The sequence below is a fragment of the Shewanella sp. Shew256 genome (assembly GCF_002196695.1).
Lineage (GTDB): Bacteria > Pseudomonadota > Gammaproteobacteria > Enterobacterales > Shewanellaceae > Shewanella > Shewanella mangrovisoli.
Genome location: NZ_NAJR01000008.1, coordinates 115343 through 173013 on the forward strand (window position 1 = coordinate 115343; position 57671 = coordinate 173013).

The following is a 57671-nucleotide window of genomic DNA, read 5'->3' on the forward strand; positions in this document are numbered from 1 at the left end:
CATACCGCCCTTTAATAATTGTCGACGCCCCGAATTAATACCTTGGGTTTTACTCATGCTGATTTCCTTCAATAATCATTGGAACTTGTCAGCGTGAAAGTGCAGATGCTGTGCCAAGCACCTAAAAAGAGGTATTTATGCGGTGAACTTTGATTGCAGGCACAAAATCACGAAATATAAAGATCTACAATCACGATACTTAGTGATTAACTTGAAATATCAATGGAAAAACACTTCTATTACGAATCAACCCTAAGACTCTGTAGCAGTCTGCAGCTCGAAAAATCGTTGCACAGTTACTTCGAGTTTATTCGGAATGAACTGCCTATTGACGGGCTATTTGTGAATATTTTTCGCAAACAATTTAATGATATACAGTTTATCGCCCATGTTGATGATAGCCATTGCTGCACGTTAGATAAGCGCATCCAAATTCCTGAGAAGATGGCGCAATACTTAGAAGATCCCGAGCGACCAAGGGTTAGAATTGTTAACGACATAGAGCATGATCCTGTCACCTCTTTAGTCGCACCACAGGTGATTAAAGACATTCGCTCGGTGATTATTCTGCGAATGTCGATAGAAAATACCCACCTTGGGATAGTTGGCTTTTATGCCAAAAGCACTGGAGTGTTTAGGCCCCGCCATGCCGACTTAATCGCGCCGCATATGCAAAACCTAGCACTGATCACGGCGCTGAATTTAAGGGATCGCAACTTACTCAAAGAGAACGAAGCGCTCTCGAAGCAAAACGTGAGTCTGCGTCGTACCTTAGATATTCAAAATGGCGTGGTTGGCGCCAATTCGGGCCTGAAACAGGTCATGCAACAGGTGCAATCTATCGCCAAAATCAACACCACAGTGTTAATGCTTGGGGAAACGGGCTGCGGCAAGGAAGTCATCGCCAACGCCATTCACGAATTGTCGGAGCGCTCGGGTAAGCCTTTTATCAAGGTAAACTGCGGCGCCATCCCAGATACCTTGATTGACTCCGAGCTCTTTGGTTATGAAAAAGGTGCATTTACCGGCGCCGATTCGCGCAAAATTGGCTACTTCGAGCAGGCCAACGGCGGCACCATTTTCTTAGATGAGATAGGGGAATTGCCGCTTTCGGCTCAAGTTCGACTACTTAGGGTACTGCAAAATAGTTGTATCACCCGCGTTGGCGGCCACGATGCGGTACAGCTCGATATTCGTATTGTGGCCGCAACCCACAGAAACCTTCAGGCCATGGTGCACAGAGAAGTGTTTAGGGAGGATCTCTGGTATCGGCTGGCGATTTTCCCCATCGAGATCCCATCGCTCAGACAAAGACGCACAGATATACCTCTGTTAGTGCAACATTTTGTCGAACAGCTCAGTGCCAAGTTCAATTTACCGCAGTTGCCAAGAATCGCCCCAGAACAACTGAATATTCTCAACCAATATGGTTGGCCTGGGAATGTGCGCGAACTCATTAATGTGCTCGAGCGCGCCATCATTCAGCACCCTACAGGACCGCTGGATTTTAGTTTTCTGGCGCCACAGAGCCTCGAAGCCGTTAAAACCCCATCCATTCAAACCGTGATTATCGACCCTAGTCATGCCAGCAATAAGCTGGTGCCGCTAGAGGTGATGACCAAAAAATATATCAGCCATGCCTTAAGGATTACTGGGGGTAAACTCTATGGCCCGGGCGGCGCCGCCGAGTTGCTGGATATCAATGCCAATACCCTGCGCAGTAAAATGAAGAAGTTAGGGATTGTGTAATGCATTGATAAGGAGTGGATAGTTATGAAAAAGGCCACAACACAATATGTGGCCTTTGATTTATTTTGCCGAATTAATTGGCCAATTAGAAGAAATAACGAATACCAACGGCATAGTTGTTATCCTGTAGATCTTCGTAGGCTTTATCGTCCATATCACTGAAATCAATTTTGGCTTCGGCATACATAATAGTGTCGCGGCTATAGCGATAATGCAGGCCTAGCACAGCAAATTGGCGGGTCCATTTACCTTGGATAACGGTGTTTTCATCGGTATCCAAATCTTGGTAAGTCAGCAATAAGCTAGGTACGAATCCGTTATCGTAGTGGTAAGCAACAATAAATTCGGCACCGGTTGAATCGTAGAGATCGCCACCGACTAACTCGTTTTGCTCACTCTTATGGGCGTTAAAACCAACATACAGACCGTCGGCATCACGACCCGGCGCATATTGGTAGAAGCTGCCGTATTGGGCGCCGATACCGATGATTTGATTGGTATTATCGACGTCTTTACCCGCAAGATTGCCAGTGAAGTCACCACGGTTAAAGCCCGCTAACACCTTAAATTTGTCGGTGAAATAGTAAGTTGCACTCGCGCCATAGCTAGGGTCGAAACTCAGCTCCGAACCATCCTTTAAGGTGTTGCCTAAATTGTCATAGAGCGCCACATCGCTATTTTGCTTAGAAGCGTATTGCACCGCGATATGCAGATTGCCAAAGGTATTGCGGTATTGCAGCGCCGCATCGGCACGACCCGCACCAGTGAGGCCGCCATCACCGAAGGTATAAGCACCGACAGACCAGCCGGTAAAGGCATTGAGCACGTCTGTGGTGTAAGCCACATCGTAATAAGCCCCCCACTGCTTACCAAAGGTGAGCGAGCCCCATTTGTCGTGCGACATGCCGACATAACCTAAACGGTTAAAGAGGAAATCTGAGGTTTTTGAAGCCGATAACTGACCACCACCTTGACCTTGGGTATAGATCAGGCCATCGTCACTGGTGACCATGTTAATGCCCCATTCGGTATGGGCAAAGGAGCGCCAACCATTTTTCTCTTGGCGGTCGAAACGAAATCCCACGCGGGAAAAGTTATCAATTACTGAAGTTTCGTGGCCATCGTTTAACGCCGCAAAGCCTAGCCAGCCCATCATATTGACGCTATTGGTTTGATCGTTATACAGCTCGACCGCTTGCGTTGTACCAGACAACAGCACCGCAGGGATCATCACTGCTAGCAATTTCTTTTTCATATCATCTACACCTTTTAATTCAGCTAAACCATATATAATCATATGATTTAATTGGCTTATTATATTCTCCAGCCAACACACAGCAGTTTGCATGCCACGGCGCTGAAAAGCTGAATTTGAAGGTGTTTTTTAGAAGTGGATCCGCCAATCACGAAATATCGTGATTGGCGGTAATTAAATATCGCGGAATAAATTAAATATCGTTACCAAATCCCGTGGTTTAGCGACAGTTTGATCACATATGTGTCATCAAGCTTGGGCGACCGCTTTGCTCGCTCGCCGTCTAGGGGCTGTCGGTTTAGCTGTCGTGGAGGTAGAAGATGCTGCGGCTGAATTGCTAGCATTCCCTTTTTTAGCGCCCGTTCCGGCTTTTTTCCCGCCAGCAGCGCCTCTGGCTCCGGCTTTTCGATAACCCGACTTTTTAGTCGCGGCACGCTTAAAACCCTGCCCTTTTAAGCCATTGAGGGCTGAGGGTAATTGAGCGCCTGCATTTTCGATTAAGTTATTTAGCGTCCCCAGCAGTGGCTGCATAAATCCTTGATAAGAGATTTCTTTATGACAGATACCGTTCAGGCTTGCCTCCCACAGCGCCGTCATATCGGGCGTTGTGGCGCTCAGGGGCAAACTATTGATTAAGCCCTTGCCCACCTCAGTGGCTACAATCGACTTGCCCTGACGCTGAATAAAGCCTCGCTTAAACAGCAGCTCAATAATGCCTGCGCGAGTTGCTTCCGTACCTAGGCCATCGGTTTCCTTTAAAATTTTGCGGATCTCGGGATCTGTCACATAACGGTTAATCCCTGTCATTGCGCTCAGCAAGGTCGCATCGGTAAAAGCCTTGGGTGGTTGAGTTTGCTTCTCGACTAATTCACCGTGGTGACAATGAAGCACTTGCCCTAAGGTAAGCGGCGGTAGTTGACCAACATATTCTCCTTCCTCTGCGTCCTTTTCGCCTTGCGCAAAACTCGCTGCGGATGATGCGTCCTTTCGTTCGTTCTCTTCTCTGGCAAACAGTTGTTTCCAACCGAGGGACTTATCCTGTTTTGCCTTAGTTTTAAAAAGGCCACCTTCGATCGTCACCTCGACCGCAGTTTCACTGTAGCAATAGGCGGGGTAAAATTGTGCCAAATACTGGCGAGCAACATGCAGATAAAGCTGTCTTTCCCGCTGGCTTAAACCGCTTAGATTGGGCTGTTTTTCCGTTGGAATTATGGCGTGATGGGCATCGACTTTTTTATCATCCCACGCCTTAGATTTAAGCCGAGGATTCGGCGCCTCAGCGTGTACGACTAACTCGGGCGCACCGCCCATGATGGCCGCTAATACCCCGCTTGCAAGCCCATGCTGCTCCGTGGGCAAATAACGGCTGTCTGAGCGTGGATAGGTGATTAGCTTATGGCGCTCGTATAAGCTCTGGCAGGTATCGAGCACGTCCTTCGCGCTCATACCAAAGCGCTTGGCGGCATCGATTTGCAGCGCCGATAAACTGTAGGGTAAAGGCGGATTCTGCTGCTTATCCTTAGTGCTTAACTGGGTCACTTTGGCGGGTTTATCGGTGATCCGGCGCACCACATTTTGCGCTAAACCCTTAGCGAGCACGCGCCCCTCTTCATCCATATAGGGTAAGCAGGCTTCACTGGGTTGCCACTTCGCCGTGAAAGCCTGATCTTTGTCCGTCACTAAGTGAGCCAGAACCTCATAAAAAGGCTTAGATTGGAAGTTCGCGATTTCTTCATCGCGGCGCACGATAAGCCCAAGCAGTGGTGTCTGTACTCGACCGACTGATAGTACGCCCTGATAGCCGACCTTTTTCCCTTGGATGGTGTAGGCCCGCGTCATATTCATGCCATAGAGCCAATCGGCGCGGCTTCGGGCAAGCGCCGAGGTCGACAAAGGAATAAACTCACGGTTACTGCGTAACTGCGACAGGGCACGTTTCACCGCCTGTGGGTTTAAGTCGCTAATAAGGAGTCGCTGCGTTTGCTGTAATTTATCGCCAGTCACACCCAAATAGGCGATCACTTCATCAACCAATAACTGCCCTTCGCGGTCGGGATCGCCAGCGTTCACTAGCGTATCGGCCTGTTTCACCAGCTTTTTAAGCACTGTGAGTTGGCTGCGGGTCGCGGCCTTAGGTTTAAGCTGCCATTTCTCGGGTACTATGGGTAAATGCTCAAATTTCCACGATTTAAACTCGGGATTATAGGCATTGGGCTCGGCCTGTTCGAGCAAGTGTCCCACACACCAAGACACGCAGTTGCCCTGGGCGTCTTCAATAAACCCGTCACCTTTTTTGTGGGGTTTAGGCAGCACATCGGCAATTGCACGCCCAAGGCTTGGTTTTTCAGCAATATAGAGGATCATATCTACATTAAACACTGGATATAATTACAGTGTAATTTAGCCCAAAGCGGACAAGAGTGCAAACCGCCGTTTTGCCTCGAGGGTCGATTGAACTTGATGAATGGCGATGGAACACTAAAGCTGTGTAAATTTAGTTGAGAACAATTCTCATCTAAAACTAAAATCCCTTGCATCCATTACGAGGAATTGAGAAAAAGAGATGAATACACTGACCTTGCCAAGCCCTATAACCCCCGTCTTTAAGCCAGCGCTTGCCTTAAGATTCAATCAACTAGTGATCTTCTACAGCCTGTTATTGCTGGCGTTAAGTCTACTTTGTGAAATGGGACTTAAAAGGCTAGGATTTGAGGCGCCTTTCCTTTCTTGGGCTTTTATCCTGTATTTACCCGTGGCAGTAAGCCTGTCTTTACTATTAAAACATAGGGTTAGCCGCCGCAGTCTGGCATGGCTATTCGGACTATGGATGCTGTTATGGCTGGTAATGTAAGCCCCGTTTTTTAAGCCTTGTGTGGATACTTACACGAACATCCGCTTCGGCAAAAATAAAGAGTGCCAACCCACACCCTTGCCTCACCTTTCTCCTACATCCCGACTGTCAAACTCAGTTAGTAATCTAGTCAGTTAACGCACCGCTAAATCCCTGCTCAGTAAAGCCACCAAATAAAGAACGTTAAACTATCAATTATTTAACAACTTTAGCTATGAAGCGGCTCAAAAAGCCGTTATGTTGAAGCTCTTGGGCGTGCGCACACGTCTTAACCTTAGGCCAAATTGGCCGTTTAGTACCCAAACTTACAAGCAAATATCTTAAAAACTCTGCAAAAACAACAGAATATTGGAGTTGAATTATATGAATGAGATTGTTAATGCGGTCAACAATATCGTTTGGAGCCCCGCACTCGTTTATCTTTGCCTCGGTGTAGGACTCTTTTTCTCCCTGCGCTCACGTTTCTTACAGTTACGCCATTTACCCGAAATGATCCGTTTAATGTTTGATGGTAAGAGCACTGATGCTGGTGTGTCTTCCTTCCAAGCCTTAGCCATGACTTTAGCAGGTCGTGTGGGAACCGGAAACATTGCCGGTGTCGCCACTGCGATTACCTTCGGCGGTCCGGGGGCATTGTTTTGGATGTGGATGGTAGCGTTTCTTGGCGCCAGCTCCGCATTCGTCGAATCCACCTTAGGCCAAGTCTACAAAGAAAAAATCAATGGAGAGTATCGCGGCGGCCCCGCCTTTTACATTGAAAAAGGCTTAGGCATGAAGTGGTACGCTTGGACATTTGCCATTGCGACCATTTTTGCCTGCGGAATTTTACTGCCTGGCGTGCAAGCCAACTCGATTGGTTCGAGCCTAAAAACCGCCTTCGATATCGACCCTAACGTCACCGCTGCCATCCTCGCTATGCTGTTAGGTTTCATTATCTTTGGTGGCGTAAAACGTATTGCCCACTTCGCCAGTACCGTAGTGCCCTTTATGGCACTGGGTTATATCATTGTCGCCTGCGTGATTATTGCCCTTAACATTGGTCAGCTGCCCGATATTATTATGTTGATCCTAAAAAGTGCCTTCGGACTCGATGCGGGCTTTGGTGCGATTCTAGGTCTTGCGATTATGTGGGGGGTAAAACGCGGTATTTACTCAAACGAAGCAGGCCAAGGTACTGGGCCACACGCTTCTTCTGCCGCCGCCGTGAGCCACCCTGCCAAACAAGGTTTAGTGCAAGCCTTCTCAGTGTATGTCGATACCCTATTCGTCTGTTCAGCCACCGGCTTTATGCTGCTGATCACGGGTTTGTATAATGTGCAAGGCCCAGATGGCGCCGCGCTGTATACTGGGATTGCGGGCGTCGCAGCAGGCCCTGGTTATGTGCAAACCGCAATGGAAAGCATGATGCCAGGCTTTGGTAATATGTTCGTTGCCGTCGCGCTGTTCTTCTTCGCCTTCACCACCATTGTGGCCTACTACTATATTGCCGAAACCAACATTGCCTATATCAATCGCAAGGCGAATCGTCCTTGGCTCACAGTGGTACTGAAAGTAGTGCTGATGGCATCAACTGTTTATGGCACGGTGAAAACCGCCGATTTGGCCTGGGGCATGGGTGACATTGGCGTGGGACTGATGGCGTGGCTAAACATTATCTCCATTATTCTGCTACAACGCATCGCCTTCACTTGCCTGAAGGATTATGAGTCGCAACAGAAACAAGGGGTTGAGCCGTTATTCGATCCTGAAAAGCTCGGTATTCCCCATGCAGATTATTGGGTTGAGCGCAAGAATGCGCAGGATGAACTAGCGCAGAGTCAATCCAGCGAGACTCCCAAAATCTCTTAAGGATTGAAACTACTAACAAAAAGCCAGTGAATAATCACTGGCTTTTTTGTTGTTCATTTTAAAGTGCGCCGACGCTTAACGCCGAGCACACTTTCCATCTTAAGAATTTCGTCTTATGGATGGCAAACGTTGTGTAACTCTAAGTTAGTGCCAATGTCTTTATTACGGTCGGCCTTGGCATCGTCGTTACGTAACTGAGTTAAGTGGTCGAGGTAAGATTGATCAACATCGTTCGTGATGTAGTGACCGTCGAACACTGAGGTTTCGAAACGTTTGATCTCTGGGTTTTCCATTCTCACCGCTTCAACCAGATCCGGCAGATTTTGGAAGATAATCCCATCGGCGCCAATCAGCTTAGCAATTTCATCGGCATCACGACCGTGGGCAATCAGCTCATTCGAGGTTGGCATATCGATACCATAAACGTTCGGGAAACGGATTTCTGGTGCCGCCGAGGCAAAGTACACTTTCTTAGCACCCGCTTCACGCGCCATCTCAATGATTTGCTCCGACGTGGTACCACGCACGATAGAGTCATCGACTAACAAAACGTTCTTACCTTTAAACTCAGTGTTGATGGCATTGAGTTTACGGCGTACCGATTTTTTACGCTCCTGTTGACCAGGCATAATAAAGGTACGGCCGATATAACGGTTCTTCACAAAACCTTGGCGGTAAGGTAAGTCCATGCAACGGGCGATTTCTAATGCGATATCGCATGAGGTTTCAGGAATAGGGATCACCACGTCGATATCATGGTCGTACCATTCTTTTTTGATCTTTTCACCGAGCTTAGCACCCATGTTTACGCGGCTAGCGTAAACAGAGACGTTGTCGATAGTCGAATCAGGACGCGCAAAATACACGAATTCGAAGATACAAGGTGAGTAGCTTGGCTCTTTTGCGCATTGGCGAGTGTAAAGCTGACCATCGAGAGAGATATAAATCGCTTCGCCTGGTGCCACATCGCGCATCACTTCAAAACCCACGGCATCGAGCGCCACGCTCTCAGAGGCCACCATGTACTCAGTACCAGTTGGGGTTTCGTGCTTACCTAATACCAGTGGACGAATACCGAAAGGATCGCGAAATGCCACCAGACCTTGGCCGATAATCATGGCCACAACCGCATAGGCGCCTCGGGCTTGCTCGTGCACTTTGGCGATAGTGTCGAACACTTCGTCAGGCGTCAGCATTAAGCTAGTGGTTTTTTGCAGCTCATCGGCCAGCAGGTTTAATAATACTTCTGAGTCGGATGTGGTGTTCACATGGCGACGTTTTTTGATCAGGCCTTCAGCTAATTCAACCGTGTTGGTTAAGTTACCGTTATGGGCTAATGAAATCCCAAATGGCGAGTTAACATAGAAAGGCTGCGCTTCTGACGCGCTGGAACTGCCTGCAGTAGGATAACGTACGTGGCCAATACCTGCATTGCCCTGTAGGCGTTGCATGTGTTTGACTTCAAATACATCTTTGACCAGACCATTGGCTTTACGTAGTCTGAAAGCACCACGATCAACGGTCACAATACCTGCCGCATCCTGACCTCTGTGTTGAAGCACGGTCAGTGCGTCATAAATGGTCTGATTAACCGATGATTGGCCAACTATTCCGACGATACCACACATGGGTAAGCTTCCTCATTGTAAGATGTTCTATGCCCTTTCATGTTGAAATATAAGTAAAAGACGAAGTAAATCCCCAGCCATACGGCTTAAGCGCTTCATCTCAGTGTTGAGTCCGTGGCCTTAGGCTTCGGGCTCAACCTTACTTATCCTCCATCACTTAGGATAAATTTATTGTCTTTTTTATAGTTTGGGTACAAAGCTGGAGGTGTTTTCCAAATAGTGAAAGAACCATTGGATCACAACGCCAAATTCGGGCACTAGTACAGAGTCCTTCCACCATTGGGTGTTGGGTGAGCCTGTAAAAGCATCCATAAAAAACAGCAGCGCACTGACGATCAGCGCGCCCCTAATGGCACCGAAACACAGACCTAAGAGTCTGTCAGTGCCAGATAATCCGGTTTTAACCACTAATTGCCCAATGATGTAATTGATGAGGGCGCCGAGTATTAAGGTGGTGATAAAAAGAATAGCAATGGAGACCCCATTGCGTAGCACCTCATCGTTCATTTGCGTGAGATGAACGGCGAGATCTTGGTAAAATTGGCTGGCAACAAAGAAAGCCGCGAACCATACCACTAACGACATGGCTTCTTTGGCAAATCCGCGGATCAGACTGATAAGAGTCGATAACCCGATAACGAAGATGATAGCGTAATCAATCCAAACCATTGAGATGGCTTTCCAGCATAGGCTTTAAGACGGCGCGATTCTACCAGAGACTGAAACGATTCTCACCCCTAGCGAGGTAAATAAATTATTTCAGTCCCTGCTGAATGGCATTAAGATTCCAAGGGATTAAAAGGCACAATTCGGCCTTTCAAACGGGTTAGAGTTTCAATTTCTTCCTGCATTTTCTTCAGCTTAGATTCGGAAACATCGGGCCCCACAAACACTTTCGTCAATATGCCATCCTTAGGCGTGTCTGGAATTGTGTACGCCTTGTAACCACTTTTACGTAACTGCGCCACCAGCGCTTTGACGTTGGCGGCATTGCTAAATGCGCCTAGTTGCAGGGTAAGTCCAGGTTTTAATGAATCGCGGCTGACCACTTTTATGCCATCGTCTTTGGCAGGTTTTGCAGATTCTGTTTTCGCGGTTTCGGCTTTAGGTTTGTCCGTTTTCGCGACTACGGTTGGCTTGGTTTCTGGCTTTTTCGTCTCAGTTTTAGCGGGAGTCGGCTTTGGCGTCTCTTTCTTCGGTTCGGCCTTAGCGGTCTCGGTTTTCACCGGCGCTTTCACCTCAGGCTTGGTTTCCGTTTTTGCCGTCTGGGGTTTGGCTTGCTCCTTCACCGCGTCCGATTTAGGCTCGACTTTTGCCGCAGACGTGTCTTTGACGTCAGTATTGACCGCCTGCGCTAACGCCGCCTCATCATTAGGAGAAGACTCTTCGGGTAAGGCACCTTCGCCATCCACATCCTGAGTAGACAATACCTCAAACATATCATCGGCGTTTTGCTGCGCTATCGCGGCAGGACGCAGGGGAATTTCGGCAAATTGTTCCTCTTGACGATCCTTCTTGCCATCTAAAATATCCGGCAGAAAAATCACCCCGAGGGCGACCAGCACCACAGTGCCGACTAATCGATTATGAAACTGGCTAGACAAAACGGTTATCCTGCTTAAAGAGAGACTTAAAACCTGCCACAGTGTAAAAGGAGCCAAACACAATTACCACATCATCGGGCTGAATTTGCGCTTTTAATGCCGTCCATGCCGAGGCGATATCGTCAAACTCATGGGCCTTAGTGTCTTGCGCTAAGGTTTGGCGCAGCAGGCTTGCATTGGCGCCGCGCTCACCCTGTAAACTCACTAAGTACCAAGTATCGATTAAAGGCGAAACCACAGGTAATACGCCTGCAATGTCCTTATCCTTTAGCATGCCGCACAGGGCAAACACTCGCTTCCCCGTCACCAAAGGCGTGAGCTGCTTGACTAAAAAGCGCGCCGCATGGGGATTGTGGGCCACATCGAGTAAAATCAGCGGCTGCTCGTTAACTTGCTCTAAACGCCCGGTTAAGCGCGCGCTGCTGATGCCTTTGGCAATGATATCGGCGGTAATATGCGGCCAGCCATGCTCAACAATCGCAATCACAGTCGCAGCGTTCGGCAATGGCAGTGTCGGCAGACTGAGCTGCTTTAGGGTGAATACTTGGCCTTGGTAATCCCACGTCTGGCCATCTTGCTGATAACTAAACTCCTCGCCCACACGATAGAGCTTGGCGCCAACATTTTGGGCGACATCATTGACCGTATGGGGTAAGTTTGGCTCGCCGACAATCGCAGGGCGACCTTGACGAAAAATGCCCGCCTTTTCACGGCCGACCAGCTCGCGAGTATTGCCCAAATAGGCCTCGTGATCTAAATCGACGGACGTCACCACGCTGATATCAGCATCAATCATGTTGGTGGCATCCAAACGGCCGCCAAGACCGACTTCTAAGATCACCACATCCAACTTGGCCGCTTTAAACAGAATTAAGCCCGCCAAGGTGGCATATTCGAAGAAGGTCAGCGAAATCTCGCCGCGCGCTGCCTCAATTTGTTCAAAGGCCGCTACAAAGGCTTCATCGCTGGCGTCCTGACCGTTAATGCGCACCCTTTCGTTGTACTTGAGCATATGGGGCGAGCTGTAGACGCCCACCGTCAGACCAGATAAACGCAGGATATTCTCGAGCATGGCGCAGGTGGTGCCTTTACCATTGGTGCCCCCTACAGTGACCACTTTGCTAGGCCCGAGATCCAATAATTGCAGGCGCGCGGCAACCTTTGAAACCCGGGTTAATCCCATATCGATTTCGGTTGGGTGAATCGATAATAAATAATCTAACCATTGTGTCAGTGGCGCATTGGCACTCGGCACAGTTAAAGATGTCTGCTCTGTCGGGGCTGTGGTCATCTGTTCTTTCCTTCCTTCGATACGCGCTTCACTTAACGAGCAAAGCGGCGATTAATCCAGCATAAACAATGGCCCTAAAGCCAACTTAGGCAGTTGATACTGCTCGGGATACATCACATCGACTAAATAGAGCCCATTGGGTTTGGCGGTGGCCGCCGCTTGATTTCGGTCTTTAAGAGCCAACAAATCCGCCATCCAGGTCAGTGGCTGATTGCCTAGACCAATTTCCAGCAGGGAGCCCACAATGTTACGCACCATATGGTGCAAGAAGGCGTTAGCAGAAATATCGACAATCACATACATACCTTGACGCGTCACTTTAACGCTGTGCACATTGCGAAACGGGGTTTTCGATTGGCATTGAATGGCGCGAAAACTGGTAAAGTCCTGCTCACCGAGCAGCGCCTGCGCCGCAACATGCATTTTATCGGCGTCGATATCACCGTGGTAATGGCTCACGCCGTGACGTAGGATCCCGGGGCGGAAATTATGATTGTAAATCACATAGCGATAACGTCTGGCCGTGGCTGAAAAGCGGGCATGGAAACTGTCATCCACCTCTTTTGCCCAGCGAACGGCGATATTATCGGGCAAATTGGCATTCACCCCTAAGGTCCACGCGCCTTCGTTACGTATGGCATTAGTCTCGAAATGCACCACCTGCCCCGTTGCATGAACGCCGGCATCGGTTCGTCCCGCACAGAACAAGCTGATAGGTTCGTTCGCCACCTTAGATAAGGCTTGTTCTAATTGCCCTTGTACTGAATCGACTTCGGCCTGACGCTGCCAACCGAAATAACCACTTCCGTCATATTCAATACCTAATGCAATCCGCATCCACACATCCTCACAGTTAATTTAGCGGCGCATTTTATCACAGCAGCCCACAAAAAAAACGGCGCTCTGCGCGCCGTTAGTGTGAAATCAAGCCCTTTAAGGATTAACCCATCTCTTTAAGTAAACGGGCCGCTTCTTCTTGCTGACGCTCATTACCATCGATTTGAACTTCCCGTAGCAAGGCTTTAGCACTGTCGCTGTCATCAATTTCGATATAGGCACGGGCTAAATCGAGCTTGGCATTGACCGAGTTTTCCTCATCGTCCACGTCGATCATGGCGGCATCGCCAATCAGGGCGCCGACATCGCTCATCTCCACATCCATTTCGGGATAAAGATCTGTCTCAGTGTTGTCCTGCTCGGCATCGTTAAGCAGTTTTTCGATATCGATATAACCGTGCTCGTTTTGGAAGTTAGTTAAATCATGCTCTGGAACAAACTTCTTCGACTTGCGGGATTCCTGCGCATCGAGGGCGGCTAAGGCCTCATCGACGGTGAGCGTATGCTCATCATCGAGGGCAAAGCTATCCTCAGGCGTTAATACCTCTTCCTCTTCGGGTTCGGTATTGGTGCTAAAGGCGGCAAGCACGCTGTCATCGCTTAAATCAACGTCATCTGTATCGTCTTTTAAATCAAACTCGCGGCCCAAATCCAGCTCATCGTCGAGGTTAAACTCAGTGCTCGCAGCTGTATTTTTGGCATCAACCTCTGGTTTCGCATCTGGCGCAAACTCCAGCGGTTGACGTTTAGTGCCCTGCACTGGTACAGGATCTAAAGGCAAATCGGTTTCCGGTTTGACCAGCGTTTCCGCCTTAGGCGTAGGCGCAAAATTCAGTTCGGTATCCCAATCGAGCACATGGGGATCTTTAGTCTTATTGGCCTTTAAGTCATTGAAGAAAGATGACTCTTTTTCTTTCGCACTTGCTGCAGCCGCTACTGATGCGGCGACAGCGGCACCCGCCAGTGCCGGCGCGATATCGTCAGTATCTTCATCAAAGCCTGTAAACTTAGGTTCTGCGGCAGCGTTATCCGCACTGTCTTGGTTATCCGCAATCTCTTCGCTCAGCTCGAAAGTATCGTCTGTGCCATCAATGGCATGGGCGGCACCAATTCCCTTGAGTAAATCTTCTTCCTCGTCTTTTTCTTCTGGCTCGACATGGGTGGTTTCTAAGTCGAAGTTAAAGTCGTCGGCATCAGCCTCGGCTTGTTCTGGCACATCGAACTCGGCTAAGAGTGAATCGAGGTCGTCATCAGCCGTCGACAGGTCTTCAGGTAATGCGGCTTCGAGTTCGGTGGCGATGTCATCGCGCTCAAGGGCGGCTTCTGCTTGAGCCATATCCTCGGCCTCTGCATCGTCGACAATAGCCTCTTCGACGAGCGCTTCTTGCGTGTTAAAGCCTGCCAATAACTGGTCGAGGTCTTCATCGCTCGTTGGTAAGTCGGGAGCGAGTTCATCATCCAACTCGGCAGCAATCGCCGCGGCGACTTCAGGATCGGGCTGCGCGGGAGCATCAAAGCTGGCAAGAAGCGCATCGATATCATCGGATTCGCTTACGCCTATATCAGTTAAGTCATCATCGAGCTCGGCGGCAATTTCATCGCTTAAATCGGGTTCGGGCGCGGCGGGTTTATCAAAATCTGCCAGCAAAGCATCAATATCATCGGTTTGCGCGACGCCTAACTCGGCTAAGTCATCATCCAACTCGGCGGCAATTTCATCGCCGAGATCGTCAGCTGCTTCTGCTGGTGCCTGAGCATCATCGGTCAGTAAGGCATCAAGATCCTCATCGGCCGCTGTGGCAGGCTCGTTAACCTCGGGCTGGTTAAAGCCTGCGAGTAACGCATCGATATCATCGTCGGCTGGCGCTGCGTCGTTTTCAAGCTCAGAATCGAGTTCGGCGGCAATCGCGGCGGCTAAATCTTCATCCTCAGCGGCGGGCTCTGGTTCAGCAGGTAAATCGAAACCGGCTAATTCGTCGAGTGTGTCCAGCCCTGCAGCTGTGGCTTGAGCCTCCTGAGGAGTCTCTTCTTCAGAGCCCAATCCGGCCAGCAGTGCATCGAGATCTTCTTCCTCCAGAATATTGCCGGATGCCGCTTTCTCTTCGGCTAAAGCTTCGGCTTCCTCTTGATCACCCATGGCCTCAGCCCAGAGATCGTCTAGAGACTGGCCTTCTTCCTCTTCAAACTGAGGTTCAGGTTCAGTGCTAACACCTGGGTCAATAAACATTTCTGATGCCATGTCCATCTGTTCATGGCTATCGGTCATTTCCTGCTCGGGTTGCAGGTCGACACTGCCGACATCGAGTAAGCTGTCGATAGAATCGGCATGGTCAGTATCTAAATGCACCGCGATGTCGCTAAGATCGTCATCGTCCATCGCCAGCACAGACGCACTCGCCACGCCAGCCGCACCCGCGGCCATCATAGCCGCCTGCTGCGCTTCTAGCTCGCGGCGCTCTTTATTGCGTTTACGGCGTAATAGCCAGAAGACGAGGACCAGTAGCAATAATGCGGGGATCACCGCCGCCGCCACAAGGAGTAGCGGATTACTCATCAGGTTACGCCACAGATCATCGGGCTCTGCGGGCATGGCAGGCTCATCAGTCGTAGCCGCTTCTGGTGTTTGTGCGGCCTCGACCTCGGCTTTAAGGGCAAGGTTTTGCTTCTTGCTGGCCTGCAGAGTTTCTTCTAATACCGCAATCTGTTGATTTAATTCTTCAACCTTGGCTTTGAGTGTCTCAACATCGGTATTTCTCACCGCGAGTTGATCTTGCGCTCTGGCTAACTCGTCAGTCAGGGATAAATTCTTGCTCTCCGCTGCTTCGAGGCGTGCATTGATATCCGAACTCACCATCTTAGGCGCGGTTGGTGTCGCTGCCACTTCCGCTTTGGTCGCTGTCGCCGCTTCGGGCTTCACCTCGGCCTTAGGGGGCGTCTCCACCTTAGGTTTAGGCTGTGCAACTGTCTGAGTCGGTGCCGCTGGCTTAGTCGCAGGTTTGGTTTCTACCCTAGGCGTGGCTTTAGCGCCAGAACGAGCCTGCTTATCGCTGCGCTCGGCGCGGGCAATGGCCAGACTATTGGGAATGGCGAGCATCACTTCTTTCGAAGGGATCAGCAAAATCATGCCACGTTCGAGGCTGTTATAACTGTCGGAGTTAAACGCATGGGGGTTAGCATCAAATACCGCGGCCATCACCTGATAAACGCTGACACTAGCATCGGGGCGGACTTTTTGCGCAATGCTCCAGAAAGTGTCCTTAGAGGTCGTTGGTCCATATTGATGATTGACCTGACGGATCTGTCCGTCTGGGCCCATGATTTTTAAAGGTTTTATTTTGGGAGTATCAGCAGCTATCGCAGGATCAATAAAAGAGGTCGTGGAAGAAACAGCTAAAACGGTGGCCATCAGGCCCACAAGATACGAAGTGCGAAATTTCATCAATCCTTCCCTTTGAAGCGCTATTTAAGTTATCTCGCTGATAACAGGCTTTAGGCAATTGTATTTATTGAGATTACTATAAACTAGAAATCCCAGCCCTGCTACTGTTCACAATTGTAAAACAAAAAAAGCCTGCTGGCAGCAGGCTTTTTCACTGGGCATCAATCGCCACTTAAGAGTTAGTAATAGTCTCTCACTAAAATCTCGGCAATTTGCACACTGTTTAAGGCTGCGCCTTTACGAATATTGTCCGACACCACCCAAAGGTTAATACCGTGAGAATGGGAAATATCCTTACGCACACGGCCCACATAAACAGGATCGGTACCTGCTGCATGGGTTACAGCTGTTGGATATTCGTCATCGGATTCGAACAATACCACTCCTTCGGCATCGCGCAGTAAAGCTTTAATATCTTCTGCATCCGCAGGTTGGCGCGTCTCAATATGTACGGCTTCAGAGTGACCATAGAAGACTGGTACACGCACGGCCGTTGCGTTAACGAGGATTTCGTCATCACCGAAAATCTTCTGGGTTTCCCAGACCATCTTCATTTCTTCTTTGGTGTAGCCGTTATCCATAAATTTATCGATTTGCGGCAATACGTTAAATGCGATTTGCTTTGGATAAACTTCAGCGTCAGCAGGCAGACCTTGCAGCAGCTTAGTACATTGTTTTGCCAGTTCTTCAATCGCCTTCTTACCTGTTCCAGAGACTGACTGATAGGTCGCGACGTTAATACGGCTGATACCGTAAGTGTCGTAAATCGGTTTTAGAGCCACCAGCATTTGAATGGTCGAGCAGTTCGGGTTTGCAATGATATTACGGTTGCGGAAATCGGCAATCGCATGGGGGTTAACCTCAGGCACAACCAGTGGAATATCAATGTCGTAGCGGAAGTGAGAGGTGTTATCGATCACCACACAACCCGCTTCAGCGGCGATAGGCGCCCACTTGGCCGAGACATCGCCACCGGCAGAGAAGAAACCGATTTGTGCTTGACTCCAATCGAAGGTTTCGACGTCCAAAATGGTAACTTGTTTGCCATGGAAGCTGACCGTTTCACCGGCGCTACGGCTACTGGCTAAAGGATATAAGTTCGCAACCGGGAAGTTACGCTCTTCGAGGATCTCAATCATTGTTTGACCCACTGCACCCGATGCACCTAAAACGACAACATTAAATTCCTGCGACATAATTACCGACCGACTCCTGAAAAACCTAAATTGGACAACCAATCTACCTCAGATTGGCCGTGATAAGCCAGCGCCAATGCACTAAATTCGCGTCTATGTTTGTGATTTTTTCTCATAGTGTCGAAGCCATTCTCCTTTACAAAGCCATTTCGGAATACGGCATCGTCATCACGCAGGTCGTAGACGAATCTCGCCAGCTGTAATAAGGCTTTTTCATCGGGGGCTTGTTCGAGTTCAACCGCCTTAAAATGAAATGGAGGCAGGAGCTCAGATAAGCGTTTAGTGGCCGGAATGGCTAACAACTCACACAACTTTTGGTACAGCATAAAAGTGCCGCGGGCCTTACCCTCTAAGCTGTAACCGGCGATATGCGGGGTCGCAAACTCAGCAAAAGGCACCAGCTCCGGCATGGGATTTGGCTCCCCTTCCCATACATCGAGCACCAATTTAAGGTCATCCCTTTGCTGCTTAACCTTAATTAAGGCTCGATTATCAATCACATCACCGCGGCAACAGTTCACAAGCCAGGTATTGGATTTAAGACTCATCAGGCGCGCTTCATCGAAAAGATGCAGCGTCTTATGCTCGCCAGTGCGAGTGATGGGCACATGTAGGCTGACGATATCTGCTTCATTTAATAGAGTTTCAAGGCTCACAAAATGGCGGGGATCGCCTTCGGCCGCTTTGATGGGGTCATTGAGTAATACCTTAATGCCGTAGGCTTCGAGGCATTTGGCCGTTGCGCTACCAGTATTACCCGCACCGACAATCCCCACGACTTTGCCCTTGAGCGGCGAATTAAACCGCGCCGCCAGTTCTAACATCGCAATAAAAGCAAACTCCCCGACTGCGGTCGCATTACAGCCGGGCGCATTCGAAAAGGGGATGCCACGCCCTGCAAGGTAGCCCAGATCCACATGATCCGTCCCTATGGTGGCACTGCCGACAAACTTAAGTTTTGAATTGGCATCTAACAGTGCGGCATTCACTCGGGTGACCGAGCGCACCAGCAGCACATCGGCATCTTGCACCAGCTCAGGCGTCAGCGTGCGGCCATTGACTGGGATTATCTCGCCTAACGCCCCAAATAAGGGTTCGACATAGGGCATATTTTCATCGACAACAATCTTCATGGGGACCTTTCTGATAAAAATGGGCTAGAGAATGAGTAGCCAAGGATTCTAGCAAGACTCTGATCATAAACCCAATCTCTAAGTCGCATTATGCCAATCGTATTAAATATCTGTTCATTCAGCGGGAGCCACACAGGCATCCCATTCCCGCGTTACATCGACTTAAAAGGGAATAAGCATATCTGCATCAATGCGCCTTGGATTGAAATGCCAGTGAGGCTCTGAACTGATTAGATATTTAATGTGATTGGTATTGCTCAATTTCAGCCAATAAAAAAGGAAGCTTAGGCTTCCTTTTTTAACGAAAATAATGGCTTACTTATATTTACGCATCACTAATGTTGCGTTAGTGCCACCAAAACCAAAGCTGTTGCTCATCACAGTGTTTAGCTCTGCATCGCGGTATTCACGCACGATTGGCATGTCCTTCGCGGCTTCATCTAAGTTATCGATGTTGATGCTAGGAGCAATAAAGCTGTTTTCCATCATGATCAAGCTGTAGATGGCTTCGTGTACACCCGCCGCGCCTAAGGCATGGCCAGTCATAGACTTAGTCGATGCAACTGGTGGGCACTTGTCTTTAAAGACTTCACGAAGAGCTTCTAACTCACGCACGTCACCAACTGGGGTAGAAGTACCGTGGGTGTTGATGTAATCAATTGGCGTGTCCACACCGGCCAGAGCCATTTGCATACAACGCACCGCACCTTCGCCAGACGGAGCAACCATGTCGTAACCGTCTGATGATGCGCCATAACCAATCACTTCAGCGTAAATCTTCGCGCCACGAGCCAGAGCGTGCTCTAACTCTTCAACGATTAAGATACCGCCGCCACCGGAGATCACGAAACCGTCACGGTCCGCATCATAGGTACGAGAGGCTTTTTCTGGAGTGTCGTTGTATTTAGTCGACAGTGCACCCATCGCATCGAAGCCCATGGTCAGGGTCCAATCCACTTCTTCTGAACCGCCCGCAAACACCATATCTTGCTTACCCATTTGGATAAGTTCAACGGCGTGACCGATACAGTGAGCACTGGTCGCACAGGCTGAGCTGATAGAGTAGTTCATGCCTTTGATTTTGAAGGGGGTCGCCAAACACGCGCTGGCTGTGCTCGACATAATGCGTGGCACGATATAAGGACCCACGCGTTTTACGCCTTTTTCGCGCAGAATATCCGCCGCTTGAACTTGGTTAGAAGACGAAGCGCCGCCTGTGCCTACAATCAAACCTACGCGAGGATTTGAATACTGCTCTTCAGTTAACTGAGCATCCTTAATGGCTTCTTGCATTGCAATGTAAGCATATGCCGCAGCATCGCCCATAAAACGCAGCGCTTTACGGTCAATCAGCTCAGAAGGATCTAATTTGATATTGCCCCATACATGACTGCGTAGTTGCATTTCTTCAAACTGAGCGGAATGTGTAATACCACTACGGCCCGCTTTAAGTGACTCAGTCACTTCTTGCTTGTTATTACCGATACTTGAAACAACACCCATTCCGGTGATCACGACTCTTTTCATTTTATTGCTATCCATTGTGTACATGTCAGTACCTACTTTTTGCTGAGCCAATAGTATCTGTTTTGCTTCAATTAAGTGGTCAGCTTTCCATAAAGGCGGGTAAAATAATGCCCAATATGAGACCGAGAGTATATTTCTTTGACTGCTAAGCCCCAAAAATCTTGCCAATTTAAGCGTGATTACCCGCAATTGATCAACCTTTATCCCCCATGCGCGTTGACTACTGCACAGTCTCTGGACAATTTAACTCGCCTTCAACGCTCTCGTTTAACGACGCCATCAGCCCAACTCGGTCAAGGACTGTGCGTCATGGGGCAATGGGGATTGGGCGATGGACTCGAGCTGCTCTCTCTACTACAACACTGGCAAACCCAGACTCAAAGCAACACACGGCTGTTAGTCAAAGTGTTTGAACCCAATCCCATTAACGATTACGAACTTAAATTACTTTGGGATCAATCGCAAAGCTTAATTTCCACGCCTCATTTACAACCGCTTGCCGATGCAATACTTAAGGCAAAACCTGCACGCATTATAGGGTGCCAGAGATTAATCTTTGATGACGGCCGCATCACGGTCGATTTGCATTTTGGCGACCTACATACAGCACTTAGTCAACTGCCCCACAGCCCTGCTCATCCTATTCAGCAATGGCTGGTTTTACCGCATTTGGCATCGCAGTTAAGCGGCAAACTAGTCTGGCAAATGGCGCGTTTGAGTGCCGATGATGCCCAGTTGATTGGGGCAAATTTGGCAGAAACCGTGCAGCAGTTTGCCCACAGCAGTGGCTTTAGCACACTTAATGTCAGCCAAGATGCCTTGAATGCTGATGCAAACGACGCAAGTCAGATTATCACCGATGAGATTTTGCTCCATGAGCGCAAACTGCTGCGCCAGCAAGCCGATACGGCTCAAGCATTTACCCCAAAACCTGCAGCGCTCGCGGCTATAGATCACCCTGTTGCCATCGTCGGTGGCGGACTGGCATCGGCAAATCTAATGCTATCCCTCGCCGAACGAGGCCAGAGTAGCATATTGTTTTGTAAGGATAATGAGTTAGGTCAAGGCGCATCAGGCAATCGCCAGGGGGCAATTTACCCCCTACTCACGCCTGAAAATGATGAGCTTAGCCGTTTTTTCCAACAGGCATTTTTGTTCAGCCGCCGCCGTATTGAGGCGCTAAGCCATACGTCGATGATGGAGACAGACGCCGCCCCTAATATTACCGCGATTTCCCATGATTTTTGTGGGGTACTGCAAACGGGTCATGATGAGCGCAGCCAACAACGGTTGGATAAAATCATCCAAAGTCAGGACTGGCCTGCGGAAATCGCCTACGCCGTTGATGCGAATGAAGCCAACGAGATAGCCCTAATAGGCATTGATAAGGCTGGATTTTTTTATCCCCTTGGTGGCTGGGTATGCCCTTTTGAATACGCCAAGGCTGCGGTGGACAAGGCCTCGCAACTTGCCAATGTGCAGTGCCATTTCAATACCGAGATCACCGAAATTGAATGTGATACGCAGGCTTGGTATCTCCACAACCAAGGCCAGCGTTTTGGGCCCTACAGCCAAGTCGTGCTCGCCAATGGCGCACAGCTCACTCAATTTTCGGCCAGTGAGCGGTTACAGATAAGTCCGTTTCGCGGCCAAGTGAGCCATGTCCCCGCCCAATTTCAGCTGAGCCAATTGGCGACCGTGTTATGCGCGAACGGTTACCTCACGCCGAGTCATCAAGGCTTGCATTGCCTCGGTGCCAGTTATGTGAAAGCAGCAGAGCACTTTGATTTTTGCCCGCAGGAGCAACGGGAAAATCTAGGGAAAATGCAAGAAAGCTATCCCAACCAAGCCTGGGTTGACGATATCGACATCAGCGGCAATAGCGCTCGTGTCGGCGTGCGGATGGTAACGCGGGATCATTTCCCCATGATGGGCTGTGCGCCCGATGTGGCTGAAATATTGGCGCGCTATGAACAGCATCAACTCAATCAACAGCAGGCCGAACAAAGCAAGCATTATTGGCAAACGACCCCCGCGCCTATCCTCGATGGCCTTTATATTTTGGGTGGTTTAGGGTCGCGGGGATTAAGTTCAGGCCCCTTGGTGGCCGAATGCTTGGCGGCACAGTTAACCGGAGAGCCGCTGCCACTGGATTGGCCTACCTTAAATAAACTCAACCCCAATCGGATGTGGTTACGCAAATTACTAAAGGGTAAAGCGCTTTAGTAAAGAGCGGTTTAAGTGAAAACCTGTGTAATTAAAAACAAGGCTTATCGTTGAGTGTTAATCAGGCTTATATCTTAACGCCCCAATAATTGGCAGCCCAAAACAAAAAAGGATTAAGCAGTGCTTAATCCTTTTTGCATTAACTATCAAACATGAACCGTTGAGCGTTAACCCTAGGTCGAAGAACCCTGTTTAGTGGTTTTTACTCGGGTACGATTATTATTGTCGCGACTTTGGCGGATCAAGGCATCACCATCAAACTCGGTCTGAGCAGATACCTGCTCGCGATGGGCTTTCGCCAATCTATCGTAAAGTAGTACGTTCACCGAGGCCGCCAGATTCATGCATCCCACAGTTGGCACATACACTACTGCATCGGCTCTATCGATAATATCTTGGCCAATGGTGCCATCCTCTGGGCCAAACACATAAAAGGCTTTCTCGGGATGCACAAACTCAGGTAAGGGTGTTGCCCCTAGGACTAAATCCACGCATACCAGCTTAGTGTCAGAGGGGAGCGCATCGAGTAAGGAGGACACCCCAGTTAACGGAATGCGCTCGGCGGCGCTCTGCGTATCGGCATTATATTGCTGCGGCCCACGGGCGGCATACTCATAGCGTTTGCCGGTGTAGAACACGGCATCGACACCATAACAACCCGAAGCGCGCATAATGCCGCCTACGTTCGTCGGGGTTTTCGGATTGACTAGACCGATATAAACCGCTTGCTTCGCCTCAGGTTTTGCCATGGCATCAACCGACGTCGTCGTGGATGTACTCATCAATTACGCCGCTAAATGACTAACAATCTTGCCATGCAATTGTGTCCACGCCGCTTCCACTAATGCAAAATCGGCATCATTTAATTCTTGGCGCGCGAGGGCTAAACAGTCGGTCATTTTTTCGAGCAAGGCTGCTAGCGTGCTCTCGCCTTCGTCTTCGAGTTGCGATAACACCACCGCCACATGGCCTTGTAGATAACCACAGGCAAATAAGGCGTCATCATCACCATGGCTCACTACAGACTCAATCCACTGTTCTAGTGCTTCTTCATACTGCTCTAACATCGGGTCAAACTCTCCAATAACGTATTTCGCCCAAATGGCCACTGGCCCCTCGGTGCTATAAATCTGAATAGTCGGGGTTGGCCACCTGATACATCACATAATCATGGTAACCCGTCGTCACTTTGTAATAGCCACAAAGCTCACGATCTAATTGAGGGTCGCCACTATCCACAATTAAGGGGCGTCCTTCAAGTGCTTTTAGCTTAGTTTTTGTGGCGAGGATAATAATATTGTCCTTGCCGAGGCGGCGGATAAGCTCTGGCGACAACTGCTGGTTGCCACGACCAAGAATATGCCCCTGCCCGCCAATCAAGGTAATAACCAGTCTTGCCGGCTTATCTTGGGTAAGGTCGAGCAACTGCTTGGCGGTTAAATCACTCGCTACTAAGGTTTTATCTTGGATAATATCAACCCCTAACAGGGTGTTATCGAGGCCAAGCTCTTCCATTACAAAGGCGACCGTACTGCCCGAGCCCATAATGTACAGCTCGTCTTCCATCTGCTGGATAACATCGGCGGCAATGTCGGCGAGCACAAGCTCATCGACTTCTTTTCCGCCCATCTTCACCGCTTGCACATAACGGGGTTCTGCAGGCACTAACAGCTCACCAAACCGTTTGGCGCGCACCGTGCCTTGGCGAAAGGCCACTTCATCAATATCCATCACATCGGCGCTCATCAGGCTGACTAACTCACCTTCGAGCAGCATTTTCACGACCATACCCGCAGCATGGGGTGTGATACCGTAAACGCCCGAATGGATTTTTACCCCAGCCGGAACACCAAGCACGGGTAATTTATCGTCGATAACGGCTTGTTCAAACACGCTATACACATCGCGCGCCGTGCCATCGCCCCCCGCAAACAGTAATAAATCTAACGGTTCATCAAGCAAGGTACGCACAACGGCTTGGGTGTCAACGGCTTGAGTTTTATCCGGAGTTTGATACACCACACGGGTATTAAAACCTAAAGCGTTGGCGGCATCCTCCCCCATCACACCTGAGGCGGTAATGATTTCGATATCATTGGCAAAAGGGGCAATCACTTCTAAGGCTTGCATCATACGCTTTATCGCCTTGGGCTCGGCACCTAAGGCGAGTGCCTGCTCGGCCACGCCATCGCTGCCTTTAAGACCCACACTACCACCTAAACCCGCCAGTGGATTGATGACTAAGCCTAAACGAAACCGGATCACCTTAACCTCTCTTGTTAATTATTCTAGTTTTTACAATGAGTTATTTTTAAAAATAAAATATAAGCTTATGCAGCAACCGCTTGCGGCCTATCCTTAGGGATCAAAAATACCGCTAACATGGCCGCAAAGGCACAGGCCGCCGCAAATACCCAAGACCATACAGCGCCGCTACCATCACCCCAGATATAACCGCAAATCCAAGTCCCGAGCGCGCCGCCAACCCCAAAGCTTAAGCTGGCATACAGGGCTTGCCCTTGGCTGCGATGACTGGCATCAAAATTTCGATGCACAAACTGAATCGAGGCCGCATGGGTCAAACCGAAGGTGAACGCATGCAGCACTTGGCTCAAACCCAGTAATAACATGCTCTCAACGCCAAAGGCCACCAGCAACCAGCGCACGGCGGTCATGGCGATACTGACAACAAGCAAGGTATTGACGCCATAACGTCCAAGTAAGCGAGGCGCAAACATAAACATTACGATTTCGGCCATTGCACCGAGGGCGACAAAAATCCCCGCGGCCGCTTCGGTGTATCCCGCCTGCTTAAGATAAAGCACAAAAAAACCGTAAAAAGGCCCAGCGCTCATCTGTAATAACATCGCCGACACCATGAACCACAGAATGGGTTTAGTCCATTTGAGCGGCTGGCGCTCCAGCCCTTGAGGACGTACGGCACGATTAGCTGGCAACGGCAAGGCGCTGACCAGCATCCCAGTAAACAAGGCTAAACCAATATAAGGCAACACCTCGGTGCCCCATTGGCCGATGGCAAAACCAGCTCCAACCACTAAGCAGATATAGCCAATACTGCCAAAACTGCGGATTTGCCCATAGCGGCTGGCATTTTCACCTAAAGTTTCGAGGGTGATCACCTCAAGCTGCGCCAAAATCGCGTTCCAGAAGAAGGTATACAGCGCGAGGCTGAGCGCCATATACACAAAGCCACCGTGGTAGAAGAAACTCAAATACGCCAGCATTGCGGCGCCCGCGCCCATCTTCACCAATTCGGAGCGCATGCCAGTGCGATCGGCCACCTTAGCCCACACATTGGGTGCCACGATACGGGTCGCCATTAAAATCGCGAGCAAAAAACCGATTTCTTGAGGGTTAAATCCACGGTTTTCGAAGAAGACCCCAAGGTAAGGGATCATAGTGCCGAGAATTGAAAAGAAGAAAAAATAACAGGCACATAGCCAGCGTAACTGCTGGCTTGTGCTAGAGATTGTTGGCATTAACGCATTCCATTTATTACACAGCCGCTATGCATCTTTATTCCATGCAGACGGTCTCATTCATCGCACCTATCTCATGCCGAGGATCGGTGTATGACTGCGAACATCCTGATTTTGAGCTCTGTGTCTTAACAGATGATCCATCAACACAATCGCCAGCATAGCTTCGGCGATCGGTACCGCACGGATCCCGACACAGGGGTCGTGACGACCTTTAGTCACCACTTCCGCCATTTCACCTTGGGCCGTCATGCTTTGGCCCGGCACACTGATACTCGAGGTCGGTTTTAGTGCAATATGGGCAACAATGGGTTGACCCGATGAAATGCCGCCAAGTATGCCACCGGCATGATTTGATTCAAAACCCAGTGGCGACATTAAATCGCGCCCTTCCGAGCCCTTTTGCGTGACAACACCAAAACCATCGCCGATTTCAACGCCTTTTACCGCGTTGATGCCCATTAAGGCATGGGCGATATCGGCATCGAGCCTGTCGAATACGGGTTCGCCCAGTCCCACGGGAACACCAGTCGCCACTACAGAGATTTTGGCGCCTATGGAATCACCGGATTTTTTCAGCTCGCGCATATACTCATCCAGCGCCTCGAGCTTACTCGCATCGGGGAAGAAAAAGGCGTTCTGCTCGATTTGACTAAAATCGAGGGTCTCGGCACTAATCGGCCCAAGTTGCGACATATAACCTTGGATACTAATGCCATGCACTTGTTTTAAATACTTTTTCGCCACAGCGCCCGCCGCAACCCGCATAGCGGTTTCGCGGGCCGATGAGCGGCCACCGCCACGGTAATCACGCAGGCCATACTTTTGCTGATAGGTATAATCGGCATGCCCTGGGCGGAATAAATCTTTGATATTGGAGTAATCTTGGCTGCGCTGATCGGTGTTTTCGATCAGAAGCCCAATGGAGGTGCCTGTGGTTTTGCCTTCAAACACACCGGATAAGATCCGTACTTCATCAGGCTCACGGCGCGCGGTGGTATAACGGGATGTGCCAGGACGACGGCGGTCTAAATCATGTTGCATATCGGCTTCAGTGAGTTCGAGCCCTGGTGGGCAACCATCAATAATACACCCGAGCGCCACACCGTGACTTTCACCAAAGGTAGTCACCACAAAATTTTGACCAATACTGTTTCCAGACATCCGCTTTTTACACCTTAAATGATTTGCTTATCGCTCCGCGCCCAGCAATGGCTGGACAATTCTTTTTCCCGCTGCAAGCCTAACTGGCAGCGGGAAAAGACTCAACCTAATTTATTCTTATTGTGATTATTGCGCGTCGCGATAAATAGCAAAAAGCGATTGATGTTCGACCAGTTGATCGCGTGTCAACACAAACACACCGTCTCCGCCGTGTTCAAAACTCACCCAAGTAAAAGGCACTTCAGGGAATTGCTCCATCAGATGCACCATAGAGTTACCCACCTCAACCACTAAAATCCCCGTTGGTGTCAGGTATTGGGCCGCATTCGCTAAAATGCGTTTGGTTAAATCGAGGCCATCGCGACCCGAGGCTAAACCAATAGCTGGCTCATGGTGGTATTCATCTGGCATATCGCCGATATCTTCTTCATCCACATAGGGCGGATTAGAGACAATCAAATCATATTGTGGACCTTCAGGAATGGCTGAAAACAGATCAGATTGCATCGGGAACACTCTGTCCATTACCCCTAAGGTTTCAACGTTGATTTGCGCCACATCGAGAGCATCTTCGCTGATATCCAGCGCATCGACCTCGGCTTCATCAAATTCGTAGGCACAGGCAATTGCGATACAACCACTGCCGGTACATAAATCTAAAATACGATTAACAGGTTTGCCGTATAACCAAGGGCCAAAGCGATTGGCAATCATCTCGGCGATAGGTGAACGTGGCACCAATACGCGCTCATCCACATAGAACTCTAGCCCTGCAAAGCGCGCTTTATTGGTTAAATAAGGCACAGGTAAACGTTCACGTACGCGGCGAATGATCAGCTCAACGATTTTGTGTTTTTCGCTGCTGGTTAAGTTACTTAAAATCACCTGTTGGCCGATTTCTTCGGGCAAATGCAGCGCATGAAATACTAAGGCGATAGCCTCGTCCCACGCGTTATCCGTCCCGTGGCCATAGTACACATTGGCATCATTAAAGCGGCTCACCGCCCAACGCAACATGTCACCTATGGTGCGTAACTCTGTTACAGCTTCATCTACAAAGATCTTATCCAAAACGCTCTCCCGCTTGTTTGTTCTCAAACATTGTAACTGAACTCTATTCAGAAACCATAGGATTCAATAGAATACCCGCCATGAATAAAGACGATGATAAAGAAGGCATGGCGATGTTTTCGGCGCTGATCGAGGGGATAAAACCTATCGCCCAAGATAAGCGGCATTTTCGCACGCCCCTAAAAACCAAACAGGAAATTGAACTGAAAGAGCAGCAACTGCATGCTGACAGTTATTTCTCAGATACTTATCAACCTCTGCTACCCGTTCAGGGGCCAATGCGTTGGCTCGATGAGGGTGTCGACAGTCTCGAGCTTAAACGCTTGAGACGCGGCGATTACCAACCGGATTTATTGCTGGACTTACATGGTTACCGCCAATCCGAGGCAAAACTCGAGCTCGCGGCGCTCATTCAAGCCTCCGTAAAACAGCAAAGCCAATGTTGTTGTGTGATGCACGGTTACGGCACTGGCATACTAAAACAGCAGGTGCCTATGTGGTTGGTGCAACATCCGATGGTAAAAGCGTTTCATCAGGCCCCTAAAGAATGGGGTGGCGATGCGGCGCTGCTGGTGCTTATCGATATTGGCGACCAACCACATCGACGTTAATGGACATATTTATCCTCTAAAAACAAAGGGCCCACTAATGTGAGCCCTTTGTTTTATCGAAGACATTAACTAATGCTGTGGGGCGCATGTTGCCAAACAATGCAGGCCTGCTCGGCATGTTTATCTATCAGAGTAATTCCTGAGGTGGCAAATAGGGGCGGCTCAACACCCGCAACTAGCTCGCTGACCAAATAGCCTAAGAGCGGCATATGGGAAATCACCAGCACTTTATCGGCCTTGTACAATTCGGCATAGGCAACAATTAAGGCGGCCACATTGGCGGGATCGCCAGAAGGTACTAAATCATCCACGACAAGCCATTTGCGAGGCTCGGGAAAATGCTGACTCAATTCTTGCCAAGTTTGCTGCGCACGTAGATAAGGGCTGACCAAAACAAGATCAAAATCGCTGACACTTCGGGCTAACCAGTTACTCATTAAGACAGTATGGTGTCTTCCTAAATCGGTAAGCGTTCTGTCCCTATCCGACTGAGCATTAAATCCAGCGTCACCATGTCGCATCAAAAATAGCTGCATACTTCTCTCGCTACCCACACTTGTTTTTGTTTTATCCCAATTGTAGCCCTAAAATGGATTTCAACAAACCTTGTAAGGGTTAATCTTTAGTCGATAAACACAAGAGATATTTGCCAAAAACCATTAAGACTATCAATATATAACAAGCCATCGTTACCGGAGTGTCTCTTTGCAAGCCTCTCAGTCTATTTACAAAAGTCCAAACGATCATCGTCAGTACCGCTATCTCGTGTTAGATAATGCCCTGCGGGTATTATTGGTCGAAGATTTGGACGCCAGCCAAGCCGCCGCTTCCATGGCGGTGGCCGTAGGACATTTTGATGATCCTGTTGATAGACCCGGTATGGCACATTTTTTAGAGCATATGCTCTTTTTAGGCACGGAAAAATTCCCCGACTCCGGCGAATATCATGCCTTTATCAATCAGCACGGCGGCAGTAACAATGCTTGGACCGGCACAGAGCACACCAATTTCTTTTTTACCATCAATGCCGACGTATTTGCCGACTCCCTAGACAGATTTAGCCAATTCTTTATCGCCCCCAAATTTGACCTTGATCTAGTTGATAGGGAGCGCCAAGCGATTGAATCTGAATTTAGTTTAAAGCTGAAGGACGATATCCGCCGCACCTATCAAGTGCTTAAAGAAACTGTTAATCAACAGCATCCGTTTTCAAAGTTTTCCGTGGGCAATTTAGTCACGCTAGGCGGAGAACAGGCGCAGGTCAGAAGCGAGCTATTGGCGTTTTATCAAAGCCATTACAGTGCCAATTTAATGACGCTCTGTTTAGTCGCCCCTATGCCGTTAGATGATTTGCAGGCGCTCGCGGCCCAATATTTCAGTGCTGTCAGCAACTTAAATCTCGTCAAACAGTATCCTGATGTGCCACTGTTTTCAGAAAATGAACTGCTTAAGCAAATCAATATAATCCCCTTAAAGGAACAAAAGCGTTTAAGTATTAGTTTTAACTTTCCAGGTATCGATCACTACTACAAACGCAAGCCGCTGACCTACATTAGCCATATCCTCGGCAATGAGAGTAAAGGCAGCCTGCTGTCGTATCTTAAAGAACAAGGTTTAGTGAATAATCTCTCCGCAGGCGGCGGAGTCAATGGCTATAACTTTAAGGACTACAGCATAGGTCTACAACTGACCGACAAAGGCGTGGCCAATATTGACGATATTGTATGCAGCTGCTTTGAGTACATTGAGCTGATAAAAAACCAAGGCCTTGAGGATTGGCGCTATTTAGAACGAGCGAATCTGCTCAAAATGGCGTTTCGCTATCAGGAGCAGGTGAAATCCCTCGATTTAGCCAGCCACTTAAGCATCAATATGCACCACTACGAAGTGGAAGACTTAGTCTTTGGTGACTATCGCATGGATGGCTTAGATATTGATGAAACCCTTGAACTATTGCGCTTAATGACGCCGCAAAATATGCGCTTGCAACTCATAGCACAGTCCGTTAAGACCGACCGCAAAGCCAATTGGTATCATACGCCCTATAAAGTCTTACCGATAAAACCCGAATCCCTTGCCCGTTGGCAAGTGACACACATTCGCCCAGAGTTGCAATTGCCTGCTGCCAATCCCTTTATCGTGGCCGATTCCATTGCTCGGCCCGATAAAAGTGAAGTCGCCGTACCCGTGATTGTCGCGGAATCAACGGGATACCGAATTTGGCATAAAAAAGACGATGAGTTTAATGTCCCCAAAGGCCACATGTATCTATCCCTCGATTCGGAGCAGGCGAGTAAAACCCCAAAACATGCTGCCCTCACCCGCTTATACGTTGAGATGCTGCTCGATTACTTGACTGAGCCCACTTACCAAGCGGAAGTCGCAGGGCTTAGCTATAACATTTACCCCCATCAGGGTGGGATCACACTGCATCTATCTGGTTTTACGGGGAATCAAGAAACGCTGTTAGCCCTGCTGATCCAAAAAGCGAGAGAACGTAATTTCACCGAAGAACGGTTTGCGTTAATAAAATCTCAACTGCTACGTAGCTGGCAAAACCTCGCGCAAGCCAAACCGATTTCGCAGCTATTCACTAGCCTGACCGCCACGCTGCAAAAACGCAGCTATGAGCCGGCTCGTATGGCTCAGATGCTTGAAAATATCACCTTAAATGATCTGCATAACCATGTACGTGCCTTTTACGAGAAGATTTACCTCGAAGGGCTGATTTATGGCGATTGGCTTGTATCAGAGGCGCAAGCCTTAGGAAAACGACTGGAACATATATTATCCCTCGTCTCTAGCCCAAGCGCGGAGTCGACCCGTGAATTAATCAACTTAACCGGGCAAGGCACCCTGCTTCGGGAATTGGCTATCGACCATCAAGACAGTGCGATTATTGTTTATTATCAATCAGCTATTGCCACACCAGAAAAAATGGCGCTGTTTAGCTTACTCAACCACACTATGTCTTCGACCTTCTTCCATGAGTTACGGACCGAAAAACAATTAGGCTACATGGTCGGCACAGGTTATCTGCCACTCAATCGCCATCCGGGACTCATTTTCTATATTCAATCCCCGACAACGGGACCACTGCATTTATTAGAGGCAATTGATGAGTTTATCGCGGACTTTAATTATGCCGTGATGCAAATTACCAATGAAGAATGGGAAAGCACTAAACAGGGACTCATCAATCAAGTGATGGAACATGATGCTAACCTCAAAACCCGAGGCCAGCGTTATTGGGTGAGCGTGGGCAACCGTGATTACCAGTTTAATCAGCGTGAATTAGTGGTCGCGGAAATCAACAAACTCACTCGCCCAGATCTTATTAAGTTTATGATGCGAAAAATGCGCACTAAGCATAGCGATAGACTAGTGCTTTTTAGCACAGGCTCTGCCCATGCGGCGCAGTCAGAGCTTGAATCAGGCAATATGATTACCGATCTTAAACTCTTTAAACAAAACACTGAAAAGTTCAATTTTTGACAAGTTAGCACTTACGTAATGGTATTCATGTCGTATGGGTAACCAACAAACAAAATCGCTAAATGCACGTAAATCTATAGTTGTATCTATTGTCAGTAAGCAAAAAACTGATGGAAAAGTTGGTAGATCAATGTCAATGCGTCAAGACAAAGTACAAAATTAGTCCATCTATATGCTATTAAAAGGATTTTTTACATTCTGGCTTTTGACAAAAGCTTCTATTTCTGGAAAAGTGATGTAACACAATTGTTTCATGGCATCCTCGGACAATACTAAGAACTACACTATGCCGAAAATACTCTTAAAAATCGTCTTAATCGCTTTTTTTGGCATCCTTGCATTAGAAGACGTAAACGCATCTCCCTTTTCAAATAAATCACCTATTATTCTCCAGTCGCAATCGTATGGTGTGCCAGAAGGACTTTCCCAAAGTACCGTTACGTCGATAGTTCAGGATCACGATGGATATCTATGGATTGGAACCTTTAATGGGCTCAATCGGTTTGATGGAAAAAACTTCAAGCACTTTTATGCTAATGATGCCAGAACAGGGCTTCCTAGTTCTTTTATTAGAAGTTTACTCGTTGATGATCAAGGAGTGTTATATGTTGGAACAGACAGCGGTCTAGTTGTTTACGATAAACTTCAAGACTCATTTTCTCCTTATGGCCTATCAGTAAAAAATACTCCCGTCTGGAGTATCAACTCAAAAAATAACAGCCTCATAGTTGGTACTGATAAATCCATTATCGATATAAGCAACCAAGAAAAAAAATACGAACTGTCCAGTAAAGGATTAAGTGAAATAAAAAAAGCTATAAAAGTTGGTGATAATTATTATATAAGAGATTACTCAGGAAAACTATTTAAGTTAGTAAATAATGAGTTAAAAGAAATCGCTCATGGCACAATAGATTTAGATGAAACGAATGATAATGAAATTTCAATATCATTCAACCATGGGTTATATCAATATAATGGCAACGAAATAGTAAAAACGGACTCTCGACCATTCTCTCAACTCGCAAAGTACAATAATACCATTTATGGATTCACCAACGGAAAAATTGTTAACATCTCAAAAAACATCATAATAGGAACTCTTCCTCCAGACCAGGTAGATAAAATATCTTCATTTGTTGTAACGAAAGATATGTTTATATTAGGCACTATTGACAAAGGCTTTGTTATTGTAAAAAAACTTAACAATTTAGTACAGCAAACTGATTTATCGAAAAACAACACATGGCATCTAACAAAAAACACACAAGGGTTTATAGTATCATCTGAATCAGAAAATATAGACCTTTTCGACAATAACTTTAATCTAATAAACAGATTTAACACTGAAACCCAAGGATACAAATACGCAATATTAAATGAAGAAGGTCTTTATTTTGGAACTAATTCAGGATTATTTTTAAAGACTGAGAAAAGTTTAACAATGATTAGTGACAAATCAATATCTTCATTGTCTAGTAATAGTGACAACTCCATAATAACAGCTGGAACATCTGATGGTAAGGTGTTAATCATCAATAACACTGAAATTATTGATGTTATCGATACGAAAAATAGCGAACCGATTTTTGATATTGAATTTTACTCACGAGATTTGATCTATATAGCTGGTCAGGGTGGTTTTAAAAAGTATGATAATGGACGATTATCCAGCTTAGGCGAGGAAATAACATACAGTATAATGCAGGAAAATAATGGAATTTATTTTGGGACATCTACATCTTTAATGTTTTTCGATAGGCGCGATAATAACATTTCTAAGATATTCTCCAATAAAAAAGAAGTTTATTCAATCATTAATGATGAAAACTATATAACCGCAGCATCATTAGGTGAAGTCGTAATATATGAAAAAGAAAGCAAAAAAACATATACTTTAAAGACTGCTAACGGAAGTCAGTATGAATACAATTCGCCAAGTGCAATAGATGTGAATGGTTATGTCTTACTTGCTGGAATAAACGGTGTCAGCATTTTACACCCCCAAAATGTCATAAACTATATTAAAAGCAAAGAAATAAGCCAAACAGAAATATCTGATTTCCTTGTGTTTAATGTTTCACAAGAAAATGATAGCACTTTCTTTAATAACAAAAATTCAGCTATTAACGAAATAACCTTAAAGTATTCAGATTATCCATTTTCCTTCAACTTTATCTCCCCTATGTCGGAAGACTCATCCACTAATTATAACTATAGAATGTATGGTCTTTCTGATACATGGATATCGGCAAATGGAACCAACTCAGCAACATATACGAATTTATCTCCTGGGAAATACAATTTTCAAGTATATGCTATCAATTCACTTTCAGGTAAAAAATCTGCAATAAAAGAAGTTTCAGTAATTATCACACCTCCTTGGTGGTCCTCAACTCAAGCTAAAATATTTTACTTTGTTATATCAATGTTCATCGCTGTTTTTATATTTAAAGCAATATTAAGAAAAAGAGAAATTCAGCGGCAAATAGCTTTAAGCGAAGAACGCTTAAAACTTTCTTTATGGGGAAGCGGCGATGAAATGTGGGACTGGGATATAGAAACGGGTCACATTTTCCGCTCAAATATTTGGGGAGCATTGGAATTTCCGAAGGATGGTCAACGTTCTGGTCATAGTGATGAGGAGAGTAATATTCATCCAATGGATCAAGAACGTGTAAGGGAAGCGCTTAACAAACACTTCTACGGTGAAACCGATCATTTTGAAGCGGCATACAGAGTTAAAGGCAAAGATGATAGCTGGATCTGGATCTTAGACCGAGCAAAAATTGTAGAAAGAGATGATAAAGACAATGCGCTGCGGATGACGGGCACAATTAAAAACATCAGCCAATTCAAACAAAAGGAAGAACAATTAAAACTGTTCGAAAAAGCCATTGAAAATATTTCCGAAGGTATGTTTATTCTCGACAGCGAATATCGATTTGTTGAGGTGAACGAAGCGTGCTGTAGAATATCTCAGCGTAATCGCACTGATTTTATAGGTAATCTGCTCACCTTCGATTTGTATCCGGAGTCCTTTTCTAATCAAATTCGTACCATGTTAAAACAACAAGGTCGCTGGGCCAGCGAAGTCGAAGCCAGCCGTGGTGACAATAGTCATTTCCATATGGAACTGACTATTGACGCCATTTACGATGAATTAGGTGAATTATCGCATTACGTAGGGGTATTTTCTGATATATCGAGACGTAAACAGCAAGAAGAAGAACTTCGTAAACTCACCAACAATGACCTATTAACGGGGCTGCCCAATCGCTCAAACTTGCAAGTCACATTAGGAAACTTGGTTAATAAAGAAATTACCCATGCCTTAATGGTACTCGACCTCGACAATTTTAAGCGTATCAATGACTCATTAGGTCATCAAATTGGTGATCAGTTACTCAAGCTAGTGTCCGTCAGAATTAAGTCTATTCTCCCTAAAAACACCAGTATATATCGCCTAGGTGGCGATGAGTTTGCGATTGTACTCGATAAAACATCTGACATTAGTGCCTGTGCCGCTATTGCAGGACGAGTAATTGAAGCCTTTAAAACCATGTTTGAAATCGGTAATGAGCAGCTGGTTTTGGGCGTGAGTATTGGTATTGTTTTCTACCCTGAGGATGAACAAAGTGAACAGGCACTTCTGAGAAAAGCCGATATTGCCATGTATCATGCTAAATCTGCCGGCGGAAATTGTTACCAATTTTACTCAGAATCACTTAACCAACACGCGATTAAACAATTAGAAATTGAAAACCTCATTCGTGAAGGATTAAAAGAAGATTTATTTGAGGTGTATTATCAACCCAAAGTCGATCTTAAAAGTGGTCACGTCGCGGGGATGGAAGCCTTAGTCCGTTTAAATCATCCCACCCGTGGACTGATCCCACCGAATGATTTTATTCCCCTTGCGGAAGAAAATGGCCTTATTATTGAAATCGGTGAAATTGTACTTAGAAAAGCCTGTTTTGCGGCGCAGAAATGGCGTGAACAAGGGCTCTTCAAAGGAAGAGTCGCCGTCAATTTATCGTCACGTCAGTTTGCCCTACCCGATCTACAGCAACGCATAGAATCTATTTTACGCTTAACGCAATTACCGGCCTCTCACCTGGAACTTGAAATCACTGAAGGGACGGTTATTAAGCAGCCAGAAATGGCTATAACCGTTATGCAGCAATTAGCTAAGATGGGAGTGAGCCTAGCGTTAGATGACTTCGGTACGGGTTATTCCTCGCTTTCTTACTTAAAACGGTTCCCAATTCATACGCTCAAAATCGATAAAGCCTTTGTCGATGATATTGATAAATCAGACCGGGATTTGAAGATGGTCGATTCGATCATTACCATCGCCCACAATATGGGTCTGTCGGTTGTCGGTGAAGGTGTAGAGCAAGCCGCGCAGCTAAATATCCTTCGGGCCCTTAACTGCGAAGAAATACAAGGTTATATCTTTAGCAAAGCGATAAATGAAACCGAATTTACTCAGTTGCTCCAAGAGGATCGGAGTAAATTCATGCCCCACCACAAGATTATTTGATCATAAAATTATCTCTCAATCGGTAGTTTGATACATTGGCACAACATCTGCATTAAGGTGTCCAGTGTCAAAAAATAAAACATTATCAACTACCCTGAGAGATAAAATGATGAAAGGAATTCTAACTGCAGCAGCATTACTGTCTACAATCGGCTTTGTAACAACAGCCGCCGCCATTGAAACAACTGTAGAGAAAAGCCTTTCTCAAACTGTTGTATCATCCGAAGCGACTAAAGACGTTAATCCAGAAGTAGCTGGTCATCCTGCTGTCAAATTCAAATCTGTTGAAGTTGCCGGACATCCTGCTGTCAAATTTAAATCTGTTGAAGTTGCCGGACATCCTGCTGTCAAATTCAAGCCCTTTGAAGTCGCTGGACATCCCGCAGTGAAATTTAAATCAGTTGAAGTTGCAGGACATCCAGCTGTTAAATTCAAGCCCTTTGAAGTCGCTGGACATCCTGCAGTGAAATTTAAATCCGTTGAAGTTGCGGGACATCCTGCAGTTAAATTCAAGCCATTTGAAGTCGCTGGACATCCTGCAGTGAAATTTAAATCCGTTGAAGTTGCGGGACATCCTGCAGTCAAATTCAAGCCATTTGAAGTCGCTGGACATCCTGCAGTTAAATTCAAGCCATTTGAAGTCGCTGGACATCCATGCGTTAAGTTCATTAACACAGAAATCGCATAACATTAATCAGGTGAAGGAGAGTGTCTATGTTAAATTCAATCAAAAAAGCACTTGGTTTCGCAAAGCCTGTTCGTAAAAAAGTGAAATTACCAGAAGGCTTAAACCACCTTGAAGTGATCCCTGCAAAGGGTTGGTGGAATTAATTTCACCTTCAGGCGGAAATATACCGTTCGCAAAGCTTAGAGCCATTTGCTAGCGCGTGGCCTAGGTCAATAAAAAAGGAGCTAAATGCTCCTTTTTATTAGCCACATTTACGACAAATCATATCAACATTAAGCGGTTAGACTAGCGTCAGAAGTCCGGCGCATTCTGCTTAGCGCAATACGTTTATGGGAGGAAAACAGTGGAAACGCTAAAGGCCCCAGTATAAATCCCATTACAGCCCAATAGCTTACCGAAAGTCCTACTCTAAAAGCCGCAACACCAAAACACCAGGAACAACTCACCGATAAGGCGACAACCACATAAAACATGAATCCCACAGCAACCTCTTTATCGGCTAAGCCATTATGTGCAAATCAAAAAATAGCCGTTCTCAATATAAATAGACTCTGAGCGAGGCTATTTATCAGCACTAAGCAACATCTACACAGACGGTGTCACGGCACAACTGCCGTAAATAGGGACGCCATAATACAAGATCACTCAAACAAATGTGAACATTTTTTAGGCAAAAATTAGCCTTGAGGCAATAAAAAAGCGGCATCATATTGCCGCTTTTTTAATCAGCCTCTATTTGTGCACTTAGAAGAAACGAGCCTTTTCTGCCGCCATCGCCTTAAGACGTGGGCATGGCTCAAATCGGTCGCCGTATTGAGCTTGATAACGTTCCAGTATGTTGACCAAGTTATCGGCACCTAGGGTATCAATATAGTGGAATGGGCCACCTAAGAATGGTGGGAAACCAATACCGAAAATGGCGCCAATATCACCATCACGCGGGGAAGCAATAATGCCGTCATCTAAACAACGTACTGCTTCATTGAGCATTTGCACCACACAACGCTCGGCCACAGCACTTAAGTCTTTGTCCATACCTGGCTTGATGCCAAGTACTGCGTAAACACTTTCATCCACGGCTTTCTTCTTGCTCGACGCTTTATTGCCAGCAGCATATTGATAGAAACCTTTGCCATTTTTACGGCCTTTTCTATCATCGCTCAGTAACTTATCGAAGGCTGCTGGGGCTTTAAAGCGCTCGCCCAGTTCTTTTTCAAGGATTGGAGCGATTTTAGCACCGACATCGATACCCACTTCATCGAGCAAAGTGATAGGGCCAACGGGGAAACCGAACTTCACTAAGGCTTTGTCTAAGTGCTCAATACTCTGGCCTTCCAGCAGTAATTGTGCTGCTTCGTTCATATACAGCGCGAGGATACGGTTAACATAAAAACCGGCACCGTCTTGTACCACGATTGGCGTTTTACCCTGTTTGCGAGCAAAGGCCACTGTGGTAGCAATCGTCTCAGGAGACGTTTTCGCATGGGCAATCACTTCCACCAGCGGCATTTTTTCTACTGGTGAGAAATAATGTAAGCCAATCACATTTTCAGGACGGCTGGCCGCTTGTGCAATTTGGCCAATGGGTAAAGATGAGGTGTTAGATGCAAAAATCGTGTGCTCGCCGCATTCACGCTCAATATCTTTAACCATCTGATGTTTAAGCGCTAAATCCTCAAATACGGCTTCAACAACAATGTCAGCGTCCTTAACGCCTTTATATTCGGTCGTCGTTGTCATCAGTGCCATTAAATTGTCGCGAACGGCCGGCGTCATATGACGACGTTTAACACCTTTATCCAATAACTTATAGGCGTAAGAAAGCGCGTTGCTTAAGCCCTTTTCGTTAATGTCTTTTACCCGCGCAGGAATTTTAGCCTTAGTCGTCGTGACCGAAGCAATACCACCGCCCATCAAACCGCCACCTAAGATCACGGCTTTTTTGACTTTACGTGGTGTCGCCCCTTCGGCGCCAGTTTCTTTCTTCATCTCTGTAGTGGCAAAGAAAATACTGCGCAGCGCCTCAGATTCTTTCGACACCACCAGCTCTGCAAAATGGCTGGCTTCCACCTCAAGCCCTTTTTGCATTCCCTTCGCCATACCTTGGCGCACGCAATCAATAATTTTTGCCGGCGCAGGATAGTTGCCTTGGGTTTTCTTAGCGACTTGCTTGGCGGCTTGATCGAAAATAATGTTACGACCGAACCCTGTGCCTTCGAGTAATTGATTAACCAGCGATTTTTTAACCGGTTTCGCCGCGCGTTTACCCGCGAGCGCCATTTCCACTGCGGTTTGCAGTAAAATCGTCTGTGGTACTACATCGTTAACTAAGCCCATCTTTAACGCTTGTTTCGGGCGAATTTGCTTACCCGTCAACATCATATCTAGCGCAGTGGTAATCCCCACTAAACGAGGTAAACGCTGAGTACCGCCGCCACCGGGTAATAAACCGAGTTGCACTTCGGGTACGCCCAGCATGGTCTTGCCATCATCACTACAGACACGTTGATGGCAGGCGAGTGCAAGCTCTAAACCGCCCCCTAAACAGGCGCCATGTATCGCGGCAACCACAGGGATATTCAAGGCTTCTAACTCGTTAAACACCACATGCCCTTGTTGGGATAAGGCTTTCGCATCGCCGGCCGTTTGGCAAGCGTCGAGCATAGAAATATCCGCCCCTGCTACGAAGGAATCTTTTTTACCCGAAATCAGCACTAGGCCACGGATACTGCTATCGCCTTTAATCTCAGACAGGATCTCACTGATCTCTGGGCCAAACTCTGCCTTGAGGGTATTCATGGTTTCGCCGGGTACGTCCATCGTTAGAATGGCGATACCGTCTTCACGGCGGGTTAAATTAAATGTCTTTTCCATCGCCATTACTCCACTTCCACAATCATTGCAGCCCCTAAACCACCCGCAGCACAGGCCGTTGCCAGGCCCGTTCCGCCACCACGACGTTTAAGCTCACGACAAACCTGAGTGATTAAACGCGTACCTGTGGCCGCAAAAGGATGACCGTAAGCTAAAGAGCCACCGAGCACGTTAAATTTGCTCATATCGATTTCACCAATGGCACGATTACGCCCTAGTTTTTCTTCGGCAAATTTCTTTGAGGCAAACATCTGCATGTTGGCTAAGGTTTGTGCCGCAAAGGCTTCATGCATTTCGATAAGAGTTAAATCTTCTAATTCCATGCCTGCGCGTTTTAATGCCAATGGCGTTGCATAGGACGGCCCCATTAGCATGTCTTGCCAGACATCAATCGCGGTAAATGCGTAGCTCTTAATGTAACCAATAGGTTGATAACCTAAGGCTTTAGCACGACCTTCGCTCATCAAAATGATCGCGGAGGCACCATCGGTTAGCGGCGTACTGTTAGCGGCTGTCACGCTGCCATGTTTTCTATCGAAAGCAGGACGCAGTTTAGCGTAAGAGCTTAAATCGGAGTTTTCACGAATGTTATTATCGCGATCGATAAACTGTTTATAAGGTGGAACATGGGCCACCATCACTTCGTCACGTAGGTGACCTGAAGCCCACGTTTCACTCGCCAACGTGTGGGAGCGGTGTGCCAGCTCATCTTGGTCAGCACGGCTGATATTATACGTCTTGGCCATTTGTTCAGCGGTTTGCCCCATGGACAATCCCGTAGAATACTCAGCAACGGCAGGTGGCACAGGCAATAAATCTTTAATGCCTAAACGGCGGAAAATTTGTAGTTTTTGGCCAAAGCTGCGGGCTTTATTCAGATCGACTAAGGCATGGGCAAGCTTTTTAGATACGCCAATAGGCAATACCGATGAGGAGTCTGCGCCGCCGGCAATACCAATCTCGATATTGCCCTTCATGATTGACTCGGCCACATTCACCGCAGATTGAAAACTGGTCGCACAGGCGCGGGTCACGCTGTAGGCATCGGTTGACACATCCATGCCAGTTCCTAACACGATTTCACGGGCAATGTTGGGTGCCGCTGGCATTTGTACCACCTGGCCATACACCAGTTGCTCAATCAATTTAGGATCCAGTTCGCTACGGGCCAGCAGCTCGTTAACGACCATTTTGCCCATATCGAGCGCCGACACACCGTGGAATGCGGTCGCCTGTTTCGCAAATGGCGTTCTTAAGCCAGCCACAATGGCGATACGCTCACCCTTTGCGTTAGTTACCTGTTGTCTATCACTCATTTGTCACCCTCTTTATGTGCGCTATCGCTGAGAGATTTCAGGCGGCGCTATCGATTTCCATGTTTGCCCTGCTGTTTGGCACAAAAAAAAGCCCAATAACAGGTCTGACCATTAAAGTGTGATCTGATTCTAACTTCTTGTCAGCAAGTTTTAAACACCTGTTTGTTTTTTTAACACTAGCCAAACCCTTAGGGAATTCTTTACCATATTCGTTGTCTATAGCCCACACACGTATTTTCAATCGATATTTTCAACCTAAAAAACGAGTAGCATCATGCCTTTGAGTCGCTTCCACGCATTACGCACTTACCTCAATAAGGTTGTTTTAGGGCAGCCAGTTTTGACCGAAAACCTGCTCATTGCCCTCATTGCCAATGGCCATTTATTAGTAGAAGGCCCACCAGGTCTTGCTAAAACCCGTGCAGTTAAAGCCCTCTGCGACGGTGTGGAAGGGGATTTTCACCGGATCCAATTTACCCCTGACCTGCTGCCCGCCGACCTTACGGGTACGGATATCTATCGCTCACAAACTGGCACCTTTGAATTTGAGGCTGGCCCGATTTTCCACAATCTGATCCTCGCCGATGAAATCAACCGCGCCCCCGCTAAGGTGCAGTCGGCGTTATTAGAGGCCATGGCAGAAGGTCAAGTGACCGTTGGGAAAAATAGTTATAAGTTGCCGCCGCTCTTCCTCGTGATGGCAACACAAAACCCCTTAGAAAACGAAGGCACTTATCCGTTGCCAGAAGCCCAGCTCGACCGCTTTTTAATGCACCTGAATTTAGATTATCCAAGCGGTGACACTGAAATCGAAATTCTGCGCCAATCCCGTCAAGAAGCGCTCACCCATGAGTTGCCGACTGCGGAGCCGATTGCCCAGGCCGATATTTTTGCCGCCCGTGACGAAGCGATGGAGATTTATCTCGCCGAACCGCTAGAAAAATACATAGTCGAAATCATTATGGCGACCCGCCAACCCGCGCGTTACAGTGACGAGCTGGCAAAATGGTTAGAGTACGGTGTGAGCCCTCGCGCGACAATTTCGCTTGAGCGCTGCGCCCGTGCCAGAGCCTGGTTACACGAGCGCGATTTTGTCTCTCCCGAGGATATTCAAGCCGTTGCGCCCAATGTGTTAAGACACAGACTGCTGCTGAGTTATCAAGCGCAGGCCGAAGGTGTCAGCCGCGACCAAGTGGTCAACCATATTTTGACTCAGGTGGCCGTCCCTTAATCGCATGGCTGGTCTGAATACACTGGCTGATAAATCCTTGGTAACTGAATCGCTTTGTATGAGTAGCTTTGAATGAATAACAGTGCGCTAAACGCATCCCAACACAGTGATGGCAATCTACATGGCTTGCCATTGTTTGCCGACGGGCTGCATTTAACCGAGAAAGAACTGCTCGCTTGCCAGACGATTGCGCGGGCGATACCTGAGCGTCACAGCCGAGCACGTGCCAATATGGCGGGGCATCGCAGCAGTTTAATCAAAGGCCGCGGGATGGAATTTGCCGAAGTGCGTCACTATCAACAGGGCGACGATGTTCGCACCATAGACTGGCGCGTGACCGCCCGCACTGGGCAAACCCACACTAAGCTATTTATTGAAGAGCGCGAGCGCCCTATTCTGTTACTGCTCGATTTAAGCCAGAGCCTGTATTTTGGCTCGAGTTTATTATTACAGTCGGTACAAGCGGGGCATTTAGCGACCACGCTAGGTTGGAATGCCATCAACCACGGTGACAGACTCGGCGCCTTAATCGCCTGCGAATCTGAACATCTAGAGTTAAAACCCCGCAGTCGCCGCCAAGGGATATTGCAGCTCATTTCAGGATTGCGCCGAGTGCACGAGCAACAACTCAATCAGCTCGGCAGTCATCCTCGGGATCCTGATCATATCCTGCGCGCCTGCCAGCGCTTGCAACGTATCGCGAAACCGGGCTCATTGATTTGGATTATCACAGATGGCAGCCATTTTACGCCGCAATGTATCGCGCCGCTGACAGAACTTAAGCGCCATTGTGATATTGGCGCCTATCTGGTGACCGACCCACTCAGGCAGGGCAACCTCAACTTACCCAAGCAGTTTAGTTTGCCCGTTCGCGAAGGAGACCAAGATCGAGTGCTGACTCGCGACAGTTATCAAGCATGGCTTGGGCAGCAACAACAGCAGCAGAATGACTTTATCGCCATGATGCAAAAGCTAAAGGTGCGTACCCAATTTATCGACGCGGGTTTACCCCTCGCGCAGCAGTTAGCCTTACTGCAATAACAGCACGGCAAATAAGTGAGTAATAGTAGACAGTGCAACATAAAGCATAAGTGAGTCCAAAGCGTGAACCCACAAACTCTAAATCCAGCCTTGGATAAGGCTGCCACGCCAAATCCCGCTTTGGCGGATTTACAAGATATTATTCTCCCCGACCCGATTGGGGCTTGGCCATGGGCCATAGGTTATTGGTTAGCACTCGCTATACTGTTAGTTTTGTTGATTGCTGCGATTCTTTGGCTCAAAAAACGTGCCGCCTACTTAGCGCCTAAAAAAGCCGCCCAAGGTTTATTTTCAGCACTTGATCCTCATTCGAACCAGTATCCCTCTGACGTGAATCAGCTGTTAAAGCGCACCGCCTTAAGTTATCTGCCAAGGGAAGTGATAGCGAAACTCGACGGCTCCGCGTGGGCAACTTGGTTAGATAGCCATTTGCCCGCAAAGCAGCGTGGCCGCATTGGGCCTTTATTAGATAAACGCCACCAAGCGAAACCATTAAGCGCCGGGGAGGCCCTTGAGTTACAGGCCCTGGCCCGCAGCTGGTTTGCCTCAAAAGCCAAATTAAGCGCACCGATAATGCACACTGCTGCAAACCAAAACCCGACGCCGTCAGCAGCAATAACACCGACTCCAGCTAAGCCTGCGGAGGAGCAATGTTAACAGTCGCATGGCCTTTGGCATTGATTTTACTGCCTTTACCTTTTATTTTTTGGCGTCGCCAAACGGTGCAAGCCGAAGGTGGCCGCCTGCAATTGCCCGGTATTAGTCAAACGGGCAAGGCCAATATCACTAGCCACAGTCGCCAAAGCCGCAAACGTTATTGGTTAATGTGGAGCTTGTTAGTGCTTGCTATCGCCCGCCCACAATGGCTCGGCGATCCGGTTGAACTGCCAAGCCAAGGGCGGGATCTGATGCTAGCGGTGGATTTATCCGGCAGTATGCAGATTGAAGATATGGTGATTAACGGCAAAGTGGTCGACCGTTTTACCCTGATCCAACACGTGGTCAGTGAGTTTATTGAGCGTCGCAAAGGTGATCGTATCGGTTTGATTTTATTTGCCGATCACGCCTATCTACAGGCACCACTCACCCAAGATAGACGCTCTGTCGCCCAGTTTTTAAAGGAGGCGCAGATTGGCCTTGTCGGTAAACAAACGGCGATCGGCGAGTCGATTGCGCTCGCGGTCAAGCGCTTCGACAAAATGGATGAGAGTAACAGAGTATTGATTTTATTGACTGACGGATCAAATAACGCCGGTAATATCGATCCTGAGCAAGCAGCCCAAATCGCCGCTAATCGCAAAGTGACGATTTATACCGTGGGCGTGGGTGCCGATGTCATGGAAAGACGTACCCTGTTTGGTCGTGAGCGCGTCAATCCGTCGATGGATCTCGATGAAAACCAACTCAAGCATATTGCCGATGTTACCCATGGCCGCTATTTCCGCGCCCGTAATAGCCAAGAGCTGGAACAGATTTATCAAGAAATTGACAAACTGGAGCCCGTGAGTCGCGATCAACTCAGCTATCGTCCTCAAGCGGAGCTATTCTATTGGCCACTCGCCCTCGCGCTGCTCACCAGTATTTGGATAGCCTTGGGTCAGTTATCACTGTTTTCGCGGACTAAAAACCCTGTTCCATCAGCAACACCACGGGGGGATGTTCGTTAATGAGCCTACATTTTATTCGTCCAGAATGGTTACTCGCCCTGTTGCCACTCACCATCATACTGTGGGGGCTATGGCGTCAACACCAGAGTAACAGTGCTTGGAACCGCTATATTGCGCCACATTTGGCCAAAATATTGGTCACAGAGGGCACGCAAAAATCCCGTCGACCACTGCATATCTTGGCTTTCACTTGGGTGATTGCCACCTTGGCCTTAGCGGGCCCCGCCCTCAATAAGCAAATTTTGCCCGTTTTTGCCGCCGAGCAAGGTCGAGTGTTGGTGATGGATATGTCTATCTCCATGTTTGCCACCGATCTGGCGCCCAACCGCTTAACCCAAACCAAGTTTCGAGCGACGGATTTGCTCCGCGGCTTAAAAGAAGGCGAAACCGGCCTTATCGCCTTCGCTGGCGATGCCTTTACTATAAGCCCGCTCACTCGAGACACGGGCACGCTGCTTAATTTATTGCCCACCTTAAGCCCTGAGATTATGCCCGTGTTGGGCTCAAACCTAGCGACAGCCCTAACCCAAGCCAAGAATCTACTGGCACAGGGCGGGCACTTACGGGGTGATATTATTGTGATGACAGATGGCATTACCCCGAGGCAATTCGATGAGGCTAACTCAGCCTTAGCTGGTAGCCAATATCGGCTCGCGATTATGGGATTTGGTAGCCCCCAAGGCGCACCAATCCGCTTACCCGATGGCCAATTACAGCGGGACAGCAGCAATGAAGTGGTAGTCGCCAAAACCGACTTTGGCTTACTGCGAAAATTAGCCGATAACCATAATGGCATCATGATCCCCAATCGTGCCGATGGTCAGGATCTAGTGCAGTTGCAACATTGGTTAAGCGACAGTGGCGATGCCAAGGCCACGGATCTCGATGGGGAAACCTGGCAGGATCTCGGCCCTTACCTCACCTTACTCTTACTCATCCCTACCCTGCTGAGCTTTAGGCAAGGCATGCTCGCCAACTGGCTACTGATGGGATTGACTGGCCTAGTGCTCGGTGCTGCGCCGCAGAATGCCCATGCCAGCGCATGGGACTCGCTCTGGCACACCCAAGAGCAACAGGCGATGCAGGCCTATCAAGCCGAGGATTACGCCAATGCCGCTCAACAATTCGAAACGCCACAATGGCAAGGCGCTGCGCAGTACAAGGCGGGCGAGTACGAACAGGCGCTAAAAAGCTTTGAGCAAGATAGCTCTGCTAATGGCCTGTACAACCAAGGCAACGCGCTGATGCAACTCGGCAAACCCGATAAAGCCAAGGAGCGTTATCAGGCCGCACTCGACAAGCAGCCCGAGTTCCCACAGGCCAAAGCCAACCTTGAGTTAGCAGAGAAATTGCTGAACCAGCAACAATCGCAGCAAAATGCTGACAATCAAGATAAGCAGTCTCAGGGCGATAAAAACCAACAGGGACAGAACCAGAACGATCAGCAGCAGGGGCAAAACCAGCAGCAGGGAGAGCAACAATCCTCGCAACACGACCAAGCTCAAGATCAGTCTCAAGAGCAGCAGTCCCAACAGCAAAATAATCCTGACCAAGCAGACGAAAAACCGTCGCAGGAGCAAGAGTCTTCACCCGAGCAGAATAATCCTGAGCAAGACGCACAGGATAAACAGCAAGCGAGTGATGATAAAGCCAAGCAAGAACAGCAAGATGCACAGCAGGAACAACAGCAGGCCGAGCAACAAGCCAATCAGCAAAACCGCGCCGATAACAATGCTGAAGATAAAGAAGATCCAGCCAGCAACGAGGCCAAAATGCAGGCACAGGTCGAGGATGATAAGTCCAAAGCCAAGCAAGAACAGCAACAGGCCGTAGCGTCAAAAGCGGATAAAGAGAAACAGTCACAGGCGGATAACAACCCAGACACCGCTGTTGAGTCTGTTGAAGCGCCGCCGAGCAACAGCGAGCCTTTGCCCGCGGAAATGCAGCGAGCACTGCGGGGCGTGAGCGAAGATCCACAGGTGTTGTTGCGTAACAAGATGCAACTCGAATATCAAAAACGCCGTCAAAATGGCCAAATATCAAGGGATAACGAACAGTGGTGATCAGACAATTTTTTATCCTCCTCACGCTTTACATCGCGGTCATTCAGCCCGCCTTTGCTCTGAGCAAACTCGAGGCGTCGGTCGATCGTAATCCGGTGATGGAAGGAGAGTACTTTGTGCTCAATGTCAGTGCTGACGATGAAGTCGACACGGGTAAACTCGATACCTCTATCCTGCTTAAGGATTTCATCGTGGGTCGCACCAGTGTGAGTCGCAGCACCCAGATAATGAACTTCGATGCGGTTAAAGAGACCCGCTGGCAAGTACTGCTTGCCCCAAAGCAAAAGGGCCAACTCACGATTCCATCCTTTAGCATTGATGGCGTCAGCTCCGCCGAAATCCCCCTCAAGGTCGTCGAAGCGGGCGCACAACCTGAGCAGGCCAAGAATCTGTTTATCGATGCCAAAGTCTCGACCGATGAGGCCTACGTCGGCCAACTTATCACCTATAAAGTAAAGCTTTATCTTGCGGTCGAACTGCAACGCGGTGTGCTCAATGCCCCCGTTATCGAAGGCGCGCAGATTAAGCAAATTGGCGAAGACAAAGACGGCTCAGAGATCATCGAAGGCCGTCGTTACCGCGTGATTGAGCGCACCTATGGCATCATTCCCGACTTACCCGGCCAAGTGAACATCAAAGGCGCGACCTTTTCTGGCGATGTATTAGTGGAATCCCAACGCCGTGGCGGTATGTTTGGCTTTAACGAGAGCCGGCCAATGCAGGCTGGCGCGCCTTCCTTAAGCATTCAAGTCGAACCTGCGCCAACGAGCTTCCAAGGCCAATGGCTTGTGGCCGATTTAGTGGCCTTAAAAGAAAGTTTTCCTGAGGATGTAAAAGAGTTTACCGTCGGTAGCCCCATCACCCGCACGCTTACGTTATTGGCCTCCAATGCCGATGAAAATAGCTTGCCGGATATCGTGCAAAACTTGCCGCCTGAGCTCAAATCCTATCCCGAAAAACCCCAGCGCCAGAGCTTTGTGCGCGACGCGCAGATAGTGTCACAGTACAGCATTACCTCGGCCATAGTCCCCAGTAAGGCGGGCACTTTTATCTTACCCGAAGTGAAAGTGCCTTGGTGGAATCCGCATCTTAAACGCCAAGAAATAGCGACCCTACCCGCCCGCACCATTCAAGTAAAAGGTGGCGCCGTGGTCGATACCCCCATCGAACCCAACTGGCAGGCAAATACCAGCACGAACAGTGAAAGTCATTGGAGCGCGAATCTGTTCGCCCTGCTGTGGCTGGTGACATTAGTTGCTTGGGCCGTCACTTTTGTCGCTTGGCGACGCGCGCTTAAGCGCCAAGCAACGGTCAATACACAAGTCACAGCGCAACCGCTCGTTCTTAGTACTGGCCTTAAGGGGTTAGAGCAAGCCTGTGCTAAAGGTAATGTCAGTGATATTTTGCAGCAATTGCAGCAATACTGTAGTGAGCAGGCCGCTCGCCCTATGACACTCGATAAAATTGCCGCGCAGTCGAGCGAGTTAGCAGAGGCGATTCGTCAGTTGCAAGCCTTAGCCTACGGCGGTAAAGCCAATAGCGATGCCCAACTGGCAAGCGCGGTAAAAGCATTGTTAAGCGCGGTGAAAAGCGGCAAGTTACACCCCATGGCGCAGCAATCCACGCCATTACGCCCGTTGAATCCTAATGGTTAAACTCGACGGACAAATCGACGCACGGCTTAATCGAATAAGTAAGGTGTAATCTTTTGAATCGTAAAATAAAAAGAAAATATCGAAAAAATGTTTGCTAACTGGCGAAAGAAATCCGTCGAGCCTGCGGTCTCTTCTGACATGCTGAGCAAACAACGACGATACAACAGCCTAGTCAAGGCGCTGCACGCCGATATCTTCCGCTATGCCTTTTGGTTATGCGGCGATAAGCAGGTGGCAGAAGACATCACCCAAGAAACCTTCTTGCGGGCATGGCGCTCTTTAGATTCCCTACAGGATGATAAAGCGGCGAAGGCTTGGCTGATCACGATTCTGAGGCGCGAAAATGCCCGTCGATTCGAGCGCAAACAATTTGATTACGCCGATGTCGAACAAGACAGCTTAGAAGATCACATTGCCTCCAGCACGGAAGAGCAAACCGAGCAGTACTGGTTAAGGCGACAAATCGCTAAGCTGGATATTGAATATCGGGAGCCCCTATTGCTGCAGTTAATCGGTGGCTTTAGCGGTGATGAAATCGCCCAACTGTTGGACTTAAACCGCAACACTGTCATGACGCGCTTATTTCGGGCGAGGAACCAATTGAAAGAACTACTTGAGAAAACCGATGTGAGAGGTCAATCCAATGGATGAGCTTAAATTTAGGCGTCAAGCTTATGAAGATCCTCATAATCAAGATCCCGAGTTTGTTGCGCAAATGCAAGAGAATGCCGAATATCAGGCGTTCGTCGCAGAGCTTAAGGGCCTCGATGCCAAAATCACTCATGCGTTAAAAGTGGATGTGCCAGAGGACTTGGCCGACAAACTTATTCTGCGCCAACAATTGCAGCAGCACCATAAACAGCGCCGACAAACGGGCTTTTTAGTCGCCATGGCCGCGTCGATTGCCTTTATTGTGGGGATCAGTTTCAGTTTATTGCGCTTAGGTCCTGTCGATTTAGCCGAGCATGCCTTAGCCCATGTTTACCATGAAGGCGTAGCCTTGCAGGTAGACCAAAATGTCAACTTTAGCCAAGTGAACGCGCAGCTCGCTTCCTTAAAAAACCTCGGCCACGCTAAATTTACTGAGCAGCCCGGTAAGGTCTACTACACCTCTTACTGCGATTTTCAAGGGGTTAAGAGTCTGCACTTAGTGCTGCAAGCTGAAAAGGGGAAAGTGACTCTGTTTATTGTGCCCATCGAAAAACGCATGGTGCTGGATAACACCTTTGCCGATGGTAAATATCAGGGCATGGGCTTTGAGGCCGGTGATGCATACATTTTGCTTGTGGGTGAAGATCAGACTGACCTTAGCTTCGTAAAAGACGAAATCAAGAACACCTTTATCTAACCTATTAATAGTAAATCCTTTCTTTTAACGACCTCCGATCTTTTCTCATGCTCGGAGGTCGGATTTCGATCACATCTTTATCTACTAATGGGTTCTTGCTCAAACATCTGGTAGCATGCTTGCCACTTTGAATAATAACAAGATGGGATAAAGACAATATGACGATTGAAACTCCGATTTTAATCACATTTGTTGGCTATTTAGTATTGATGATGGGCATAGGATTTTGGGCTTACCGTGCCACCGATACTGTTGATGATTATATTTTAGGCGGCCGTAAAATGGGCCCCGCCGTAACCGCGCTCAGCGTGGGCGCTTCCGATATGTCAGGCTGGTTGCTCTTAGGCTTACCTGGCGCCGTTTACTTAGGCGGCTTAGGCGAAGCATGGATTGGGATTGGCTTAGTGGTCGGCGCTTGGCTGAACTGGTTGTTTGTGGCTAAACGCCTGCGCATTTACACCCAATTAGCAGACAACGCCCTCACCCTGCCCGACTTCTTCGAGAAGCGTTTTCACGATAAACAGGGTTATCTCAAACTCGTCTCTGCGGTCACGATTCTGGTGTTTTTCACCTTCTATGCTTCCTCCGGCATGGTGGGAGGCGCCATTCTGTTCGAAAAAGTCTTCGGCCTCGATTATAACGTTGCCTTAGTGATTGGCTCGGCCATCATTGTGGGTTACACCTTTATTGGCGGTTTTTTTGCCGTGAGTTGGACCGACTTCTTCCAAGGCTGTTTAATGCTAATAGCCCTGCTGATCATCCCCTTTGCGGTGTTCTCGCACCCTGAGAGCCATGCGGGAATCGATTCTATCGATCCAGCCATGTTGGCACTGATCAGTGATAAAACCACAGTGATTGGCTTGTTATCACTGCTCGCATGGGGACTGGGTTATTTCGGTCAGCCCCATATTTTGTCGCGCTTTATGGCCATTGGCAGCGCCGATGCACTGCCGCTGTCACGCCGTATCGCCATGAGCTGGATGATGTTATCTCTCATCGGCGCGTTAGCCACAGGCTTAGCGGGTTCACTGTATTTTGCCAATCAACCCTTGGCCAATGCCGAAACCGTGTTTATTCATTTAGCCCAAGCCGCCTTTAACCCTTGGATTGGCGGATTACTGATCGCCGCAATTCTGTCGGCCATTATGAGTACCATTGATTCGCAGTTGTTGGTGTGTTCGAGCGTGATCACCGAGGACTTTTACCGCAAGTGGTTGCGCCCTCAAGCCGACGATCGCGAGCTGATGATGGTAGGTCGTATGGGCGTGCTGGCCATTGCCGTGATCGCGGGGATCATTGCCCTGAATCCTGAAAGCAGTGTATTAAGTCTAGTCAGTTATGCGTGGGCAGGTTTTGGTGCCGCCTTCGGCCCTGTCGTACTGCTATCACTCTTCTGGAAGCAGTACAGCCGTAACGGAGCGATTGCGACCATTATTGTCGGCGCATTAACCGTGGTAATTTGGAAACAACTGTCTGGCGGGATCTTCAACCTGTACGAAATTTTACCCGGATTTGTGTTTGCGATTATTGCTGGTGTCATCGTCAGTAAAATGTCACGCCCTGCCGAAGCCATTACCGCAGAATTTGAGCAATTTAAATCCTCGTTATAACAGCTAATTTTCTGTCCCTAATTGTAAAAAGCGTACATGTGTACGCTTTTTACAAATTGTTTAAATTTATTAACCTCCTCCTCGTTACAAAATATTAACCTCAATTAAAACTTCCTTCCCCAATAAAAACCAAAGATACCAAGCATCTGGCCCGACCATTCGTTCATGCTAAAGTGCGACCCTGTTTTAATTAACTGTTAATTAACAAATTTCAAATCTGGTCGGACTTGTTGAGGTTACACACAATCCCTACCATGCCGAAGATTATAAAAGGATTTGCGCCTTGTTCTGGCAACTAGGACCGAACAAAATCCAATACCAAAATAATGAGAGAATAATAATGAAATCATTCAACAAGACACTGCTTGCCGTTGCCGTTGCACTGGCGAGTTCACAAACATTCGCATCAGGTTTCCAATTAAACAGCCAATCAGCCACAGGTATGGGCCGTGCTTTTGCTGGTGATGCAGTCATCGCCGATAACGCCTCTGTGTTATCTCGTAACCCAGCAGCAATGGCACTCTTTGATAAAGATGCAATCTCTTTTGGCCTAACCTATGCCGATATTACTGTTGACGTTAAAGACGTTAACTTTGCTGGTGGCGCCTATGACTTAGGCAGCATCGACGATGCGGGTAGCTCTAAAGTTATCCCGAACATTTTCTACATTCATCCAATCGACGATAAATTCGCCGTAGGTTTTGCGGCATTCTCTAACTTCGGCACAGGTACCGATGCCAGCTCACTTTCGAAGAATTTGCCAGCAGGCTCACCAGCACCTTATGACCTACTTGGTGAAACTGAAGTCACTACAGTTAACTTCAACGCCAGCGTGTCATACCGCATCAACGATATGTTCAGTATCGGTGCGGGTCTGGATGCCGTCTATGGCGAAGGCCGCTTAACCCGTAATATGGGCACTACGCCTCTGGTTGACGTAGACGCTGATGGTTGGGCGTTTGGTGGTATCGTGGGTGCCACTGTTGAATTAGATAAAGATAACCGTTTCGGTATCAGCTACCGTTTCAGCCCAACGGTTAACGTTAAAGGCGACATCAATACTATCACCACGAAAGATTTATCTGCTGTTGGTTTAGGTTCAAAAACGATGCTCGCTACAAGCTTTGATAGCTTAGATGTACCGTTAGCGGATATTTTCCAAGTTGCAGGCTTCCATCAGATCACGCCTAAGTTTGCACTGCACTACACTGCGCAGTACACCCAATGGGGCAACTTTGATCAAATCACTGCCAAAGATGGCGTTGCCACTATCATGCCAGGCCAAACGGGTGCTGGTACTCAACTGCAAGCTGGTGATGTCGCACTGAAAGAATACCAATGGAAAGATTCATGGTTATTCAGCCTAGGTGGTACTTACACCATTAACGAACAATTCACCGTTCGTGCGGGTTACATGCATGACCAAGGCGTTGTGGACGAAATCAGCTCGATTTCATTCCCAGACTCTGACCGTAACTGGTTCACAGCGGGTATGAGCTACCACCTCAATCCACAAAACACCGTTGACTTCGGTATCGCATACATTAAAGGTGAAGAAGTTCACCTGATCGAAAACAGCGCAATCACAGGCCCTGTGAACGCGGTAACTGAATCAAGCGGTATGTACTACTCAGTACAGTACAGCTACCAGTTCTAAGCTGTTTCGAACTCAAAAAAGCCGCATTTTTGCGGCTTTTTTGTATCTTACGTATTTATTGCCTAAAGTTAATCCATCCCCCACTTAAACTGTCACCCTTATGGCAAAAGTCATTGGACTTGGTGGTATTTTCTTTAAAAGTACTGATCCCGTCGCGTTAGCCACTTGGTATCAAAACCATCTGCAAATACCAATTGAAAACTGGGGCGGCGCCGCCTTTTATCACAACGATAAACCGACCCCCGGTTACCATGTGTGGACCCCTTTCGACCATAACACTAGCTATTTTGCCCCGACGGATAAGAGCTTTATGGTCAATTTTATCGTTGACGATCTGGAGCAGGCCCTACAGCAAGTCTCTCAGGGCGGCGGTAAACAGATTGGGGAGATTGAAGACTCGGAATTTGGCCGTTTCGGTTGGTTTATCGACCCCGATGGCAATAAAGTCGAATTATGGCAGCCAAGTCCAACGCCGCCCGCGAATTAAGCTGTTCAGTTATAAGCCACTTTGCAACAACAGCTTTTCAATCCTGAATAGCAGCTGAGCATTTAGTATTAAGCGCTCAGCTTTGCGCCTTCGCCTATGCCCAAAATCATCTAATTGCAGTATGGTAGCGAAAGGCATCCCATCGAGAGAATCAGTTATGCAAAAGAGTTACTTACTCCCCGCCCTCGTGCTTGGCGGTTTTTTATGTGCAGGCATGGTCTATGTAGGACAAAGCGCCAGCTCGGCGCTGTTAGAGATGAAAGCCCTAGAGCGCACAGTCACAGTTAAAGGGCTGGCCGAAAAGGAGGTGAAAGCCAATATCGCCATCTGGCCGATTAACTTCACCGAAGTCGACAATAACCTGCCTAAACTCTACGACACAGTGCAACAAAAAACCGACAGAGTGGTTGCCTTTCTCAAGGAACAGGGGTTTAGCGACAACGAAATTACAGTATCACTGCCGACGATAGAAGACAGGCAGGCCCAAGGCTACGTCGACCCGAACGTGAGGTATCGTTACTCGGCTAAGGTGAATCTTTCTGTCTATACCCCACAGATTGATTTAATGCTCAGCACGCGTAAGCAAATGATAAATTTGGTTAAAGAAGGCATTGCCATCGGTAGCCAAGATTATGAAAACCGCACCGAGTTTTTATTTACGGCGCTCAATGATGTGAAACCGACCATGGTGCAGGAAGCGACGCAAAATGCGCGGGAAGTGGCCGAAAAGTTTGCCAAGGACTCACAATCGCGTCTGGGTAAGATTAAGAGTGCCAGCCAAGGCCAGTTTACGATTTCCGATCGTGACAGCAGCACGCCTTACATAAAACAAATTCGCATTGTGTCTACGCTGACCTATTATTTAAACGACTGATATTTAAAGCAGGACAAGGACCTAAGAGTGATGACATGGCGATTGATGTAAGGGAAGATTCATTCGCCGTTTCCCTATATTAGCGAAACCGATTACATTAAATTTTTCTAATAAATATTGATTGCCTAATCAAAACAACTCCATTAGAATTTACTCATGAATTATTTTTGGGATGATTTGGTATGGCTGCAATCTCACGTACTCTATTCACATTATTCGTTTTTTCCCCCTTCGCCACCCAGGCTGCGCCCTTGGCGACCCTCGAGGTGATGAGCAAACCGTACGCGAATTGGGTGACCTTAGACGCCAGTATCGAGGCCGTCAAAGCGGCTACTGTCTCGGCGCAAACCTCAGGGCGTATCGTTAAGCTCAACTACGACGTTAATGATGTTGTGCCAGAAGGCGCGGCATTACTCGAGATCACCAGCAAAGAGCAAGGCGCAGAACTGGCAAGCTTCGAGGCCGATCTCGCCAAAGCCACAGCCCTGAATGTGGAGGCGCAGGCCCAATACAAACGCTATAAAGAACTCTTCCCACAAGGCGCGATTTCAAAAGGTGCCATGGATGAAGCGACCGCCAATGCCAAGGCCGCCGAGCAAGCCGTGAGTGCCGCCAAAGCCCGGGTCATCAAAGCCACTGAATCCCTCAAATATACTGTGGTATCGGCGCCGTTTAGCGGCATTGTTACCGAGCGTTTAGTTGAGTTGGGTGAAACCGTGAGTGTCGGTCAGCCACTGCTATCGGGGTTTTCACCGAGCCAAATGCGCGCTATCACCCAAGTGCCACAGCGCTATATCCAGCAACTGAAAAACGCGCCTGAGTTTATGGTGCGCTTAAGTGATGGCCGTGAACTCACCTCCAAGGACCTCACCATCTTTAGCTTTGCCGACCCAGTGAGCCACAGCTATCAGGTACGGATTAACCTGCCAAAGGATGAACCCAACCTGCAACCCGGTACTTGGGCCAAGGCGCTGTTTAAAAATGGCGAGCGGGAAAAAATCCAACTGCCGACCTCGACGCTTATCACCATGAATGAACTTAGCAGTGTCTACCTGAAAAAAGGCGAGCAATTTGTGCTCACCCAGGTGCGCGTCTCTGAGCCCGTCGGTGGTGAAGTAGAAGTCCTCGCGGGACTGCGAACTGGTGATATTGTCGCCATGGATGCTTACCAAGTGTTGCTTGAACAAAAGCAATAAATTCCCTAGCGATATCAACTTGATGAGGTTGTTGAATGAAACACGCTACTGAATCTTCGACGTCACTTGGCATTTCAGGCCGGATTGCGGCCGCATTTCAAAACAGTGCCATTACGCCACTGCTGGCACTGCTGGGCTTGTTACTCGGCTTATTTGCCATCTTGGTGACCCCAAAGGAAGAAGAACCGCAGATTGACGTCACCTTTGCCGACGTCTTTATCCCTTTCCCCGGCGCGACCCCGACCGAAGTCGAGAACTTAGTCACCCTGCCCGCAGAGCAAGTGATTTCAGAGCTCAAAGGGATAGACACGCTCTATTCTTTCTCCCAGCCCGATGGCGCGATGATCATTGTGATCTTTAAGGTCGGCGTAACCCGCAACGATGCCATTGTCAGTCTCTACAACCAAATTTATTCCAATATGGATAAACTGCCGCAGGGCGCGGGTGTCGGTGAGCCATTGATTAAACCACGCGGTATCGATGATGTGCCGATTGTCAGCCTAACACTCTGGTCCAAGGACAAACAGGTCTCGGCCGAACAGTTGACCCATGTGGCGTTAGGACTTGAAACCGAAATCAAGCGGATCCCGGGTACGCGGGAGATTTACACCGTTGGCCAGCATGAGATGGTAGCCAATGTACGTATCGATCCCGCCAAGATGAACAGCTTCAATCTCACCTACGACAAGTTGAGACAGAGCCTAAATGACAATAATCACATCTCGATGCCTACGTCTTTAGTGCAAGGTAATCAAGAGATTAAGGTTCAAGCTGGCCAGTTCTTACAATCCATCGACGATGTAAAACAGCTGGTAGTGAGTATTTCTCTGGATAAACAGGGTAAACCTATCCCCGTTTATTTGGCCGATATTGCCGACATCAGTTTAAAGAGTGATATTCCCACCCAAAGCGTTTGGCATAGCGACAAGACGGATATTTACCCCGCAGTAACCATAGCCATTGGTAAGCAGCCGGGACAAAACGCCGTCGATA

General features: G+C 48.1%; 43 protein-coding genes (2 of these 43 running past the window's edge). 22 read left to right on the plus strand and 21 right to left on the minus strand.

Annotated elements, in window-relative coordinates; genetic code table 11:
• On the minus strand, nt 1-57 hold the beginning of the coding sequence (locus B5P39_RS15550; RefSeq protein WP_088212170.1) for a flavocytochrome c. The gene continues 1497 nt to the left of window position 1, outside the view; 57 of the gene's 1554 nt are visible here — the first part of the coding sequence; the start codon lies at nt 55-57; its stop codon lies off the left edge, out of view.
• Between the two features lie 165 nt (nt 58-222).
• Here B5P39_RS15550 and B5P39_RS15555 point away from each other — a divergent pair, with 165 nt between their 5' ends.
• Nucleotides 223-1749, plus strand: a complete 1527-nt coding sequence (locus B5P39_RS15555) for a sigma-54 interaction domain-containing protein (RefSeq protein ID WP_088212171.1) — start codon at nt 223-225, stop codon at nt 1747-1749.
• A gap of 85 nt (nt 1750-1834) precedes the next feature.
• On the opposite strand, the gene B5P39_RS15560 is transcribed toward B5P39_RS15555, so the two are convergent.
• Nucleotides 1835-3004 (minus strand): porin, encoded by a 1170-nt coding sequence (locus B5P39_RS15560; RefSeq protein ID WP_088212219.1) that lies wholly within the window; start codon nt 3002-3004, stop codon nt 1835-1837.
• A gap of 249 nt (nt 3005-3253) precedes the next feature.
• A complete protein-coding gene (locus tag B5P39_RS15565) occupies nt 3254-5368 on the minus strand; it encodes a DNA topoisomerase III (protein ID WP_088212172.1) in 2115 nt (704 codons plus the stop codon).
• A 199-nt stretch (nt 5369-5567) separates the two neighbouring features.
• On the opposite strand from B5P39_RS15565, the gene B5P39_RS15570 reads away from it, so the two are divergent.
• Both B5P39_RS15570 and B5P39_RS15575 read left to right on the plus strand, forming a co-directional pair.
• Nucleotides 5568-5855, plus strand: a complete 288-nt coding sequence (locus B5P39_RS15570; protein WP_088212173.1) for a hypothetical protein — start codon at nt 5568-5570, stop codon at nt 5853-5855.
• 363 nt (nt 5856-6218) lie between these two features.
• On the plus strand, nt 6219-7703 hold the full coding sequence (locus tag B5P39_RS15575; protein WP_088212174.1) for an alanine/glycine:cation symporter family protein: 1485 nt from the start codon (nt 6219-6221) through the stop codon (nt 7701-7703).
• A gap of 113 nt (nt 7704-7816) precedes the next feature.
• Here B5P39_RS15575 and purF read toward each other — a convergent pair whose 3' ends face one another.
• The 9 genes from purF to fabB all read right to left on the minus strand — a co-directional run bounded on the left by purF (nt 7817) and on the right by fabB (nt 20358).
• Entirely contained in the window at nt 7817-9331 is a 1515-nt protein-coding gene (purF, locus tag B5P39_RS15580; protein WP_011716540.1) for an amidophosphoribosyltransferase, read from the minus strand.
• Nucleotides 9332-9511: 180 nt separating this feature from the next.
• Nucleotides 9512-10000 (minus strand): CvpA family protein, encoded by a 489-nt coding sequence (locus tag B5P39_RS15585; protein ID WP_023267711.1) that lies wholly within the window; start codon nt 9998-10000, stop codon nt 9512-9514.
• Between the two features lie 110 nt (nt 10001-10110).
• A complete protein-coding gene (gene dedD / locus B5P39_RS15590; RefSeq protein ID WP_088212175.1) occupies nt 10111-10935 on the minus strand; it encodes a cell division protein DedD in 825 nt (274 codons plus the stop codon).
• Nucleotides 10928-12226, minus strand: coding sequence for a bifunctional tetrahydrofolate synthase/dihydrofolate synthase (gene folC / locus B5P39_RS15595; protein ID WP_088212176.1), 1299 nt, complete (start codon nt 12224-12226; stop codon nt 10928-10930). The genes dedD and folC overlap by 8 nt, the downstream gene beginning before the upstream one ends.
• Before the next feature lie 51 nt (nt 12227-12277).
• Nucleotides 12278-13063, minus strand: coding sequence for a tRNA pseudouridine(38-40) synthase TruA (gene truA / locus B5P39_RS15600; protein ID WP_088212177.1), 786 nt, complete (start codon nt 13061-13063; stop codon nt 12278-12280).
• Nucleotides 13064-13166: 103 nt separating this feature from the next.
• Nucleotides 13167-16502 (minus strand): FimV/HubP family polar landmark protein, encoded by a 3336-nt coding sequence (locus B5P39_RS15605; RefSeq protein WP_088212178.1) that lies wholly within the window; start codon nt 16500-16502, stop codon nt 13167-13169.
• A gap of 179 nt (nt 16503-16681) precedes the next feature.
• Entirely contained in the window at nt 16682-17698 is a 1017-nt protein-coding gene (locus B5P39_RS15610; RefSeq protein WP_011622207.1) for an aspartate-semialdehyde dehydrogenase, read from the minus strand.
• A gap of 2 nt (nt 17699-17700) precedes the next feature.
• Nucleotides 17701-18831, minus strand: a complete 1131-nt coding sequence (locus B5P39_RS15615) for a 4-phosphoerythronate dehydrogenase (RefSeq protein ID WP_088212179.1) — start codon at nt 18829-18831, stop codon at nt 17701-17703.
• 315 nt (nt 18832-19146) lie between these two features.
• A complete protein-coding gene (fabB, locus tag B5P39_RS15620) occupies nt 19147-20358 on the minus strand; it encodes a beta-ketoacyl-ACP synthase I (RefSeq protein ID WP_176399965.1) in 1212 nt (403 codons plus the stop codon).
• 138 nt (nt 20359-20496) lie between these two features.
• Between fabB and mnmC the strand changes: the two genes are divergently transcribed.
• On the plus strand, nt 20497-22584 hold the full coding sequence (gene mnmC, locus B5P39_RS15625; RefSeq protein WP_088212181.1) for an FAD-dependent 5-carboxymethylaminomethyl-2-thiouridine(34) oxidoreductase MnmC: 2088 nt from the start codon (nt 20497-20499) through the stop codon (nt 22582-22584).
• Nucleotides 22585-22757: 173 nt separating this feature from the next.
• Here the strand turns inward: mnmC and B5P39_RS15630 are convergent, their stop codons facing one another.
• From B5P39_RS15630 to prmB, 6 genes are all read right to left on the minus strand, one after another.
• Nucleotides 22758-23366: an RNA methyltransferase gene (locus tag B5P39_RS15630; RefSeq protein WP_088212182.1), complete on the minus strand. Its 609-nt coding sequence runs from the start codon at nt 23364-23366 to the stop codon at nt 22758-22760.
• A 3-nt stretch (nt 23367-23369) separates the two neighbouring features.
• Nucleotides 23370-23651: a YfcL family protein gene (locus tag B5P39_RS15635; protein WP_086904066.1), complete on the minus strand. Its 282-nt coding sequence runs from the start codon at nt 23649-23651 to the stop codon at nt 23370-23372.
• Nucleotides 23652-23706: 55 nt separating this feature from the next.
• Nucleotides 23707-24849 (minus strand): ATP-NAD kinase family protein, encoded by a 1143-nt coding sequence (locus B5P39_RS15640; protein ID WP_088212183.1) that lies wholly within the window; start codon nt 24847-24849, stop codon nt 23707-23709.
• Between the two features lie 65 nt (nt 24850-24914).
• Entirely contained in the window at nt 24915-26084 is a 1170-nt protein-coding gene (locus B5P39_RS15645; RefSeq protein WP_088212184.1) for an MFS transporter, read from the minus strand.
• A 69-nt stretch (nt 26085-26153) separates the two neighbouring features.
• Nucleotides 26154-27248, minus strand: coding sequence for a chorismate synthase (gene aroC, locus B5P39_RS15650; protein WP_011716526.1), 1095 nt, complete (start codon nt 27246-27248; stop codon nt 26154-26156).
• A gap of 126 nt (nt 27249-27374) precedes the next feature.
• Entirely contained in the window at nt 27375-28319 is a 945-nt protein-coding gene (gene prmB / locus B5P39_RS15655; protein ID WP_011716525.1) for a 50S ribosomal protein L3 N(5)-glutamine methyltransferase, read from the minus strand.
• Between the two features lie 80 nt (nt 28320-28399).
• Here prmB and smrB point away from each other — a divergent pair, with 80 nt between their 5' ends.
• On the plus strand, nt 28400-28930 hold the full coding sequence (gene smrB, locus B5P39_RS15660; RefSeq protein ID WP_088212185.1) for an endonuclease SmrB: 531 nt from the start codon (nt 28400-28402) through the stop codon (nt 28928-28930).
• A 65-nt stretch (nt 28931-28995) separates the two neighbouring features.
• Here smrB and sixA read toward each other — a convergent pair whose 3' ends face one another.
• Entirely contained in the window at nt 28996-29466 is a 471-nt protein-coding gene (gene sixA, locus B5P39_RS15665) for a phosphohistidine phosphatase SixA (protein WP_011625784.1), read from the minus strand.
• A 169-nt stretch (nt 29467-29635) separates the two neighbouring features.
• Here sixA and B5P39_RS15670 point away from each other — a divergent pair, with 169 nt between their 5' ends.
• From B5P39_RS15670 to B5P39_RS15680, 3 genes are all read left to right on the plus strand, one after another.
• The gene (locus B5P39_RS15670; protein WP_088212186.1) at nt 29636-32425 is read left to right on the plus strand and encodes an insulinase family protein; all 2790 of its coding nucleotides are present in this window, start codon (nt 29636-29638) and stop codon (nt 32423-32425) included.
• A 286-nt stretch (nt 32426-32711) separates the two neighbouring features.
• Nucleotides 32712-36971 carry an EAL domain-containing protein gene (locus B5P39_RS15675; RefSeq protein ID WP_088212187.1) on the plus strand — a complete coding sequence of 1420 codons (4260 nt, stop codon included), beginning with the start codon at nt 32712-32714 and terminating at the stop codon, nt 36969-36971.
• A gap of 64 nt (nt 36972-37035) precedes the next feature.
• The gene (locus tag B5P39_RS15680; RefSeq protein ID WP_425383218.1) at nt 37036-37659 is read left to right on the plus strand and encodes a hypothetical protein; all 624 of its coding nucleotides are present in this window, start codon (nt 37036-37038) and stop codon (nt 37657-37659) included.
• Between the two features lie 744 nt (nt 37660-38403).
• Here the strand turns inward: B5P39_RS15680 and fadJ are convergent.
• Nucleotides 38404-40533, minus strand: a complete 2130-nt coding sequence (gene fadJ, locus B5P39_RS15695) for a fatty acid oxidation complex subunit alpha FadJ (RefSeq protein WP_088212221.1) — start codon at nt 40531-40533, stop codon at nt 38404-38406.
• Nucleotides 40534-40538: 5 nt separating this feature from the next.
• Entirely contained in the window at nt 40539-41849 is a 1311-nt protein-coding gene (gene fadI, locus B5P39_RS15700) for an acetyl-CoA C-acyltransferase FadI (RefSeq protein WP_088212188.1), read from the minus strand.
• Nucleotides 41850-42123: 274 nt separating this feature from the next.
• Between fadI and B5P39_RS15710 the strand changes: the two genes are divergently transcribed.
• The 14 genes from B5P39_RS15710 to B5P39_RS15775 form a co-directional block, all read left to right on the plus strand.
• Nucleotides 42124-43080 (plus strand): AAA family ATPase, encoded by a 957-nt coding sequence (locus tag B5P39_RS15710; protein WP_088212190.1) that lies wholly within the window; start codon nt 42124-42126, stop codon nt 43078-43080.
• A 72-nt stretch (nt 43081-43152) separates the two neighbouring features.
• Complete coding sequence (locus B5P39_RS15715; RefSeq protein WP_088212191.1) at nt 43153-44121, plus strand: DUF58 domain-containing protein; 969 nt, start codon at nt 43153-43155, stop codon at nt 44119-44121.
• A 63-nt stretch (nt 44122-44184) separates the two neighbouring features.
• Complete coding sequence (locus tag B5P39_RS15720) at nt 44185-44778, plus strand: DUF4381 domain-containing protein (RefSeq protein WP_088212192.1); 594 nt, start codon at nt 44185-44187, stop codon at nt 44776-44778.
• Nucleotides 44772-45788 (plus strand): vWA domain-containing protein, encoded by a 1017-nt coding sequence (locus B5P39_RS15725; protein ID WP_088212193.1) that lies wholly within the window; start codon nt 44772-44774, stop codon nt 45786-45788. The genes B5P39_RS15720 and B5P39_RS15725 overlap by 7 nt, the downstream gene beginning before the upstream one ends.
• Nucleotides 45788-47851 (plus strand): VWA domain-containing protein, encoded by a 2064-nt coding sequence (locus B5P39_RS15730; protein WP_088212194.1) that lies wholly within the window; start codon nt 45788-45790, stop codon nt 47849-47851. The genes B5P39_RS15725 and B5P39_RS15730 overlap by 1 nt, the downstream gene beginning before the upstream one ends.
• Nucleotides 47845-49506: a BatD family protein gene (locus tag B5P39_RS15735; protein ID WP_088212195.1), complete on the plus strand. Its 1662-nt coding sequence runs from the start codon at nt 47845-47847 to the stop codon at nt 49504-49506. The genes B5P39_RS15730 and B5P39_RS15735 overlap by 7 nt, the downstream gene beginning before the upstream one ends.
• 87 nt (nt 49507-49593) lie before the next feature.
• The gene (locus B5P39_RS15740; RefSeq protein ID WP_088212196.1) at nt 49594-50157 is read left to right on the plus strand and encodes a sigma-70 family RNA polymerase sigma factor; all 564 of its coding nucleotides are present in this window, start codon (nt 49594-49596) and stop codon (nt 50155-50157) included.
• Complete coding sequence (locus B5P39_RS15745) at nt 50150-50854, plus strand: DUF3379 domain-containing protein (RefSeq protein ID WP_088212197.1); 705 nt, start codon at nt 50150-50152, stop codon at nt 50852-50854. Before B5P39_RS15740 ends, B5P39_RS15745 begins: the two co-directional genes overlap by 8 nt.
• 158 nt (nt 50855-51012) lie before the next feature.
• A complete protein-coding gene (gene putP / locus B5P39_RS15750; protein WP_088212198.1) occupies nt 51013-52464 on the plus strand; it encodes a sodium/proline symporter PutP in 1452 nt (483 codons plus the stop codon).
• 340 nt (nt 52465-52804) lie between these two features.
• The gene (locus B5P39_RS15755; protein WP_088212199.1) at nt 52805-54121 is read left to right on the plus strand and encodes an OmpP1/FadL family transporter; all 1317 of its coding nucleotides are present in this window, start codon (nt 52805-52807) and stop codon (nt 54119-54121) included.
• A 100-nt stretch (nt 54122-54221) separates the two neighbouring features.
• Nucleotides 54222-54608, plus strand: coding sequence for a VOC family protein (locus B5P39_RS15760; RefSeq protein WP_088212200.1), 387 nt, complete (start codon nt 54222-54224; stop codon nt 54606-54608).
• 157 nt (nt 54609-54765) lie between these two features.
• Complete coding sequence (locus B5P39_RS15765; protein WP_088212201.1) at nt 54766-55482, plus strand: SIMPL domain-containing protein; 717 nt, start codon at nt 54766-54768, stop codon at nt 55480-55482.
• 182 nt (nt 55483-55664) lie between these two features.
• The gene (locus tag B5P39_RS15770) at nt 55665-56678 is read left to right on the plus strand and encodes an efflux RND transporter periplasmic adaptor subunit (RefSeq protein WP_088212202.1); all 1014 of its coding nucleotides are present in this window, start codon (nt 55665-55667) and stop codon (nt 56676-56678) included.
• A gap of 35 nt (nt 56679-56713) precedes the next feature.
• Nucleotides 56714-57671, plus strand: partial view of an efflux RND transporter permease subunit gene (locus B5P39_RS15775; RefSeq protein ID WP_088212203.1) — the 5' end (the start) only. The gene runs 2291 nt beyond the window's last position; only the first 958 of its 3249 coding nucleotides appear in the window; its start codon is at nt 56714-56716; the stop codon falls past the right edge of the window.

Coding starts and splice junctions, on each gene's coding strand:
- B5P39_RS15555 (WP_088212171.1), top strand. CDS start 223: ATGGAAAAACACTTCTATTACGAATCAACCCTAAGACTCTGTAGCAGT.
- B5P39_RS15560 (WP_088212219.1), bottom strand. CDS start 3,004: ATGAAAAAGAAATTGCTAGCAGTGATGATCCCTGCGGTGCTGTTGTCT.
- B5P39_RS15565 (WP_088212172.1), bottom strand. CDS start 5,368: ATGATCCTCTATATTGCTGAAAAACCAAGCCTTGGGCGTGCAATTGCC.
- B5P39_RS15570 (WP_088212173.1), top strand. CDS start 5,568: ATGAATACACTGACCTTGCCAAGCCCTATAACCCCCGTCTTTAAGCCA.
- B5P39_RS15575 (WP_088212174.1), top strand. CDS start 6,219: ATGAATGAGATTGTTAATGCGGTCAACAATATCGTTTGGAGCCCCGCA.
- purF (WP_011716540.1), bottom strand. CDS start 9,331: ATGTGTGGTATCGTCGGAATAGTTGGCCAATCATCGGTTAATCAGACC.
- B5P39_RS15585 (WP_023267711.1), bottom strand. CDS start 10,000: ATGGTTTGGATTGATTACGCTATCATCTTCGTTATCGGGTTATCGACT.
- folC (WP_088212176.1), bottom strand. CDS start 12,226: ATGACCACAGCCCCGACAGAGCAGACATCTTTAACTGTGCCGAGTGCC.
- truA (WP_088212177.1), bottom strand. CDS start 13,063: ATGCGGATTGCATTAGGTATTGAATATGACGGAAGTGGTTATTTCGGT.
- B5P39_RS15605 (WP_088212178.1), bottom strand. CDS start 16,502: ATGAAATTTCGCACTTCGTATCTTGTGGGCCTGATGGCCACCGTTTTA.
- B5P39_RS15610 (WP_011622207.1), bottom strand. CDS start 17,698: ATGTCGCAGGAATTTAATGTTGTCGTTTTAGGTGCATCGGGTGCAGTG.
- B5P39_RS15615 (WP_088212179.1), bottom strand. CDS start 18,831: ATGAAGATTGTTGTCGATGAAAATATGCCCTATGTCGAACCCTTATTT.
- fabB (WP_176399965.1), bottom strand. CDS start 20,358: ATGAAAAGAGTCGTGATCACCGGAATGGGTGTTGTTTCAAGTATCGGT.
- B5P39_RS15630 (WP_088212182.1), bottom strand. CDS start 23,366: ATGAGTACATCCACGACGACGTCGGTTGATGCCATGGCAAAACCTGAG.
- B5P39_RS15635 (WP_086904066.1), bottom strand. CDS start 23,651: ATGTTAGAGCAGTATGAAGAAGCACTAGAACAGTGGATTGAGTCTGTA.
- B5P39_RS15645 (WP_088212184.1), bottom strand. CDS start 26,084: ATGCCAACAATCTCTAGCACAAGCCAGCAGTTACGCTGGCTATGTGCC.
- aroC (WP_011716526.1), bottom strand. CDS start 27,248: ATGTCTGGAAACAGTATTGGTCAAAATTTTGTGGTGACTACCTTTGGT.
- smrB (WP_088212185.1), top strand. CDS start 28,400: ATGAATAAAGACGATGATAAAGAAGGCATGGCGATGTTTTCGGCGCTG.
- sixA (WP_011625784.1), bottom strand. CDS start 29,466: ATGCAGCTATTTTTGATGCGACATGGTGACGCTGGATTTAATGCTCAG.
- B5P39_RS15675 (WP_088212187.1), top strand. CDS start 32,712: ATGCCGAAAATACTCTTAAAAATCGTCTTAATCGCTTTTTTTGGCATC.
- fadJ (WP_088212221.1), bottom strand. CDS start 40,533: ATGGAAAAGACATTTAATTTAACCCGCCGTGAAGACGGTATCGCCATT.
- fadI (WP_088212188.1), bottom strand. CDS start 41,849: ATGAGTGATAGACAACAGGTAACTAACGCAAAGGGTGAGCGTATCGCC.
- B5P39_RS15710 (WP_088212190.1), top strand. CDS start 42,124: ATGCCTTTGAGTCGCTTCCACGCATTACGCACTTACCTCAATAAGGTT.
- B5P39_RS15715 (WP_088212191.1), top strand. CDS start 43,153: ATGAATAACAGTGCGCTAAACGCATCCCAACACAGTGATGGCAATCTA.
- B5P39_RS15725 (WP_088212193.1), top strand. CDS start 44,772: ATGTTAACAGTCGCATGGCCTTTGGCATTGATTTTACTGCCTTTACCT.
- B5P39_RS15730 (WP_088212194.1), top strand. CDS start 45,788: ATGAGCCTACATTTTATTCGTCCAGAATGGTTACTCGCCCTGTTGCCA.
- B5P39_RS15740 (WP_088212196.1), top strand. CDS start 49,594: ATGTTTGCTAACTGGCGAAAGAAATCCGTCGAGCCTGCGGTCTCTTCT.
- B5P39_RS15745 (WP_088212197.1), top strand. CDS start 50,150: ATGGATGAGCTTAAATTTAGGCGTCAAGCTTATGAAGATCCTCATAAT.
- putP (WP_088212198.1), top strand. CDS start 51,013: ATGACGATTGAAACTCCGATTTTAATCACATTTGTTGGCTATTTAGTA.
- B5P39_RS15755 (WP_088212199.1), top strand. CDS start 52,805: ATGAAATCATTCAACAAGACACTGCTTGCCGTTGCCGTTGCACTGGCG.
- B5P39_RS15760 (WP_088212200.1), top strand. CDS start 54,222: ATGGCAAAAGTCATTGGACTTGGTGGTATTTTCTTTAAAAGTACTGAT.
- B5P39_RS15765 (WP_088212201.1), top strand. CDS start 54,766: ATGCAAAAGAGTTACTTACTCCCCGCCCTCGTGCTTGGCGGTTTTTTA.
- B5P39_RS15770 (WP_088212202.1), top strand. CDS start 55,665: ATGGCTGCAATCTCACGTACTCTATTCACATTATTCGTTTTTTCCCCC.